54 protein-coding genes and 2 tRNA genes (1 of these 56 only partly in view) are annotated in these 57,000 nt (G+C 57.6%); 33 read left to right on the forward strand and 23 right to left on the reverse strand.

Translation table 11 applies throughout. The features are described from left to right. The first annotated feature begins 113 nt into the window (after positions 1-113). Positions 114-488, forward strand: coding sequence for a cytochrome b (locus CR155_RS19125; RefSeq protein ID WP_158238305.1), 375 nt, complete (start codon positions 114-116; stop codon positions 486-488). A 58-nt stretch (positions 489-546) separates the two neighbouring features. Here CR155_RS19125 and CR155_RS19130 read toward each other — a convergent pair. The 4 genes from CR155_RS19130 to CR155_RS19145 all read right to left on the reverse strand — a co-directional run bounded on the left by CR155_RS19130 (position 547) and on the right by CR155_RS19145 (position 3,787). Then, a tRNA-Thr gene (locus tag CR155_RS19130) sits at positions 547-622 on the reverse strand. Positions 623-746: 124 nt separating this feature from the next. After that, entirely contained in the window at positions 747-1,808 is a 1,062-nt protein-coding gene (locus CR155_RS19135) for an AI-2E family transporter (RefSeq protein WP_102071644.1), read from the reverse strand. A gap of 91 nt (positions 1,809-1,899) precedes the next feature. Next, complete coding sequence (locus CR155_RS19140; RefSeq protein ID WP_102071645.1) at positions 1,900-3,012, reverse strand: AI-2E family transporter; 1,113 nt, start codon at positions 3,010-3,012, stop codon at positions 1,900-1,902. A gap of 538 nt (positions 3,013-3,550) precedes the next feature. Beyond that, entirely contained in the window at positions 3,551-3,787 is a 237-nt protein-coding gene (locus CR155_RS19145) for a CsbD family protein (protein ID WP_439650466.1), read from the reverse strand. 131 nt (positions 3,788-3,918) lie between these two features. On the opposite strand from CR155_RS19145, the gene CR155_RS19150 reads away from it, so the two are divergent. Further along, a complete protein-coding gene (locus CR155_RS19150; RefSeq protein WP_102071646.1) occupies positions 3,919-4,227 on the forward strand; it encodes a hypothetical protein in 309 nt (102 codons plus the stop codon). Positions 4,228-4,358: 131 nt separating this feature from the next. Here CR155_RS19150 and CR155_RS19155 read toward each other — a convergent pair whose 3' ends face one another. Next, on the reverse strand, positions 4,359-4,589 hold the full coding sequence (locus CR155_RS19155) for an Arm DNA-binding domain-containing protein (protein ID WP_102071647.1): 231 nt from the start codon (positions 4,587-4,589) through the stop codon (positions 4,359-4,361). 115 nt (positions 4,590-4,704) lie between these two features. Between CR155_RS19155 and CR155_RS19160 the strand changes: the two genes are divergently transcribed. Further along, positions 4,705-5,040 (forward strand): hypothetical protein, encoded by a 336-nt coding sequence (locus tag CR155_RS19160; RefSeq protein ID WP_102071648.1) that lies wholly within the window; start codon positions 4,705-4,707, stop codon positions 5,038-5,040. A gap of 122 nt (positions 5,041-5,162) precedes the next feature. Here CR155_RS19160 and CR155_RS19165 read toward each other — a convergent pair. Next, positions 5,163-5,238, reverse strand: a tRNA-Asn gene (locus CR155_RS19165). A gap of 97 nt (positions 5,239-5,335) precedes the next feature. Then, positions 5,336-5,878: a ferritin-like domain-containing protein gene (locus CR155_RS19170; protein WP_102071649.1), complete on the reverse strand. Its 543-nt coding sequence runs from the start codon at positions 5,876-5,878 to the stop codon at positions 5,336-5,338. 192 nt (positions 5,879-6,070) lie between these two features. On the opposite strand from CR155_RS19170, the gene CR155_RS19175 reads away from it, so the two are divergent. After that, a complete protein-coding gene (locus CR155_RS19175; protein ID WP_102071650.1) occupies positions 6,071-7,000 on the forward strand; it encodes a DMT family transporter in 930 nt (309 codons plus the stop codon). Here CR155_RS19175 and CR155_RS19180 read toward each other — a convergent pair. Together CR155_RS19180 and CR155_RS19185 are read right to left on the reverse strand one after the other, a co-directional pair. Further along, positions 6,997-8,316 carry a DUF3734 domain-containing protein gene (locus tag CR155_RS19180; RefSeq protein WP_102071651.1) on the reverse strand — a complete coding sequence of 440 codons (1,320 nt, stop codon included), beginning with the start codon at positions 8,314-8,316 and terminating at the stop codon, positions 6,997-6,999. The genes CR155_RS19175 and CR155_RS19180 overlap by 4 nt on opposite strands. Positions 8,317-8,362: 46 nt before the next feature. Beyond that, complete coding sequence (locus tag CR155_RS19185) at positions 8,363-9,256, reverse strand: LysR substrate-binding domain-containing protein (protein WP_102071652.1); 894 nt, start codon at positions 9,254-9,256, stop codon at positions 8,363-8,365. 96 nt (positions 9,257-9,352) lie between these two features. On the opposite strand from CR155_RS19185, the gene CR155_RS19190 reads away from it, so the two are divergent. Then, positions 9,353-10,429: a YeiH family protein gene (locus CR155_RS19190; RefSeq protein WP_102071653.1), complete on the forward strand. Its 1,077-nt coding sequence runs from the start codon at positions 9,353-9,355 to the stop codon at positions 10,427-10,429. A gap of 66 nt (positions 10,430-10,495) precedes the next feature. On the opposite strand, the gene CR155_RS19195 is transcribed toward CR155_RS19190, so the two are convergent. Continuing rightward, a complete protein-coding gene (locus CR155_RS19195; protein WP_102071654.1) occupies positions 10,496-10,876 on the reverse strand; it encodes a SirB2 family protein in 381 nt (126 codons plus the stop codon). Positions 10,877-10,991: 115 nt separating this feature from the next. Beyond that, positions 10,992-12,911, reverse strand: a complete 1,920-nt coding sequence (locus CR155_RS19200; protein WP_102071655.1) for an ABC transporter ATP-binding protein/permease — start codon at positions 12,909-12,911, stop codon at positions 10,992-10,994. A gap of 163 nt (positions 12,912-13,074) precedes the next feature. Here CR155_RS19200 and CR155_RS19205 point away from each other — a divergent pair, with 163 nt between their 5' ends. Continuing rightward, entirely contained in the window at positions 13,075-13,449 is a 375-nt protein-coding gene (locus CR155_RS19205; RefSeq protein ID WP_102071656.1) for a tautomerase family protein, read from the forward strand. Between the two features lie 11 nt (positions 13,450-13,460). On the opposite strand, the gene CR155_RS19210 is transcribed toward CR155_RS19205, so the two are convergent. Then, entirely contained in the window at positions 13,461-14,084 is a 624-nt protein-coding gene (locus tag CR155_RS19210) for a hypothetical protein (protein WP_102071657.1), read from the reverse strand. Between the two features lie 160 nt (positions 14,085-14,244). Further along, on the reverse strand, positions 14,245-15,888 hold the full coding sequence (gene norR, locus CR155_RS19215; RefSeq protein ID WP_102071658.1) for a nitric oxide reductase transcriptional regulator NorR: 1,644 nt from the start codon (positions 15,886-15,888) through the stop codon (positions 14,245-14,247). A 156-nt stretch (positions 15,889-16,044) separates the two neighbouring features. Between norR and ytfE the strand changes: the two genes are divergently transcribed. Both ytfE and CR155_RS19225 read left to right on the forward strand, forming a co-directional pair. Continuing rightward, positions 16,045-16,734, forward strand: a complete 690-nt coding sequence (gene ytfE, locus CR155_RS19220) for an iron-sulfur cluster repair protein YtfE (RefSeq protein WP_102071659.1) — start codon at positions 16,045-16,047, stop codon at positions 16,732-16,734. Further along, positions 16,727-19,006: a nitric-oxide reductase large subunit gene (locus CR155_RS19225; RefSeq protein WP_102071660.1), complete on the forward strand. Its 2,280-nt coding sequence runs from the start codon at positions 16,727-16,729 to the stop codon at positions 19,004-19,006. Before ytfE ends, CR155_RS19225 begins: the two co-directional genes overlap by 8 nt. A 107-nt stretch (positions 19,007-19,113) precedes the next feature. On the opposite strand, the gene cadR is transcribed toward CR155_RS19225, so the two are convergent. Beyond that, positions 19,114-19,545 (reverse strand): Cd(II)/Pb(II)-responsive transcriptional regulator, encoded by a 432-nt coding sequence (cadR, locus tag CR155_RS19230; RefSeq protein ID WP_102071661.1) that lies wholly within the window; start codon positions 19,543-19,545, stop codon positions 19,114-19,116. 62 nt (positions 19,546-19,607) lie between these two features. Here cadR and CR155_RS19235 point away from each other — a divergent pair, with 62 nt between their 5' ends. Continuing rightward, positions 19,608-21,839 carry a heavy metal translocating P-type ATPase gene (locus tag CR155_RS19235; protein ID WP_102071662.1) on the forward strand — a complete coding sequence of 744 codons (2,232 nt, stop codon included), beginning with the start codon at positions 19,608-19,610 and terminating at the stop codon, positions 21,837-21,839. A 63-nt stretch (positions 21,840-21,902) separates the two neighbouring features. Continuing rightward, a complete protein-coding gene (locus CR155_RS19240) occupies positions 21,903-23,564 on the forward strand; it encodes a SulP family inorganic anion transporter (RefSeq protein WP_102071663.1) in 1,662 nt (553 codons plus the stop codon). A gap of 65 nt (positions 23,565-23,629) precedes the next feature. Here the strand turns inward: CR155_RS19240 and CR155_RS19245 are convergent, their stop codons facing one another. Genes CR155_RS19245 through CR155_RS19265 form a run of 5 tightly spaced genes read right to left on the reverse strand, consistent with a single transcriptional unit; the run spans position 23,630 to position 28,375 of the window. Then, entirely contained in the window at positions 23,630-24,355 is a 726-nt protein-coding gene (locus CR155_RS19245; protein WP_102071664.1) for a lipoyl protein ligase domain-containing protein, read from the reverse strand. A gap of 25 nt (positions 24,356-24,380) precedes the next feature. Then, positions 24,381-24,848, reverse strand: coding sequence for a TM2 domain-containing protein (locus CR155_RS19250; protein ID WP_102071665.1), 468 nt, complete (start codon positions 24,846-24,848; stop codon positions 24,381-24,383). Between the two features lie 3 nt (positions 24,849-24,851). Continuing rightward, on the reverse strand, positions 24,852-26,033 hold the full coding sequence (locus tag CR155_RS19255) for a 50S ribosomal protein L11 methyltransferase (protein WP_102071666.1): 1,182 nt from the start codon (positions 26,031-26,033) through the stop codon (positions 24,852-24,854). Between the two features lie 44 nt (positions 26,034-26,077). After that, positions 26,078-27,577 carry a glycerol kinase GlpK gene (gene glpK / locus CR155_RS19260; RefSeq protein WP_102071667.1) on the reverse strand — a complete coding sequence of 500 codons (1,500 nt, stop codon included), beginning with the start codon at positions 27,575-27,577 and terminating at the stop codon, positions 26,078-26,080. A 33-nt stretch (positions 27,578-27,610) separates the two neighbouring features. Further along, on the reverse strand, positions 27,611-28,375 hold the full coding sequence (locus tag CR155_RS19265) for a DeoR/GlpR family DNA-binding transcription regulator (protein ID WP_102071668.1): 765 nt from the start codon (positions 28,373-28,375) through the stop codon (positions 27,611-27,613). Positions 28,376-28,511: 136 nt separating this feature from the next. Here CR155_RS19265 and CR155_RS19270 point away from each other — a divergent pair, with 136 nt between their 5' ends. The 7 genes from CR155_RS19270 (at position 28,512) to CR155_RS19300 (ending at position 36,181) form a co-directional block, all read left to right on the forward strand. Next, complete coding sequence (locus tag CR155_RS19270) at positions 28,512-29,615, forward strand: ABC transporter ATP-binding protein (protein ID WP_102071733.1); 1,104 nt, start codon at positions 28,512-28,514, stop codon at positions 29,613-29,615. A gap of 1 nt (position 29,616) precedes the next feature. Beyond that, positions 29,617-30,693, forward strand: coding sequence for an ABC transporter ATP-binding protein (locus CR155_RS19275; RefSeq protein WP_102071669.1), 1,077 nt, complete (start codon positions 29,617-29,619; stop codon positions 30,691-30,693). After that, the gene (locus tag CR155_RS19280; RefSeq protein WP_102071670.1) at positions 30,690-31,583 is read left to right on the forward strand and encodes a carbohydrate ABC transporter permease; all 894 of its coding nucleotides are present in this window, start codon (positions 30,690-30,692) and stop codon (positions 31,581-31,583) included. The genes CR155_RS19275 and CR155_RS19280 overlap by 4 nt, the downstream gene beginning before the upstream one ends. Continuing rightward, on the forward strand, positions 31,576-32,391 hold the full coding sequence (locus CR155_RS19285) for a carbohydrate ABC transporter permease (protein WP_102071671.1): 816 nt from the start codon (positions 31,576-31,578) through the stop codon (positions 32,389-32,391). Before CR155_RS19280 ends, CR155_RS19285 begins: the two co-directional genes overlap by 8 nt. A 10-nt stretch (positions 32,392-32,401) precedes the next feature. Next, on the forward strand, positions 32,402-32,710 hold the full coding sequence (locus tag CR155_RS19290; protein ID WP_102071672.1) for a DUF2160 domain-containing protein: 309 nt from the start codon (positions 32,402-32,404) through the stop codon (positions 32,708-32,710). Between the two features lie 95 nt (positions 32,711-32,805). Further along, positions 32,806-34,536 carry an ABC transporter substrate-binding protein gene (locus CR155_RS19295; RefSeq protein WP_102071673.1) on the forward strand — a complete coding sequence of 577 codons (1,731 nt, stop codon included), beginning with the start codon at positions 32,806-32,808 and terminating at the stop codon, positions 34,534-34,536. A 49-nt stretch (positions 34,537-34,585) separates the two neighbouring features. Next, the gene (locus tag CR155_RS19300) at positions 34,586-36,181 is read left to right on the forward strand and encodes a glycerol-3-phosphate dehydrogenase/oxidase (protein WP_102071674.1); all 1,596 of its coding nucleotides are present in this window, start codon (positions 34,586-34,588) and stop codon (positions 36,179-36,181) included. 26 nt (positions 36,182-36,207) lie between these two features. Here the strand turns inward: CR155_RS19300 and CR155_RS19305 are convergent, their stop codons facing one another. Next, positions 36,208-36,726 (reverse strand): C40 family peptidase, encoded by a 519-nt coding sequence (locus CR155_RS19305; protein WP_102071675.1) that lies wholly within the window; start codon positions 36,724-36,726, stop codon positions 36,208-36,210. Between the two features lie 254 nt (positions 36,727-36,980). On the opposite strand from CR155_RS19305, the gene flhD reads away from it, so the two are divergent. The 15 genes from flhD (at position 36,981) to flhF (ending at position 55,004) form a co-directional block, all read left to right on the forward strand. Further along, on the forward strand, positions 36,981-37,304 hold the full coding sequence (gene flhD, locus CR155_RS19310) for a flagellar transcriptional regulator FlhD (RefSeq protein WP_102071676.1): 324 nt from the start codon (positions 36,981-36,983) through the stop codon (positions 37,302-37,304). 23 nt (positions 37,305-37,327) lie between these two features. Next, positions 37,328-37,999 carry a flagellar transcriptional regulator FlhC gene (gene flhC / locus CR155_RS19315; protein ID WP_102071677.1) on the forward strand — a complete coding sequence of 224 codons (672 nt, stop codon included), beginning with the start codon at positions 37,328-37,330 and terminating at the stop codon, positions 37,997-37,999. 164 nt (positions 38,000-38,163) lie between these two features. After that, positions 38,164-39,036 (forward strand): flagellar motor stator protein MotA, encoded by an 873-nt coding sequence (gene motA / locus CR155_RS19320; RefSeq protein ID WP_102071678.1) that lies wholly within the window; start codon positions 38,164-38,166, stop codon positions 39,034-39,036. Positions 39,037-39,047: 11 nt separating this feature from the next. After that, positions 39,048-39,980: a flagellar motor protein MotB gene (motB, locus tag CR155_RS19325; RefSeq protein ID WP_102071679.1), complete on the forward strand. Its 933-nt coding sequence runs from the start codon at positions 39,048-39,050 to the stop codon at positions 39,978-39,980. Positions 39,981-40,124: 144 nt separating this feature from the next. Beyond that, positions 40,125-42,239 (forward strand): chemotaxis protein CheA, encoded by a 2,115-nt coding sequence (gene cheA, locus CR155_RS19330; RefSeq protein ID WP_102071680.1) that lies wholly within the window; start codon positions 40,125-40,127, stop codon positions 42,237-42,239. Between the two features lie 27 nt (positions 42,240-42,266). Then, positions 42,267-42,767: a chemotaxis protein CheW gene (locus CR155_RS19335; protein ID WP_102071681.1), complete on the forward strand. Its 501-nt coding sequence runs from the start codon at positions 42,267-42,269 to the stop codon at positions 42,765-42,767. 55 nt (positions 42,768-42,822) lie between these two features. Continuing rightward, a complete protein-coding gene (locus CR155_RS19340; RefSeq protein WP_102071682.1) occupies positions 42,823-44,559 on the forward strand; it encodes a methyl-accepting chemotaxis protein in 1,737 nt (578 codons plus the stop codon). A 4-nt stretch (positions 44,560-44,563) separates the two neighbouring features. Further along, complete coding sequence (locus CR155_RS19345; RefSeq protein WP_102071683.1) at positions 44,564-45,406, forward strand: CheR family methyltransferase; 843 nt, start codon at positions 44,564-44,566, stop codon at positions 45,404-45,406. A 39-nt stretch (positions 45,407-45,445) separates the two neighbouring features. Next, a complete protein-coding gene (locus tag CR155_RS19350; RefSeq protein WP_102071684.1) occupies positions 45,446-46,498 on the forward strand; it encodes a protein-glutamate methylesterase/protein-glutamine glutaminase in 1,053 nt (350 codons plus the stop codon). Positions 46,499-46,544: 46 nt separating this feature from the next. Next, positions 46,545-46,934, forward strand: coding sequence for a chemotaxis response regulator CheY (gene cheY, locus CR155_RS19355; RefSeq protein ID WP_102071685.1), 390 nt, complete (start codon positions 46,545-46,547; stop codon positions 46,932-46,934). Positions 46,935-46,944: 10 nt separating this feature from the next. Then, the gene (cheZ, locus tag CR155_RS19360; RefSeq protein WP_102071686.1) at positions 46,945-47,589 is read left to right on the forward strand and encodes a protein phosphatase CheZ; all 645 of its coding nucleotides are present in this window, start codon (positions 46,945-46,947) and stop codon (positions 47,587-47,589) included. A gap of 139 nt (positions 47,590-47,728) precedes the next feature. Further along, positions 47,729-49,234, forward strand: a complete 1,506-nt coding sequence (locus CR155_RS19365; protein ID WP_102071687.1) for a methyl-accepting chemotaxis protein — start codon at positions 47,729-47,731, stop codon at positions 49,232-49,234. Between the two features lie 102 nt (positions 49,235-49,336). After that, positions 49,337-50,494: a flagellar biosynthesis protein FlhB gene (flhB, locus tag CR155_RS19370; protein ID WP_102071688.1), complete on the forward strand. Its 1,158-nt coding sequence runs from the start codon at positions 49,337-49,339 to the stop codon at positions 50,492-50,494. Beyond that, positions 50,494-52,605 carry a flagellar biosynthesis protein FlhA gene (flhA, locus tag CR155_RS19375; RefSeq protein WP_102071689.1) on the forward strand — a complete coding sequence of 704 codons (2,112 nt, stop codon included), beginning with the start codon at positions 50,494-50,496 and terminating at the stop codon, positions 52,603-52,605. The genes flhB and flhA overlap by 1 nt, the downstream gene beginning before the upstream one ends. Then, complete coding sequence (gene flhF / locus CR155_RS19380) at positions 52,605-55,004, forward strand: flagellar biosynthesis GTPase FlhF (protein ID WP_102071690.1); 2,400 nt, start codon at positions 52,605-52,607, stop codon at positions 55,002-55,004. Before flhA ends, flhF begins: the two co-directional genes overlap by 1 nt. 30 nt (positions 55,005-55,034) lie before the next feature. On the opposite strand, the gene CR155_RS19385 is transcribed toward flhF, so the two are convergent. The 3 genes from CR155_RS19385 to flgA all read right to left on the reverse strand — a co-directional run bounded on the left by CR155_RS19385 (position 55,035) and on the right by flgA (position 56,694). Next, positions 55,035-55,511 (reverse strand): flagella synthesis protein FlgN, encoded by a 477-nt coding sequence (locus CR155_RS19385; RefSeq protein WP_102071691.1) that lies wholly within the window; start codon positions 55,509-55,511, stop codon positions 55,035-55,037. A gap of 60 nt (positions 55,512-55,571) precedes the next feature. Further along, positions 55,572-55,859 (reverse strand): flagellar biosynthesis anti-sigma factor FlgM, encoded by a 288-nt coding sequence (gene flgM / locus CR155_RS19390; protein ID WP_102071692.1) that lies wholly within the window; start codon positions 55,857-55,859, stop codon positions 55,572-55,574. A gap of 124 nt (positions 55,860-55,983) precedes the next feature. After that, entirely contained in the window at positions 55,984-56,694 is a 711-nt protein-coding gene (gene flgA / locus CR155_RS19395; protein WP_102071693.1) for a flagellar basal body P-ring formation chaperone FlgA, read from the reverse strand. Positions 56,695-56,882: 188 nt separating this feature from the next. On the opposite strand from flgA, the gene flgB reads away from it, so the two are divergent. Then, positions 56,883-57,000, forward strand: the 5' portion of a protein-coding gene (flgB, locus tag CR155_RS19400) for a flagellar basal body rod protein FlgB (protein WP_102071694.1). The gene runs 290 nt beyond the window's last position; only the first 118 of its 408 coding nucleotides appear in the window; its start codon is at positions 56,883-56,885; its stop codon lies beyond the right edge, outside the window.

Below are 57,000 nucleotides of genomic sequence, written 5' to 3' on the forward strand. Positions count from 1 at the left end.
TCACGCCGTGCATATGGTTTCAGGAACTTCGAGAATTACCGCATGCGAGTCTTGGCTCAATGCGGTTGGAACGGTGTGATCAACCGTGTCTGATGGATGCCCATCCCCCGATAATGGGGAAGAGCCTATTTGTGCTGGCGGCCATACGCTTATGGTGGGCAATGCGGCAACGCCCGTATCGGCCTCAGCCGGAAGCTTTCCCGGTAATGGTCAACATGGGGCATTTGTTGTTGTATGCCTGTATGTTCCTGATGCCGGTGACGGGGATCGCAGCATTGCTTGGGGGCGGCTATGGTCTTACGCTGTTCGGTGTCGACGTCATCACCAAGACAGAGGTGGAAATCCCCTGGCTGGGCGCTATAGGAAATCTTCATTCGCCCATCGCGTGGATGTTCGTCGCATTGGTGTTGGGCCATATTGCGGCGGCACTGTTTCACCACTTTGTCAGGCGTGATCAAACGCTGAAGCGCATGTTGGGCCAATACTAGTGCTGGCTTCCGGGAGCATGCCCAATCTTGCTAGATTGGCGTAAGTGCTTGATTCTATTGGTGCCGATGAGAGGAGTCGAACCCCCGACCTTCTCATTACGAATGAGCTGCTCTACCAACTGAGCTACATCGGCTTCCTTAACGTACAAAGACCGCGCTGCGCTCCCCATATCTTGCCAAGCCCATTATTATACATATTCTATGTCCAGATAGGGGTGCACCGCGGTTGTACAGTTGATAGCGCTACCCAGAATCCGCCTAATCTTGCTGATTCATGCGAATTGCCGAAGGAAACAAGTCCCAGCAAGCAATGAACAACGCAGCAAACAAAGGGCCGATGACAAAACCATTAAGTCCGAAGACCGACAGGCCACCCAGCGTGGAAATCAATATCACGTAATCGGGGATCTTGGTGTCTTTGCCGACGAGTAATGGGCGCAATATATTGTCGACCAGGCCAATGACCAGCACGCCGAAAAGCGTGAGCGTTACGCCTTCCCAGACGGCGCCCGTGACCAGAAAATAAATGGCGACGGGCATCCAGATCAGGGCTGCGCCAACCGCAGGCAACAGCGACAGGAAGGCCATGAGGACGCCCCACAACAATGCCCCCTGGATGCCCAGAAACCAGAACATCAGACCGCCCAGAAACCCTTGGGTGATGGCGACAACGATATTGCCTTTGACGGTCGCTCGCACGACAGTGGCGAACTTGCGGAACAAGTGCTGTTTGTGCTCATCGCTGAGTGGGATCAGCTGCCTGCTGGTGCGGGCCAGATTGGCCCCGTCGCGCAACAGGAAATACAGTATGTACAGCATCACACCGAGGCCGATCAGAAACTCGAAGGTATTCTGACCCACGTTCACGGCTTGCGTCGCCAGAAACTTGCTGCCTTGCAGCGCGCCGGTTGTCAGCTTTTCCCGCAAACTGAATATGTCGCCCACGCCGAAGCGATCAAGCATGGCGTGCACCGATGGGGGGAGCGCACCCAGTATTTGTTCCAGGTACTCGCCGACATTGATTTCGCCAGAACTGATACGCGCATAGATGGCGGCGCCTTCTTGAAATAGCGCACCGGTTATGAGGATCGCGGGGAGGATGACAATTAGAATGATGATAAGCAGCGTCGTCAACGCCGCCAGATTGGGACGCCCGCGCATCTTCGCCAGTAGGCGCTTATGCAGGGGTGTGAACAATATGGCCAGGATGGCTCCCCAGAAAATGGCGCCGTAGAACGGGAGCAGCACAATAATGAAGGCCACCGTGACGGTGACCAACAGAAGTATGAAAGTGCGGAAGTAAAGGTCGGAATTGTTCATCCAGCATCCAGGGAATGGGGTAGCCGCGAGGCGGCGTTCTTAGAGGAATGACTTCAGGGCGCTGCGAATGGATCATTCTATGCGAAAGGCGCTATTCGCCCAACAGTTCGGCGACCGGTTGCAGCCCCTCAATATGCTGTGAGATCACTTTGACGACGACGACAATTGGCACGCACAGTAACATGCCCCACACCCCCCATAGCCATCCGCCGAACAACAGGGCAACGAAAACAGCAGTGGCATTCATTTTGGCGATTCGTCCCGTCATCCATGTTGTGACCAGCGTGCCGACGACGGAAGCAATTGCCAGCGTTGCGGCAATGACCAGCGCCATCATTGAAAACGACTCGAATTGCAGGAAGGCCGCCGATCCGGTGGCCGCGGCCGCAATGACTGTTCCGAAATAGGGAATGATGTGCAGCAACCCTGCAACCACCGCCCAGGCGCCCGCGTTTTCCATCCCTATGACGTACAGCACCAGCCAGGTCACCATTCCCAGCAATGTATTGGTGACCAGCAGCATCAACATGTACTTCTGGATTGACGAGTTGATGTCATCCAGTATTTGTACGGTGATCTTTTTGTGAGAGAGGGTTGGTCCGGTCATTTTGACCAGCTTGCGCTTGAAAGTGTCACCTGACAGCAGGGCAAAAAATACCAGGAACAGGATGACAATGAGCTGTCCGGCAAAAGCGGCAACACTGAGCGATCCGGCCCACAACCATTCGTTGAGGTTGAAGTCGGGCGGCTGGACCGCGGTTGGAGCGGCGGCGGCGTCCTCCATGGCTTCAACGCTTGGACTCGCCGCCTTTTTCAAGGCGTCTGCCGCACTGCGAAGCTTGTCCAGTGTGCCGAGTTCACCATTGTCGATCCGCTGCAAAGCGTTGTTCAACTTGTAAGTAGCGATAGGCAGTTCATCCACGATGGACTGTGCCTGGTTATAGACCGAGGTCATTATCCCGGCGGTCGAGCCGCACAGGGCCAGCATTACCAGCGTGGCCCCTATGATCCGGGGGACCCGGCGCCGTTCCAGCCAGAGTACGACCGGGCTCAGGGTATAAGCGATCAATATTCCGAAGACCAAAGGGATGAAAAATTCCCGGGCCCATTGCAGTGCAAAGATGAATGCGATGGTGGCAAGCACGGTCAGCGCCATTCCACCGGCCTGTACCCGGGGTCGGAGTTCCGGCGGGAATTCGATCATGGGTTTTGGGACGTTGGTATCTGAAGTGTCTGGGCTTGCGCTTACCGGGGCCGGGACGTGTGAGGTTGGGGTGGTCTTTATCGTATCCATCATGGTCTCGTGCAGATACGCAGCATGCCTGCGCCCATAGTATATATGCTCGCGCGCGCGTCTATGGGTACAAGCGTCGAAACGGAGTCGGCGGTGCCCTTTTTCTTAAGGAAGCAACCTGAAGCCCGCGTCGACACCCCAACGATCCGTGCGCCTTAGCCATACGGTATTGCACGCCATGCACCGATATTCCCGTTCAAGAGTGCCGTCATAAGTGTCGGGCGCGCGCGCGCCCTGTAGGCGCATGGATTGGTGCGGGTTGGTGCCTCCCGTGCCTAACGACAGGTCGCGACACGAAGGACAAAGTGCTGGATTGGCAATGCTGGCAGGATTCATGTGCACAGGGTAATCGCTATTCAGAATTTATTCATCTCCTGTGGAATGGTACTGGAAAGCCCCCTGACAAAGGAGGTCTTCCCTGCAAGATAGTTAGATGCCAGCTAAGTGATTATGTGCCCTTTTTAACGGCATCGCGCACGGCATCCTTAGCTTCGCCAACTTTTCGCTGCACGGTACCGGCTTTTTTCTCGGCCAGGCCTTTCGCCTGGGTTGCCGGGTCATCCATTACTTTCCCGGCTGTTTCCTTGACGGCACCCTTGACTTCCTTGCCAGTGCCCTTGATTCTGTCTTTGTCCATATCACCACCTCGACTCAACGCTTCGACGGTACATGCAACACGACCCATTCGTGCCGCTCCTGTATCGCTTGGTGCATTACAGCAAGCGCTGTGCCTAGCGTGGTAAGTTGGGTCTCTGTGACTTTGATGGTTTTCCCGCATCACCAGGCGCCATCGCTTTTGGTTGACTGGAATGGCGTGTGCTGTCGCCACTGGCCGACCTGTTGGACGCATCGGCCTTGTCGCTTCCATCAGTTGCCGTGGGCGCGGTCCCGGTCGACGGTGTGCCATTGACAGAACTGGTGCTATCGGTCTTCGCAGTATTATCCGGCTTGACGCCGGTGCTGCCTGCCAGCCCACTCGGCGTTGTTGATCTGGATTGGGCTTCTACTCCGGCTGCCCCAGATCCGGAACGGCCACTGGATCCTTGCGACTGCGCGATGGAAACCAGTGCGAATGGAATTAAACATGCGGCGAAAGCGATGCGCTTTTTCATAGCATTCTCCTGATTGCTACAGTAGTTCAACGTGATTCAGCAAATGGCATGCCCCATTAAGGAGAAGCGCAGACTGCGTCCTTTCGGCATAGTTCATCAGCTGCGGGGTCGGGTCGTATCGTTCATACGCGCCGGTTTGTCGTTCTACTTCGGAAACGATACCGCATTCCTGCTTTGGGGAAACGCCAGCGCGTAATTGAATTCTCCGTTATCTATCGCCTGCAGAATTTTTTTCCGCAAGTCCGATGCCCGCTGCAAGTTGGCGGCGCTAGGTTTGAGTCGAATCCTTTCATGGCAAAGCCGGCCGTGAAAATAGAATTCGATTTCGATGCTGGACTCGGAGGCGGGACGGACCCCCTCTAGTTGACTCGCCATACGCAATACTCAATAGATAAGTTTGAACGAGGGGCCGACACGCGGATAAATAATGATACATTTGCTTTGGGCCTCATTCGATGTCCAAAATAGCCAGTTCTATCGTGAGTAATTTATGTTCGGAATGCGTTCACTTGTATTTTCAGCCGTCGTCGGAATTGCTACTGTTGCGTCGGGTGCAGCGTTTGCTGCAAGCAAAACAGTGACGGTGGTAAATAAAACCAAAACAACAATATCTGCGATTTATGCCTCAAGCGTTGGCGCTCGCACATGGGAGGAAGATATTCTCGGCGAGGATACGCTTGCGCCTGGCGAGTCCGTTGAAATTGATATGGACGACGGCACAGGTAAGTGCCAATACGATCTAAAGGCAGAGTTCAGTGACGAAATCGATACAGTGCAAGAGAATTTAAACATTTGCAAGGTTCGCGAGTTCACATTTACAGAGTAGACGCGGGGTTCCGTTGGTTCGAGATGTGCCGCCTTCGGGCGGTTATTTTTCGTCGCGATACTACGAAAAAAATCAAAAAAAATAGCCAATTGATTTAATTGGCTATTTTCTTCGGTATTCGGTGGCTCCCCGAACTGGGTTCGAACCAGTGACCTGCGGATTAACAGTCCGTCGCTCTACCGACTGAGCTATCGGGGAATTGGAGAAGCGAAACTATAGCACATTCATTTCACCCCCTGCAAATCGACCTCGGTAACCGCGAATGCAGAGCCCCGGACTTGGTGTCTGCAGAACGCTAATCCAGTAAGTCTTTCATGTCGTCGGCATGTTCTTCTTCCACGGCCATGATGTCGATCAATAGGTGCTTGGTGGTAGGGTCGGTGTCGCCTATGCGCTCTATCATCTGTCGATAAGACTCAATTGCTATGCGTTCGGCAATCAGATTGGCCGTGATCATGCCTTTGATGTCGCGGCATTCGTCATACTCGGCGTGGCTGCGCTGGACAATAGTCGATGGATTGAAATCTGGTTCGCCGTTCAGTTGCACGATACGCTCCGCGATCCGGCCGGCATGGTCTTCCTCTTCCTGGGCGTGCTGCAGGAACTCAGCTTTTATTGGCTCGTTGACCAGACCCGTGGCGGTGTAGTAATGGCGCTTGTAGCGCAAGGCACAGACAAGCTCTGTCGCCAAAGCGGCATTGAGCATTTCTATGATTTCTTCGCGGTTACCCTGATAGCCCGACGGCACAGCTCCGCTTTGCAGATCTCTGGCCGCACTACGGATCGCGGCTACATCCATGGGGGCGTGCAGGGGAGCGCTGGGATTGGGTGAGTTCATGGGCATCCTTTATATTGAATGAACGGCGGACTCGCCGTAAACGCATTTTTAAAGCAAGCCTCATGCCTGATGGATCTGAAATCGTGGTGTTTTTTTGAAGCTACTGGCGCGCGCGATATGCCCCTATGTCTGTAACGTAAAATCAGTGCAGCAACGTACCAGTCCGATTTCTTCCTTCATTCTTGTGACTCCATGAATTCCTCTCCTGCCGGTACCTATACAACAACGAAGAAAGAATTTTGGATCGGATTTTTACTGGCGGGGATAGGCGCCATACTCTTTTCCGCCAAGGCGATCGTGGTCAAGCTTACGTATCGCTACGGGGTCGATGCGCTGACCATCATCGGCTTCCGCATGATGTTGTCGCTGCCGTTCTTTGTAATGGTGGGCTGCTACCAGGCACGCCGGGCGCGACAGGGCAAGATTCCGCGCCTGACGATGAAGGAAAGAGGGCAGATCATTTTTTTGGGTTTCATCGGCTATTACTTGTCGAGCTATCTGGATTTTTTGGGTTTACAGTACATCACTGCCGGGCTCGAACGCTTGATTCTCTTCCTGTCTCCCACTTTTGTGCTCGTGCTGACGGCCCTGTATCTGAAGCGGCCCATACCCGGTAAACAATGGTTTGCTTTGGGTATGGCTTATCTGGGTGTGGTGCTGGTTTTTCTGCAGGATTTATCGCTCAGCGGCAGCAACGTCATGTTGGGATCGGCGTTCGTACTCGGCTCGGCCTTGACCTATGCCGTCTACATCATCAGCTCGGGTGAACTCATTAAGCATGTGGGCGCGACGCGGCTGGTCGCCTACGCCATGTCAGTGTCCGCGGTAATAAGCCTGGCTCACTTCTTCGGCATGCATTCCTGGGAAGGCCTTCAGCAACCTCTACCGGTGTATCAGCTGTCATTGGTGCACGCTGTCGTCAATACCGTGGCGCCTACCTTCATGATCATGTGGTCGGTGGCACGCATCGGTGCGCCAATGACTTCCCAGTTGGGGCTGCTTGGGCCAGTCTCGGTATTGTTCCTGGCAGGATGGCTACTGGATGAACCCATCACAATGCTGCAACTGGTCGGTACCGCATTCGTACTGGCTGGTGCGGTGGTGCTGGGACGCCGACGCTAGGCTTTCCGGGTCCGCGCGTGTCGGGTGCGGGGCTGCATTCTAAGCTCCAGTTCTTCGCGGTGGACGTCGTGGGTGACAAAGCCGGACACATCTTTAGGCATCGCCAGGCGATCAGGCTCCTGCAGCGTCGAGCGGATGTCTTCCTGGCCGCCTTCCCAGTGTTCACGCATGGCCGCCAGGCCGAACTGATAGTCTTTGTAATGCTGTTCGTAGGGTTTGTTGCGGTAGATCAGGTGTATGACGTTATAGCGTTTGCTGCAGGCCAGGTCTTCAACGAGCCGATAATACGCTTTCTTGCTGTCACGGACTTCCGCAGGGATGTCCTCCAGCATGCTCATCAAAGTATGTCGCAAGTATTGAGACCAGCGCAACTGTTCGGTCACCAGTCGCGTACGGCTGGAGTATTGAATGTCCTTGATACGGTCAGACACCTCGCTCATATTGGTGGGCACACCGCCGCGCGCACTCCACAGGTCGACCTGAAATGCCAGCGTGTCGCGCATTGGACGGGATTCCAGCACGTGCGCGAGCGGGGTGTTCGACACCAACCCCCCGTCCCAATAGTAGTCGCCATCGATTTCAACCGGTGCGAATGCCGGTGGCAGCGCGCCTGAGGCCATGAAGTGTTCGGCGCGCAAGCGGATCTTGGTGTTCTCAAAATACACGAAGTTTCCGGTGCGTACGTTCACCGCACCCACCGATACGTCATGTTCGCCGGAATTGATGCGATCGAAGTCGCACAGACTTTCCAGTGTGGTTTTCAGCGCGCTGGTGTCGTAGTAGCTGGCGTTTCCCGGTGTGCCCGGCGTAATTTGCGGAGCAGGAGGAAACCGGGGCGTGAAAAAACCCTTCTGTCCGTTCATCATGGCGCTGGCAGCATGCCAGGCGCTCATTGATTGTCGTACCAGGTCATTCAGATTGAAAAGCGACTGCTCGACGAAGGGATGCAGCGCGACGCCAACGTTAGGCTGGCAAATGGTTTCCCAGAACTCCTTCAACCTGGCAATGCGCTTCTCTGGCGGATTTCCGGCAATGATGGCGATATTGAGCGCTCCGATCGATATTCCGGACAGGCAGGTCAGCTGAATGCCGGCTTCATGCAGACCCTGGTAGACACCAGCCTGGTAGGCGCCCAGTGCGCCACCGCCTTGCAATACCAGTGCCACTGTCTCATAGGGCGGGAGCGCGGGATCCGCGTTCAACGGCGCTACAGCGGTGTGTGCGCCCGGTCGGGGCGTGGCAGCCGCATCGGGCGGGGTGGTGGGGTCGGCTTGCTGGGTGCCGCTTAGCGGGGGCGTCGGTCGTTTCTGAATCATTGAGTCCTATATGGTCGGGAAATGGCGTGCAATCACAATAACATCTTCATTCTTGTGGGACAGGAATGACGCTTTCAACGAAGGCGTCGATCAGCGCCCCACGGTATTTGGATTTATGGAGAACCAGCGCGAGGCGCCGTTGCAGGTTCAAGAAAGGTGTGTCGAGGATCTTGAGCCTTCCTACCGCCACGGAATCCAGTGTGGCCGCATAGGGCAGGCAGGCGATACCCAGGCCCGCAATGACAGCCTGTTTGATTGCTTCGACCTGTCCAAGTTCCAGGAGTATGCGTCCAGGCGGCAGGTGATTCAACGCCTGTTCGGCGAGCGCGCGCATCGCCGACCCATGTTCGCGCAATATCCAGAGGGCGTCCTTGAAGTGACGCGCTTTCAGGTCCATGCGCAGTGCCAGGGGATGAGACGGAGCTGCGCACACGACCAGCGCATCCTCGCGCCAGGGAATGACGTCAAGATGCGGGTGATTTACCGGGCCTTCGACGCACGCGACGTCAATGCGGTGCTCGAGCAGCGCCGCGGTGATCTGGTCGGTATTCTCGACACTTACCTGCAGGGCAACGTGAGGATGCCGGGTGATGAAGGGCCCCAGCAAGGCCCCCACCAGGTAATTGCCAACGGTGTTGCTGGTGCCCACGCGCAGCTCGCCAGTGAGCACCGAAGGATGGTCGCCAGTCTGGCGCATTATTTCGTGTATGCGTTCAAGGACCTCCTGCGCCATGGGTAAGAGTTCTTTTCCGCGTGAGCTCAGGCGTAACCGTCCCCGCTCCCGATCGAAGAGCTGGGTATTCAATTGGCGCTCCAGTTCGGCCAGAGCCATGCTGACCGCTGGCTGCGTGACGGACAACTGCTGGGCAGCAGTGCCCACCGTGCCCGTGAGGGCGACCGACACAAATACTTCAAGCTGACGAACGCTGATTCCTATCATCAAAAAATTTTATATCATTTATAAGATTTAATGAATTTATTTATAATGCTTGGCAAACTAACATAACCACAAGTAATTAACATATGCAGAGTTCCCATGCGCTCCAGTGTTGTATCACGTCCTCGGCAGGCCAGTCGCCAGCGCCCGGTAACGGGCTCAAACCCGGCATCGCTCACAAGACACCGTTCTCCGCCCATGCTGCACGGGCTGGTTTTGGCGGTTGTCGTCGCTATTTTTGCAATGATGCTGGGAAAGATGTTTCCAATCATTGGCGGCCCGGTATTCGCCATTTTGCTCGGCATGGCTATTCGGAACTCAGTCGGCATCGGGCCGACATTCAAACCCGGTCTGCAATTCGCCTCCCGACAGGTGCTGCAGTGGTCGATCGTGGCGCTGGGGTTTGGACTCAGCATCCAGCAGGTAGCCAAGACAGGCATGGAGTCTCTGTCTGTCACTGCTGTTACAGTGGCTGTGGCGTTCGGCTCCGCGTGGTTGCTGGGCAGGTGGCTTGATATCCCCTCGAAGTTGCAAACCCTTATCGGCGTGGGAACTGCCATCTGCGGGGGGTCTGCCATCGCCGCGGTGACGCCCATCATCAAACCTGAAGAACATGAGACGGCTTATGCCATCTCTACAATATTCATTTTCAATATCGTCGCCGTCCTGGCATTTCCGCTTATGGGTCATTGGCTGGGCATGTCGGATCAGGGTTTCGGCATGTGGGCGGGCACGGCGATCAACGATACGTCTTCGGTAGTCGCTGCCGGCTACAGCTACAGCGAATCGGCGGGCGACTATGCCACGATCGTCAAGCTTACGCGCGCCACGCTTATCATCCCCGTTTGCCTGATCCTGGTCGGCATTCAGGCATGGCAGCACAAGAAGCAAGGCGTCGGAAGCTTCAGCCTGGCGCGCATCTTTCCCTGGTTCATTTTGTGGTTCCTGCTGGCCTCGGCGATACGCTCCACCGGCTATATTCCCGAAGCGTGGCTGGCACCCCTGCAGCTGACGGCGCAATTTCTCATTGTGGTCGCCTTGGCAGCCATCGGACTGTCATCGGACCTCAGGCGCATGGTCACCGCCGGCATGCGTCCAGTCCTGCTGGGACTGGGCGTCTGGCTGGCGGTGTGTGTCAGCAGTCTGGCCGTACAGCACGTCATGGGAACTTGGTAACCCTGGGTCCGCGGGGCGGCCTGGGCAGGAATGGTCCGGGATTCAGCGCGGGGCAACGTGCCACGATCAGGCGAACCACGATGCTGGGTGGTGATTAATGGCCACGCCAACGATATAAGCAAAGATCGCAATGGCAATGATCGCGGCAATGCCCCGGCTTCGAACAGTCTTCCCGCGCTTGATGGCGATGGTGCCGACACCGATGTAAGCGATAAGCAGCACGATCTTGGTCAGCACCCAAGGCTGCATCCCGGCAGCACCCAACATGATGGACAAGGCCACGGCACAGGCCAGGAGAACGGTGTCGACGACGTGAGGCACGATCTTGACAGCGCGGCGTTGAAGCATGGCGGACCCCGTCACCGACCAGTAAGCGCGAATGATGAAAAGCAGGATGCTCAGGCCGGCTGCCGTCATGTGCAGGTGTTTGATAGCTAAGTAATTCATGGTGAAAAGTCAGGTGCTCAAAAAAAGTTAGTGTAGTGGAGGCATCGTCCTGGACAGGTGGTGTCAAAGATGCGGGGGCCGCCGCTATCGTAGCAGGTCGAGGCATACCGGCTAGTCAGGATACGTTGGCCAACGCCCACGCCCCGGTGCCTTTGCCCTTGAGTATCAGTTGGCGGGCATGGTGTCTCGATAAGGTGCTGCGATGTCCCACGCTTACCAGTCGGGTATGTGGCAATTGCTCGCGAACCAGACGGTACAAGGCGTCTTCCAGGCCTTCATCCATGGCTGACGTCGCTTCATCAAGGAAGGCCGCTACCGGTGCGGCCAGCAGCAGGCGACCGAATGCCAGGCGCTGTTGTTCACCCAGTGACAGAATGCGACCCCAGTCAGTGACCTGGTCCAGCTTGCCCACAAGATGCCCCATCTGCACCAGATGCAGGACTTCTTCGGCCCGACCGCCGCCGCCAACAGGCGTTTCCAATTCACCATTATGGGCAACAGGCAACGCATCGAGATTGATGGGCGCTCCGTGCGCACTGTCGACGGAGGTTTTTTGTTGTTGATGTATATCAGCGTGCAGGGCCGTTACCTGGCCTGGCAGACGCTGCGGATAGTACAAGGCATCACGCAGGCTGCCTAATGGTAGATAGGGTTTCTGCGACAGGAAAAGCACATTTTCTTCCGGTCGGATGATGGTGCCATCGCAATACGGCCAAAGCCCGGCGATTGCCCGCAGCAACGTTGTCTTGCCCGACCCCGATGGGCCTTGTATCAGTAGCGGCGCATCCGGCAAGACATCGAGCGCGAGATTGTCGATCAGCAGGCCACCGGCAGGCGTGCGTATGGTGAGCTGTTCCACCGCTAAACGTGGGCCTTGCGCACGGATGACAGGCTCGGGCAACTCGCGGGATTCCGCGATGGCTCGGGTAAAACCGTTCAAACGATCCAGCGTGGCACGATACGTGGCGAAACTGTCGTACGCGGTGCGAAAGAACGAGAGGTTGTCTTGCAAGCGCCCGAAGGCTTGCGCTGTCTGCATCAGGTCGCCAAGACTGATCTGGTTGGAAAAAAATCGTTGCGCCTGGATAATGAAAGGGAAAACGACAGCAGCCTGGCTTACCGAGAGGTTAAAGCCCTGGAACTTGATGGATCGATAGACAATCGCCCATGCGTTGCTGATGACGTGAGCAAAACGGTTACGCAATAAGGCGCCTTCCACTTTCTCGCCTGCGTAGAAAGCAATGCTTTCGGAATATTCACGCAGCCGTACCAAAGCATAGCGGTAATCGGCGTTGAAGCGCTCATTCAGGAAGTTCAGCATGATCAACGGACGGCCAATCTTGACGGCAAAGACCGTGGCGATAATCACGTAGGCGAACACCAGGAAAACCATGCCACGGGGCAGTTCGATCCCCAGGGCGGAAAGAGGTCCCGAAAGAGTCCATAGAATCAATGTAAAGGCGAAGGTGGAAACCAAGGCATTGACAACACCCATGGACAAGACCAGCGACATCTCCACGAATGTGGCGACGTCTTGCTGGATACGCTGATCGGGGTTGTCGATGGGGTTGTCCAAATATTGGGTGCGATAGTAGGTTTGCCGGGCTAGCCACCGACCAAGCAGGTCTTCGTTCAACCAGACACGCCATCGTATGGTGAAGGCCTGCTGGACGTAAAACTCGATCAGCACGCGCAGGACGTGGACAGTGGCCAATATGGCGAACAACACCATGGCTGCCCAAAAACCCGCAGAGTCCTGCTTCTGCAGCGAGGTGTACATGGTGTTGCTCCACTCGGACAGCAACACGTCGAGGCGGACCGCGCACAGCGTGAGGAAAAGTATCAGCAGCAAGGTACCCAAGGGGCGCCAGTCACGCCTGGGTAAAAAGTAGACGGCCGTGAGGTTCCAGAATTGGCGACCCCATATTGTGAATTTTGCAAGGCTCCAAATTGTGGCGGCGGACAGTGCGATGGTGATCAGATAGGCCTGTGCGAGCCATATGCCACTATCCAAAAGCGCCTTGTTCAGGTTCAATCAGTTCTCCAGGAATACGCGCGGCGCCGGCGCGCCGAAAAACGCATTCTCGGCGAAATATCGATATCGCGCCAGCGCGCCGATGCATTCCATCCCGCCTCCCTCTTGTGGGCGGCTGGATGTTGGATTATGGTGTGCAGTCTTCCAATTAAACAGAGGTCTTATGCCGTACGTCACGATTTCCGCCTCCAAAGGCTTGTCGGCCGAGCAAACCAGGCAGTTGTTGCTGCGCGCCAGTGAATCCGTAGTGCAAAGCATAGGCGCACCGCTGTCCAGCGTACGCGTAATGCTGCATGAACTGGGCGACGGGCACTATCTGAACGCCGGTCAGTTCGATACGCAAGCGCTGATGTTCGTCGTAGAGCTCATCGAAGGACGCAGCGATGAGCTGAAGGAAGCATTGATTGCATCGTTGAGCCGGGCGGGCGCAGAGACCACCGGAATTCCAGAAGACCAGGTTCGGGTCCGGCTTATCGATTTTCCCAAATCCAATATGGGAATGGCGGGCGGTGTCAGCGCCCGTGCCATGGGTCGCTAGTCCGCAGCCGGCTACATGCTGCTTAGATCGGCGATAGCATCAACGACCATTCCGGTGCCAACGGCAAGCATAAGTATGTCGCTGGCAACGCGCACATAGCGGTATCCGCTGGGGGGCATGCCTATGTGTACCATCACGGAGGATGGAAGGTCGTAATACACCACATCGCGCGGCAGGGGGTGTCCGACTCTCCACTTTTTGGCTTGGCCCGGAGGCATACAGCCGTTGTTCTTTTTGGCCAGTCCGGGCGGGCAGTTACCGGAACGGAACTGTTCGCCGTAATACTCGCGCAGGTAGTTGCGCTGGCGGTCATCGAAGTGCACGTTCAGGCTGGATCCGCTGCGCACATCGTTGCGGGTGCCTCGGGTTTGATCGTTGCCGCCGCGATCGCTTTGGCCCTTACGGTCGTTCGCGTCGTTGCGTCTCTTCGTTTCAGACTTGTTTCCGTGCGAGGAACCTTTGGCTTGATCAGGTTTGGACGCCTTGTGGGGTGAGCCATTGGACTGCTGGTGTTTTGCGTTCCCGTTCCCGTTGCCGTTATTGCCTGCTCCTGGCGGTTTCTCAGCGAAGGCAGGCTGGAGCATGAACATTGCGGCTACTGCCGCGACCGCTACATGTTTTCGATGAATTACCATATAAGTTCCTTTTTTCTAGGGATCTGGCTGACAGACTTCGGACGGCCCAGCGCGTAATTGGCTGTATGACCGTTGTACCCCTTTTTGGCGGATTGCGCCGGTTGCAATCATAGTCACGTAATTCATTGAAATGACTTATGCGCCTTCCTATGGTCAGGATTCATTTCAGCCCCAGTTTTTTCGCCAGCTTGTGCAGATTGCTGGAATCCAGCTCAAGAGAGCGTGCGGCCTGCGACCAGTTATAGTTGCACGCGCCCAAGGCCTGCTGTATGGCCATACGTTGTGCCGTCTCAAGCGTCTGCCGCAGGGGTACGACTTTTTGTTGCGCGCCGTAGGGGCTTGCCGGATTGGCAAGCTGGGATGATCCGGGTCCGTAGAAGGGCTCGTTGTCATAGAGGCTGTCATCTTCCTGCGTCATAGCACCGATCATGAAACCGGATTCATTGTGGGGCCGGGATACGAGGATGTCTGGTTGACCGGCAATGGGTGCTGCTATGTCAAGGTCGAGCAGCTCCGGACCCAGGGTAAGAATCTGGTCGCGCGATGCACCCCGGCTTAACATTTTGAGTGCGCCGCGACTGATGACATGCTCGAGCTCGCGGACGTTGCCGGGCCAGCCGTAGCTCAACAAGGCGCGCTCGGCCGCATACGACAGGCGCACGCCTCGCAAGCCCAGGCGGGCGCGGTTGAATTCCAAAAAGTGGCCTGCCAGTAACAGGATGTCCTGGTCCCGTTCGCGCAAGGGCGGGATATGTACTGGATAGACTGATAGCCGGTGATAGAGGTCGGCCCGAAAATCGCCGGCAAGCGTGCTTTCTTTCAAGTGGCGATTGGTGGCGGCGATAATGCGCACGTCAGTCTTTATGGTTTCATCGGTACCCAGGCGCTGGATTTCGCCATTCTGCAAGGTGCGCAACAGCTTGGCCTGTATGGACAGCGACAGCTCGCCCACCTCATCCAGGAACAGGGTGCCGCCCTGCGCCGTTTCGAAACGGCCGGCCCGATCGCTGGTGGCGCCGGAGAATGCGCCTTTGGCGTGACCAAACAATTCGCTCTCCGCCAGCGATTCAGGGAGGGCGGCGCAATTGATGTGCACCATGGGTTTGGCGCTGCGTCGGGAGTGACGGTGTACGCGGCGGGCGAACAACTCCTTGCCCACCCCGGTTTCGCCCAATAACAGGACGGGCAGGTCGGAGTCTGCCACGACGTCAAGTTCGTGCAAGAGGCCTGAAATAGCCTCGCTCTCGCCCAGGATTTCATTCTCATCGATGATTTGCATGGAGCCGCTGACCGTGGTACCTAGCTGGCGCAGATTACGGTTTTCTTTTTCGAGCGCCGTGATGCGTATGGCCGCGGCCAATATCAAGCCGAAGCGCCGCAGTTCGAGTTGCGCTGCCGAATCAAAGGTACCCGTTTTCAATGCGTCCAGCGTAACGGCTCCCCATAGTCTTCCTTCCAGATACAAACTCATGCCGAGGCAATCATGCACAGGCAACGGAGAGCCCTTGCGGTCATCCAGCAGGCCGTCGTAAGGATCGGGTAGTACGCTGCCCGGCTCGAACCAGGTGGGTTCGCGGCGGGCGAGGATGGTGGCAAACCGCGGATGTTGGGCCACCACGAAGCGACGCCCCAGCGCTTCGTGCGCCAGGCCGGATGCGGCGACCAGCCTCAGACTGTCAGTGTCCAGGCTGAGCAGTCCCACCGCGTCGCAGGAGAAGCGTTCACGCATGGTGTGAACGGCGCGCTGCAAACGTACGGCGTTGGGCAGGTCGGTAACGAGATCGGCGAGTATGAGTTGGTCCATGTGGTGAATTATACCCACGGAGGGTTTCCCCTACCCTGAATGATGGGGTCTGTCTTACCCTGGCCTGCCTGATCTATTGAAATTAAACAATAAAAAAACTGGCACGAATTGTGCTTAAGGAACAAAAGCAATCCATATCACTTACAGGATGAAGCCATGAACAAGAATTTGCCGGACCAGACGCTGGGAACACTCGCCAGTGCCGTCCCCGGCGCGACCCGTGTATTTCACGAGTTTCAACTCGACTTTTGTTGCGGTGGCGACAAGACGCTGGCTGAAGCCGTGGCACAACAAGGTCTGGACCTTGACCGGATAGTTGCGGCCCTGGCCAAGCTATCAGAGGACCCTGCCGTCGGTATCGACTGGCGTCAGGCCCGCCCTGGTGAGCTCGTGGCACACATCGTCGCCCGTTTTCACGAGCGTCACCGTGTACAGCTTCCCGAGCTTATCCGCTTGGCGCGCCGTGTCGAACATGTGCATGCGGGCCGGCCGGCGTGTCCCAGCGGCTTGGCGGAAGCGCTGGAAGGCCTGCAACAGGAGCTGGAAAGCCACATGATGAAGGAAGAGCAAATGCTTTTCCCCATGCTGGCCAACGGCATGAACGGGCCGGCCCAGGGGCCTATCTCGGTGATGCGCTTTGAGCACGAGCAGCACGGCAACGCGCTGGCCAACATTCAGCGGCTCACCAACAATATCACGACTCCCGTCAATGCTTGCAATACCTGGCGCGCACTGTACGGCGGTCTCAACGCATTCAAGGAAGACTTGATGCAGCACATTCATCTTGAAAACAACGTGCTGTTCGTAAATGCCTCAATTGCAGCAGAAGGAGCTCATCATGGGTGAGTACAAGAAGTTATGGTGGTTATTACTGGCCGTTTTGGCAGTCACGTTCGGAATTCTTGGGTGGAGCGGTGTTGAAATCTATCGCCAGGTTCCTCCCATACCGGCCCAAGTCGTTACCACCTCCGGCCAGGAGCTGATGACCAAAGAGCAGATTCTCGATGGTCAAACCGCCTGGCAAAGCACAGGTGGCATGCAGGTTGGTTCCATCTGGGGCCACGGGGCCTACCAGGCGCCCGACTGGAGCGCCGACTGGTTGCACCGCGAACTGCTGGCCTGGCTGGAAGTCGCCGCGCAGGAAACAGCAGGCGTACCATTTGCCCAGCTCAATGAAGATCAGCAAGCCACGCTGAAGAACCAGTTGAAAAACGAGTATCGGCGCAATACGTTGAATCCTGATACCGGTGTGGTCACCGTGTCGGAGCGCCGGGCCAAGGCCATGGCCACTACCGGCGATTACTACATCAGGCTTTACGGCAACGATCCCGAGCTGCAAAGCACACGCTCCAACTTCGCCATGAAAGAAGACACCTTGCCGGATGCCGCCCGTCGCGCAGACCTGGTCAAGTTCTACTTCTGGCTGTCCTGGGCGGCATCAACGGAGCGCCCCAACACAGACGTCACCTACACCAATAACTGGCCGCACGAACCCCTGGTCGATAACCATCCTTCCGGCGCCAACATCATGTGGTCGGTTGCCAGCGTGGTCATCCTCCTGGCGGGGATTGCCTTCCTGGTGTGGGGATGGGCGTTCCTGCATCGCGATCACCCGGAACCTGAATCACCTAAAGCCGATCCACTGACGTTAAGTGCCTTGACGCCGTCACAACGCGCGCTTGGCAAGTACTTGTTCCTGGTCGTTGCGCTCTTTATTGCACAGGTGTTGCTGGGCGGCTTGACGGCCCACTACACCGTTGAAGGACAGACCTTCTACGGCATTAATATTTCCGAATGGCTGCCGTATTCCCTGACGCGCACCTGGCACTTGCAAACTGCCTTGTTCTGGATTGCGTCCGGATTCCTGGCTGCCGGCTTGTTCCTCGCGCCGGTAGTCAACGGCGGCAAGGATCCCAAGTACCAGAAGCTAGGCGTGGACATCCTGTTCTGGGCCCTGGTGGTCCTGGTCATTGGAGCCTATGTGGGCAACTTCCTTGCCATCAAGCATATATTGCCCACCGAGTTCAATTTCTGGCTGGGTCACCAAGGGTATGAATACCTTGAACTCGGCCGTCTCTGGCAAATCGTGAAGTTCCTGGGCCTGGCATTCTGGTTGTTGCTGATGCTGCGCGGTATGTTGCCTGCCTTCAAGAAGGGCGGCGACAAGAACCTGCTTGCCTTGCTGGTCGCGTCGACCATTGCTATCGGCTTGTTCTACGGCACCGGCCTGTTCTACGGTGAACGCACGCACATCACCATTATGGAATACTGGCGCTGGTGGGTTGTCCACCTTTGGGTGGAAGGCTTCTTTGAAGTCTTTGCAACCACGGCCCTGGCATTCATCTTCGCGACCATGGGTCTTGTGTCCAAGCGCGGCGCAACCGTAGCCAGCCTGGCATCGGCCTCCCTGTTCATGCTGGGCGGCGTGCCCGGAACCCTGCACCATATGTATTTTTCGGGAACCACGACGCCCGTCATGGCCATTGGCGCAAGCTTCAGTGCTCTTGAAGTCGTACCCCTGATCATCCTCGGTTATGAAGCATGGGAAAACTGGCGCTTGAAAGAACGCGCTCCCTGGATGGAAGCAGTTCGGTGGCCCTTGATGTGCTTTGTCGCTGTCGCCTTCTGGAACATGCTGGGCGCAGGTGTATTCGGATTCATGGTCAATCCTCCCATCTCCCTGTACTACATTCAGGGCCTGAACACCACGCCGGTCCACGCTCACGCGGCCCTGTTCGGTGTATACGGCTTCCTGGCCATCGGCTTCACCTTGCTGGTGTTGCGCTACATCGTGCCGGGCTTCAAGTTCAATGATTCGCTCATGCGCACCGGTTTCTGGGGTTTGAATATCGGCCTGGTACTCATGATCGGTACAAGTCTGTTGCCCATCGGCATCATTCAGGCCTACGCAAGCATCACCGAAGGCATGTGGTATGCCCGTAGCGAAGAGTTCATGCAGCAACCCATTCTGCAAACGCTGCGCTGGGTTCGTACCTTCGGCGACGTAGTCTTCATCGTGGGTGCATTCGCCATATTCTGGCAAGTAGTGATAGGCGTATTCAGGCCGAAGAGCTACATCCGGCATGGCGTCTACGGTGCAACGGCGGCAGCCGAGTAAGCGAAACATGCGCCTGAAAGCGCATGTCCGTTGATGATGTATCCCGTCGTGGCAACGACGGGACCGGAATAAAGAAGGGGCTGCCTAGTGCAGCCCCTTCTTGCGTTCTACCCCAGATGAGATGCCGACGGAAGCTTTTCCTCTGTCTCCATGGCCGCCAGGCCATTGAGTATGCCGCAGTCCTCTACCGGTTGTGCGCTGGCGCATTGCTCTCGCAGGCGTAGTAATTGACCCCTTAAACGCTGTAGCTCGGCTATTCGTACATCGACATGGACAATGTGTTCGTCGAGCAGATGGTTGACGGGGCCGCAGTTATCGTGAGGCTGGTCGATGTAGCTGAGCAGGCTGCGGATCTCGTCATGTGCCATATCAAGCTTGCGGCAATTACGGATAAAACGCAGGCGCTCCACATGCTCGGCGCGATACGTCCTGTAGTTGCTGTCGCTGCGATCGGGGGCCGGAAGCAAACCTTCCCTCTCGTAGAAGCGTATGGTTTCAGTACTGCAAGTGGCCGCCTTGGCCAGATCGCCGATTTTCATGCAGGCTCCTATGAGACGTTGACCTTATAGTTACTTTAAGGTGTTTACTGAGCTTACGCAACATGTCGGGCCGAACGTCTATGTCCAGTCACCATCACCATTGTCATGATCATATAGATCATTCTGTTCATCACGGACACTCACAGGCCGATCCCGGCCTGAACGCGATTGAGGCAACATCTGTTCCGGGTGCCGCGCGCACGGCAATGCGCATCAGCCAGATGGACTGTCCTACCGAAGAGGGGTTGATCCGCAAGAAATTGGAACCCATGGCGGGTGTACTGGGCGTGCATTTCAACCTCATGCGACGCGTGCTGACGGTGGACCATGCCCCCTCGGCCTTGGCGGATATTCTTCAAGCGATACAGAGCCTTGGTTTTGAACCGGAACTTCCCGAACAGGGCAAGGTACTAGGCAAGGCCTTGGCCGCCCCCGCCAAATCATGGTGGCCAATGGTCGTCGCGGCAGTGGCGGCCCTCGGGGCTGAGGTGGTCCATTGGCTGGACTATCCCGGCTGGATTTCGATAATGCTTGCCATGCTCGCCATCGCGCTCAGCGGAACGGCCACCTATAAGAAAGGACTACTTGCCGTCCGCCATGGCAATCTAAATATCAATGCGTTGATGAGTATCGCAGTAACCGGCGCGCTCGCTCTGGGGCATTGGGCGGAGGGCGCCATGGTCATGGTCCTGTTTTCAATTGCCGAACTCCTGGAGGCTCGTTCGCTGGATCGCGCCCGCCATGCCATCACGCGACTCATGGAAGTGGCACCGGAAACCGTGTCCATGCAGAGCGCCGATGGTGGCTGGCTGACAGTGGTGGCGGCGTCGGTAGAGCCCGGGGCAATGTTGCGGGCCCGTCCGGGCGAGCGCATAGGCCTGGACGGGCGCATCGTCGGCGGTCGCACGACGGTCGACCAGGCTCCCATCACTGGCGAAAGCATGCCGGTTGAAAAGGGCGTGGGCGACATTGTCTTTGCCGGTAGCATCAACGGCATGGCCGAAATTGAGTATCGCGTGGAGGCTGCTTTCAGCGACACCATGTTGGCCCGTATCGTCCATGCTGTCGAGGCTGCACAGGCCAGCAAGGCACCCACCCAGCGCCTGGTTGACCGGTTTGCGAAGGTCTACACGCCCATCGTATGCGGCCTGGCCTTGCTGGTGGCGCTCATTCCGCCGCTGGTGCTCCAGGAACCCTGGCTCGACTGGTTCTACAAGGCACTGGTGCTGCTGGTCATTGCATGTCCTTGTGCACTGGTCATTTCCACGCCGGTAGCTATCGTCAGCGGGCTGGCAGCTGCTGCACGCCACGGCATTCTTATCAAAGGCGGAATCCATCTTGAGCAGGGCCGCCGGCTGGCGTGGTTGGCGCTGGATAAAACCGGAACGCTTACGGAAGGGCGGCCTCGACAAACCGACATTGTCGTTCTGGACCGTCAGATAGACAATGACGGGCACTATCAACGGTTGGCAGCCAGTCTGGCGGCCCGCTCCGATCATCCGGTTTCGCAGGCCATTTTGCAGGCCTATGGTTCTGATGATCTATTGGATGTTCACGACTCCGCGGCCGTGCTGGGGGGCGGCACCCAGGGGCGCGTGGAGGGTGTCCTGTACCGCCTCGGTAGCTTGCGTTGGGTCAACAGCCTGGCCACCGGCGCGCGTTCCGGTTCCGACCTTGAACATCGCGCCGCGGCCTTGCAAGACCAAGGCAAGACGGTGACGGTGTTGGCGAGCGCCGACCGGATACTGGCGCTTTTCGCGGTTGCTGATGCGGTAAAGCCCTCGTCGCAGGAGGCCATTGCTCAGCTGCATGGAATGGGCGTACAGACCGCAATGCTGTCAGGCGACAACCTACCCGCGGCACATGGCATTGCGCGTCAGGTCGGTATTGATAACGTCCATGCCGAACTCATGCCGGGCGATAAACTCAAGGCAATCCAGCGTTATGGCGGCCTGGGTGTCGTGGGAATGGTTGGTGATGGAATCAACGATGCGCCGGCGCTGGCGCGTGCCGATATTGGATTCGCCATGGGGGCGATGGGCAGCGATACGGCCATAGAAACGGCTGATGTGGCGCTCATGGACGACGATCTGCGCAAAATCCCGCGCTTTATCCGCTTGTCGAACGCCACGCATGCCGTGCTGGTTCAGAATATCTCGGTGGCGTTGGGTATAAAGGCCGTTTTTCTAATCTTGACGGTGTGGGGCATGGGTACCATGTGGATGGCGGTTTTCGCCGATGTCGGCGCCAGCCTTCTGGTTGTGGCAAACAGCTTACGCCTTCTGCGGAAATAGCCGACGTTACACTACTTTACAGTATACTAACGACTATATTGCGCTGGCTACACTGGAATCTTGATGTTTGCTCTTTTTGATGCGTACCGTGCCGGGATGTTTCATCGGTCACACTGGTTGCCCAATATTATCGCCGGACTAATCGTCGGCGTCGTGGCGCTGCCTCTTGCGATGGCGTTTGCCATCGCGTCAGGCGTCAAACCGGAACAGGGTATCTATACTGCCATCGTCGCGGGCATCATCGTGTCGCTGTTTGGCGGCAGCCGTGTGCAAATTGCCGGTCCCACAGGCGCATTCATCGTTATTTTGGCGGCCGTCGTCGCCGAGCATGGCGTCGATGGCTTGCAAATAGCCACCGCAATGGCTGGCATCATCCTGCTGCTGTTCGGTGTTGCACGCATGGGTGCTGTCATCAAATTCATTCCGGCACCTGTCATCGTCGGCTTTACGGCCGGCATTGGCGTGGTCATCTGGGTCGGCCAATGGAAGGATTTCTTCGGCCTGCCTCCTGTTGCTGGCGAACATTTCCATCAGAAGCTGTGGCATTTGCTGCAGGTCTTGCCGCAGCTCGATTGGGCAACGACCTTCCTGGCGTCCATCGCCCTGGCACTGCTGATTGCCGCGCCGCGCATACGCGTGCTGGCGCGGGTACCGGGTCCGCTGCTGGCCCTGGTTGTCGTTACCATCATCCAGGCCATATTCAATTTCGATAGCGTAGCGACCATAGGCAGCACGTACGGCGAGATACCGCGCGGCTTGCCCTCGTGGCAGGTTCCCGAAATTACGCTATCGCGCCTGGTTGAACTTATCGGCCCTGCCTTTGCCATTGCAATGTTGGGCGCCATCGAATCACTGCTTTCCGCCGTGGTGGCCGACGGAATGGCTGGCACGCGACACAACTCCAATCAGGAGCTCATAGGCCAGGGACTAGCCAATATCGTGGCGCCTTTGTTCGGCGGCATCGCCGCCACCGGCGCCATTGCGCGTACGGCTACAAATATTCGCAATGGCGGAACCAGCCCCCTCGCCGGCATTGTGCACGCATTGACCCTGGTCGTGGTTCTGCTTTTTCTGGCGCCGCTGGCCGCCAATATACCCTTGGCCTGCCTGGCTGCCATCCTTTTTGTGGTGGCCTGGAACATGAGCGAATTGCGCCATGTCATCAAGATGATAAAAGGCGCGCCGCGGGCTGACGTCATTATATTGTTGGTCACCTTTACACTCACGGTATTTGCCGATCTGGTTGTCGCGGTGAACATTGGCGTGGTGCTGGCCATGTTGCATTTCATGCGGCGCATGGCCGAAAGCGTGGTTGTGCGTCGCATGAATGGCCCCGCGCTGGATAAAGAATTGGCACAGGAAGGTGTGCACCAGTTGCCGCCCGGGGTGTTGGTCTATGCCGTGGAGGGGCCGTTCTTCTTTGCGGCGGTCGAGGCGTTCGAGCGTGCGCTGGCCGATACCCATACCGATCCCGAGGTCCTCGTGATTCGGCTGCGAAATGTGCCGTTCATCGATGCGACGGGCCTGCAGACCCTGGAAGAAGTGGTGCTGGATCTTCAGGCGCGCGGGATACGGGTGATGATCGTCGAGGCTAACTCCCGCGTTTCTGGAAAACTCGAGAAAATGGGTCTCACCGCCAAGCTTGGCTCGGGAAACACGATCGCGACGCTCATCGAGGCCATCAAGCAGTTACAGACGCAACGGGATTCCACCGTGCCGGCCTAATGCATTGGTAAACACGGCCCGCATGGTCGCAACCATATCAGCCATATGGAACTTGCTGCGATTGCTTATCCCGGGAACAAGATCTGACGTTCCAGCGCAGTACGCAACGTGCCTGCGAAGCGAAGCCCGTCGGAGGCCGGCGTGGCGAGCAAATCGTGCAGGGAGGCAAGCTTGTCGCTGGAATATCGTTTTTCGGTACCCAAGGCCTGTTCGAAATGGTTGGCCGTCGCGGTGAGGGCCACAACGTCGACCTGCGCAAGTATGAGGCCGTGCACCAGTACGATCTGCAATCGGCCACCTCCCGCAGGGCCGGCCTGACTTCGCCACAACTGCGCCGTGCCAGCGACTTTCCTGGCACTGGTTTCGCCACCAACCGCAAGGTTATAGCGGCCATCGCAAAATGAACCTTCCACCGCCCGGGGATGGCTGTCGATCCCGAACTCACGCAAAGCGCCTGCGATTACCCCGCAGATCAGCAGATAGGCGTCGTCCGAATGATCCAGTGGCTTACCCTCCACCGCGTAAGCCAGGCTCAGATTGAGGATGCCGTCCCCCTGCGGAACAATGCCGCCACCAGATTGCCGGACTGTTACAGGCCAGCCCAATTGAGCAAACTCGGCGCAGCTGGCCTCGAACGCGGCATGGCGTTGGTATGTGCGGGGCACGACCAAGCCCTGATCGGACTGCCATAGACAGGCCGTGGGGCCATTTTCAGCGGCCAGGGCGATCAGGCATTCGTCGAACCGGGCATCCCGGTGCAAGCTGGTTGAAGGCAGCAACTGAAACAGCATTGGCCTGGCAGTCAATTGCTTGCGATCACGTACGAACCATGGCGAACTCTTCGTCGCTCATGAACATATAGCGCACCGCGTCGATAAGTCCCAGGATAATGACCAGCGGCGCGAAGAAATAGAAAATAGCCAGGTAGAAGATGCCCCAGCCGATCTGCCCCAAAAAAAACCGGTGCGCGCCCAGCCAGCCCAGGAAGATGGCCAGCACAATCGCTATCTTGCGATGATTGGTGGGCTTTTCCAGTTCGGAGCCTTTGCTTTTGATGATCCACAGACTGATGGGGACGGTAAGAAGCAGGGCGATGACAACTTTGGTGGCGTGGAGGGTGACGTAGTTTTTGGCCGCGTAGTACACATCGGAAAAATTATGAAACACCAACCCGGTCAAATGAGATATCCAGGCGAAGGCTTCGTACGCAATCGTTTCGCCAAAGGTCAGTGCGACCAGAATGATAATGAAAACGGCAATAGCCAGTATGATTTTTTGCAGCATGGTTCAGTGTGTCTCCGCACAAGGCGAGTGTAAGTGTAGGGCCAGTCGCCACAAGGACGTGGTCTCGGCGCTGCGCGCCGCATGCAGGGGGTCGGAGGTATCCGCAGCCTTGGAATGTTCGGGCCGTGCATCCAGTCGGTCTACGACCCGCAGACCGGCGGTGCTGATGGCATCCAGCAGGAACTCGCGACTGCGCAGTCCCAGGTGTTCGGCCAGGTCTGACATAATCAGCCAACCCTCGCCGCTGGGGGTGAGGTGGCTGGACAGCCCGTTCAGGAACCCGAGCAACATCATGTTATCCGGGTCGTAAATGGCGCGTTCGATGGGAATGGTAGGCTTGGCCGGCAACCATGGCGGGTTGCAGACGATCAGCCCGCTGCGACCCGGCGGAAACAGATTGACCTCCTCCACGGAAATGGAATCGTCCATGCCCAATAATGCGATGTTCTCACGTGCACACGCCAGCGCCCGCGGGTCTTGGTCAGTGGCAATGACTTTGCGTACCCCGCGGTGGGCCAGCACGGCGGCCAGGACCCCGCTACCGGTTCCAATGTCGAAGGCAAGGTCTCGCGTGGGCAGCGGTGCGCGTGCCACCAGGTCTATGTATTCGCCCCGATTGGGTGAGAAGACGCCATAGCCCACATGTATGCTGCGACCCAGCACAGGAACGGACACGCCTTTTTTCTTCCATTCATAGGCGCCGATAATTCCTTGCAAGGCCCTGAGGGGCAGCAGAAACGGTTCAGGCGTTTCGCCCAGGGCCGCAAAGCAGGCGTCGCGGACATTGGGTGCCCGGCGCAGCGCGATGCCGGCATCAGAGTCCAGTTCAATCAACAATTTGTTCAGCAATTGGCTACGTTGGGATTGGTGCAGCCGGTGTCGGTTGAAGGTGTCAATCGGCGACACGATGGCGTCGCGGCCGCGCACCGGCTTCTTTCGTTTGTCGACACGGCGCGTCAGCGCCTGCAGCAATTGCCTTGCATTCTGGAAGTCGCCTCGCCACAGCAAGGCCGTACCCTGGCTGATCAGGCGATAGGCCGCATCGGCGCTTAGCGTGTCGTCCGCAGTGATGATCCGTTTGGGTGGCGCACTGCTATTGTGTGCATACCATCGTGCCGAACGGGCTTGTTCATTTTCCGTCCACGTTACGTGGACGAGGTCGGCATTGAAGCGGGTGTCGGGCATGATTCGGCCATTTGTGGAATACCCTTATTGTAGGTCACCGGCGGTCAGGACATCGGCAGGCAGGTTTGGCGTACCGCATGCTCCCACCGTTCCATCAGCGCCTGTGCATCGGCCCGGGCCAGCTGGGGTTCAAAACGTCGCTCGACCCGCCACAAGGTAGAGAGATGTTCTTTGTCCTTGTAGACGCCGCTGGTCAGGCCGGCGAGATAGGCGGCGCCCAAGGCGGTGGTCTCTACCATGGTGGGGCGCAATACGGGGATGCCCAGCAGGTCGGCCTGGAATTGCATCAGCAAATCGTTCACGCAGGCACCGCCGTCCACACGCAGCTCTGCCAAAGGCTCGGATCCGGCAGCGACGGCGTCGCGGCTCATGGCTGACAGCAGGGCGGCACTTTGATACGCAATACTTTCCAGGGCCGCGCGGGCGATGTGCGCCATGGTGCTGCCGCGCGTAAGTCCGGTGATGGTGCCACGCGCGTCGGGCTTCCAGTACGGCGCGCCTAGCCCGGTAAACGCGGGCACCAGCATGACGCCGCCCGAATCCGGCACGCTTTGGGCAAGCTCTTCAATTTCGCTGCTTCTCTTGACGGCGTTGAGTCCATCGCGCAGCCATTGAACCACGGCGCCCGCCACGAATACGCTGCCTTCCATGGCAAATTCGGGTTGATTGCTGGTCTGGGCGGCGCTGGTGGTGACCAGGCCGTTCTGTGATGTTTGAAACTTGGTGCCGGTATGCATCAGCATGAAGCACCCTGTGCCATAGGTGTTTTTCGCCATGCCGGCAGTGAAGCAGGCCTGGCCGAACAAGGCGCTTTGCTGGTCGCCGGCTACACCGCAAATAGGAATGGGGTGCCCCAGGAGCTCGGCGTGTATGGCGCCAAATTCGGCAGCCGAGGGCAGGACTTGCGGCATGAGAGCGGGCTCGATATCCATGGCCTGCAGCAGTTCGTCGTCCCACTGGTTGTCGTGCACATTGAAAAGCATGGTGCGTGAGGCATTGCTGACGTCCGTGAGATGTTGCTGTCCCTTGGTCAGCTGCCAGATCAACCAGCTGTCAACCGTGCCAAAAGCCAGCTCGCCCCGACGGGCCTGCTCGCGCACGTCAGGCACATGGTCCAGTATCCATTTCAATTTGGTGCCCGAAAAATAGGCATCGACGCGTAATCCGGTTTTCTGAAGGATGGCACGATCCATCCCGCTTTCGCGCAGGGCCGCACAGGTCGGCTCGGCTCGTCTGTCCTGCCAGACGATGGCGTTGTACACCGGCCGACCCGTCTTACGATTCCACACCAGGGTGGTTTCGCGCTGGTTGGTAATGCCGATAGCGCGGATATCGGTGGCGGCCAGTCCAGCGTTGACGATGGCTTCGCGAGCGGTTTCCAACTGCGTTGCCCAGATTTCCATGGGATCGTGCTCGACCCAGCCTGGCTTCGGATAGAGCTGGGTGATCTCCTTTTGCGCCAGTGCCACGATGCCTCCGGCTTCATCAAAGACAATGCTGCGTGTGCTGGAGGTTCCCTGGTCGAGTGCAAGTAGATAAGTCATGGCGGGTCGCTAGAAGGAGTAGGATGGTTTTTATCAGAGTGCGATATCGCATCGGACTTGCGCGCGAGCCAGCAGCTCCGGAAATGGTTCCGGGGGGACGTCGTCGGTAAAGAGTCGGTCGATCTGGCCCAGATGGGCGACCCGTACCATGGCAAGACGGTTGAACTTGCTGGCATCGGCCGCCAGCCAGACCTCGCGCGCGTTCGCAATGATAGCCTGGGATACCTTTACTTCACGATAGTCGAAATCGCGCAAGGACCCGTCCGCCTCGATGCCCGATATGCCGATCAGCGCGATATCGACTTTGAACTGGTGGATGAAATCGACTGTAGCCTCGCCGACGATACCCTGGTCGCGCGCCCGCACCACGCCGCCGGCCACGATGACCTCACTGTTCTGATTTCGGCTTAGTATGGCGGCAACATTGATGTTGTTGGTGATGACGCGCAACCCGGTGTGCTGCATCAGGGCCTTGGCAATGGCCTCGGTCGTGGTGCCGATATTGATAAGCAGCGAGCAGTCGTTCGGTACGGCTTGCGCAACTGCCTGGGCAATTCGGCGTTTGCCCTCCGCATGCAAATTCTCGCGTTGATGATGGGCAATATTTTCGATTGTGGAGTCAGGCAGCCGCGCACCGCCATGAAAGCGGGCCAGCAGCCCAGCTTCCGAGAGTCGGTGCACATCACGGCGTACCGTCTGTACGCTGACGTCCAGATGGGCTGCCAACTCGTCGACCGTACTGGAATGATGCTTTTGCACATGCTGCATCAGTTTCAATTGGCGTGGGTTCGGATTCATGTTTCTGATCGGGGACAAAACAGAAACGACTGTACATCGAAAGAAAAGGAACCGACCCTAGGGTTTTCATCTAGGGATAATAGTCAATAAACGAACAATAATGCGCAGAATAGAACAAGTACAGCGAGATAAGACCATGCAGTTGGCGCTAGACGGCATCAGCAAGAAAATGGGAAGCGAAACTTGGCTTTATGAAATGAGCCTGCGTCCGCGAGCCGGTGCAGTGACTGTGTTGCTGGGCGCGACCCTGGCCGGCAAGACCAGCCTCATGCGGATCATGGCGGGACTCGACGCGCCCAGCGCTGGCAAGGTGCTGGTGGACGATTACGATGTAACAGGCAAGTCGGTACGCCATCGCAATGTTGCCATGGTTTACCAGCAATTCATCAATTACCCTTCGTTCACGGTCGCGCAAAATATTGCATCGCCGCTCAAATTGCGTGGTGAGAAAAACATTGCGGCACAGGTGCAGACGCTGGCCGACAAGTTGCACATCGGCATGTTCCTCGACCGCTTGCCAGCCGAGCTTTCCGGAGGACAGCAGCAGCGCGTGGCGCTGGCACGGGCCTTGGCAAAGAATGCTCCGCTCATGCTGCTGGACGAGCCTCTGGTCAATCTTGATTACAAGCTGCGCGAAGAGTTGCGCGAAGAACTCGGTTCATTGTTCGCATCGCGCGATTCGACGATAGTCTATGCCACGACGGAACCGGGCGAAGCCTTGCTGCTGGGCGGTTATACCGCAGTGCTCGATCGCGGCGAATTGCTGCAATACGGGCCTGCCACCGACGTGTTCAATTTTCCGAGTTCGGTCCGGGTCGCGCGTGCGTTCAGCGATCCGCCCATGAACTTCGTAAAGGCGTTGCGGACCGGTGCAGGCGTACAGCTTCCCTCCGGAGAGGTACTGTCGTTACCTTTGCCTGAAAGCGTCACGGGCGGGGCCTATCCCGGCGGGGCCTATCCCGGCGGGGCTGATATCACGGTAGGTTTGCGCGCCAGTGCCTTGCGCCTGCAGGCACGTGAAGGTGACATTGCTTTGCACGGCAACGTCCAGTTGGCCGAGATTTCGGGATCCGATACCTTCGTGCACATGACGTCCGACATCGGCGATGTGGTGGCGCAGGTCACCGGCGTTCATCACTTCGATATCAATGCGCCGTTGGTGTTGTACTTCACCCCGGCCATGGCCTTCGTCTTCGATGCGGCCGATAGTCTGCTGTATGCACCGAAAAGGAAGCATTGATATGGCACGCATTGAACTGGACCTGTCTCATTCCTATCTGGAACATCCGAAAAGCGACGAGGACTACGCCTTGCTGCCAATGATGATGACATTTCGCGACGGCGGGGCGTATGCTTTGCTTGGACCCTCGGGGTGTGGCAAGACCACCATGCTCAATATCATTTCTGGATTGCTCAAACCCTCGCACGGAACGGTACACTTCGACGGCGTCGACAAGACGGGCGCCACGCCGCAGGCGCGCAATATCGCGCAGGTGTTCCAGTTCCCGGTGGTTTACGACACCATGACGGTGGGCGAGAATCTTGCATTTCCCCTGCGCAACCGCAATATGCCGGCGGCGCAGATCAAAGCCCGCGTCGGCCAGATCTCGGAAATGCTCGAATTGAATCATCAACTCGACCAGCGCGCCGCAGGGCTTTCAGCCGATGCCAAACAGAAGATCTCCCTGGGGCGAGGCCTGGTGAGGTCTGACGTGTCGGCGGTCTTGTTCGACGAACCGCTTACCGTTATTGACCCCCAGCTGAAGTGGCAATTGCGTCGCAAGCTCAAGCAGATACACCACGAGCTGAAACTAACGCTTATCTATGTCACCCATGATCAGGTTGAGGCGTTGACCTTTGCCGAACAGATCATGGTTATGTCACGCGGCAAGGTTGTGCAGGTCGGCACACCTGAAGATCTGTTCGAACGACCTGCCCATACCTTCGTAGGCCATTTCATCGGTTCGCCCGGCATGAATATCCTGCCCATCGAATCGGTCGATGGCGTGGTCAGGCTGGACGGGCAGTCAGTGCCGATGCCGGCCGGCATCGCACCCGCCCGTGGCCATATCAAATTGGGCATACGCCCCGAATATACGCAGTTGGCCGAGCCCGGCAAGCCGGGCGTCTTTACGGCTGTGGTCGAGAAGGTCCAGGACGTTGGTACGTACCAGTTGCTGACCGCGCGCGTGGGCTCGCATCTTGTACGCGCACGGCTGGATCTGGAACACGATCTTCCCAAGCCCGGCGCGCCGACGGGATTGGCGCTGCTGGACAGGCACTCCTGCTTTTATCGCGACGAGGAGCTGATTACATGAGCGTTTCGACTAAACCCGTGAACCAGAAAGCCTGGTGGCTGATAGTGCCGGTCGTGGTGTGTGTGGCGTTTTCCGCCATATTGCCGCTCATGACCGTCGTAAATTATTCGGTGCAGGATGTCATATCCCCGACGCGGGCTGTGTTCGTGGGCACCGAGTGGTTTACTGCGGTCATGCGGGACCAGGACCTGCACGGGGCGTTGCTGCGGCAACTGGTGTTTTCGTTCTCTGTGCTCGCCATAGAGATACCCTTGGGCATCATGCTTGCCCTGGCCATGCCCGCCACCGGCTGGAAGTCGTCCGCCGTGCTCGTGCTGATTGCCTTGTCGCTGCTTATTCCATGGAATGTTGTCGGCACGATCTGGCAGATATTCGGACGCCCCGACATTGGCCTGATGGGTCACGCCCTGCGGTCGATGGGCATCGAATTCAGCTACGCCAGCAACCCGACACACGCCTGGCTAACCGTACTGTTGATGGATGTATGGCATTGGACACCGCTGGTTGCCTTGCTGGCGTTCGCGGGCTTGCGATCCATTCCCGACGCATATTACCAGGCAGCCAGCATTGACGGCGCCAGCAAGTTTTCGATCTTTCGCTATATACAGTTGCCCAAGATGCGCGGGGTGCTGATGGTTGCGGTATTGCTCAGGTTCATGGACAGCTTCATGATCTATACCGAGCCCTTTGTACTGACCGGCGGCGGCCCCGGCGATGCCACCACTTTCCTTAGCCAGTATCTGACGCAGAAGGCGGTCGGGCAATTCGATGTGGGTCCGGCGGCGGCATTCTCGCTGATCTATTTCCTGATCATCCTGTTGCTGTGTTTCATCCTGTACAGCTGGATGCTCCGCGTGGGAACACAAGACAAGGAGCCCGGTCATGAATGACAGCAGGCGCTTTCGCAAGCGCAGCATCTTCCTGGTTCTGTACCTGATATTTGCCATGTTGCCCATCTACTGGATGATCAACATGAGCTTCAAGACCAATCAGGGCATCTTGTCCAGCTTCGCGCTATGGCCCACAACGTTCACATGGGACAACTATAAAACTATCTTCACTGACCGCTCGTGGTATAGCGGATATATCAACAGCCTGATTTATGTGGTGCTCAACACGGTTATCTCCGTTACCGTGGCGCTGCCCGCTGCCTATGCGTTTTCACGCTACCGCTTCCTTGGCGACAAGCATGTGTTTTTCTGGCTGTTGACCAATCGCATGACGCCCCCGGCCGTATTTCTCTTGCCATTTTTTCAGCTGTACTCGACCTTGGGCCTGATGGACACGTATTGGGCGGTGGCCCTGGCACACCTGGTGTTCAACGTGCCGCTGGCGGTATGGATACTGGAGGGTTTCATGAGCGGGATCCCCCGTGAAATCGACGAAACCGCTTATATCGACGGCTATGGCTTCCCGCGTTTCTTTCTTACCATCTTTTTGCCGCTCATCAAGGCCGGCGTCGGCGTGGCAGCGTTTTTCTGTTTCATGTTCAGCTGGGTCGAGCTGCTGCTGGCTCGCACGCTGACCAGCGTGCATGCCAAGCCTATTGTTGCCACCATGACGCGGACGGTCTCGGCATCCGGCATGGACTGGGCCACTCTGGCGGCAGCGGGAACCCTCACCATTATTCCGGGCGCCATCGTGATCTGGTTCGTCCGGCACTACATTGCAAAGGGCTTTGCAATGGGACGCGTGTAAAGGAAGCGCCATGCTGGATTGGATGGTCTGGACCGTACCCACTGCCGTATTTTTCATTTGCATAGCACTGATGCTTGTGGGCATGACGCTGTGGGAAATAAAGCAGCCCACCACCGTGCGCAAAGGCTTCCTGCCCATGGCGACCACGCGCGGCGACCGCCTGTTCATGGGTTTGCTACTTGCCGCGTACATCAATTTGGGTTTCCTGGGACTGAGCGGCAAGCTGGCTCACTGGCTTGGGCTTTCCCAGGAACCCTCTGTCTGGATCAGTTTCGTGGTGTCCATGCTGGTTCTCGCGCTGGTCATGCGCAAGGGATAACGTTTATTTGTGGTTGCGCGCGGTTTTCTTATCCCCCGGATCAGCGCGGCAGGGCAATGGAATGAGCGGGGACATGATCCATCAAGGAGACGATAATGTTATTTCACCGTACCGCACTGGCATTCGCCGTAACCTGCCTGCTTTCCGGCCAGGCGTATGCAGGCGAAGCCGAAGCCCAGAAGTGGGTAGATAACGAGTTCCAGCCATCGACGCTGTCCAAGGATCAGCAAATGGCCGAAATGAAGTGGTTCATCGACGCTGCAGCGAAATTGAAGGAGCAGGGCGTCAACGAAATATCGGTCGTATCTGAAACGATTACGACGCATGAATACGAAGCCAAGACGCTGGCTAGGGCGTTTGCGGAAATCACCGGTATCAGAGTGAACCACGATCTCATCCAGGAGGGCGATGTTGTCGAGAAATTGCAGACATCCATGCAATCCGGCAGGTCCATCTACGATGGGTGGATTTCGGACTCCGACCTGATAGGAACACACTACCGTTATGGCGAAATGCTGTCGCTTACGGATTACATGAATGGCGAGGGCAAGCAGTGGACAAATCCTCAACTGGATATCAAGGATTTTATTGGCACTTCATTCACCACCGCGCCCGACGACAAGCTTTATCAACTTCCCGATCAACAGTTTGCAAACCTTTATTGGTTCCGTGCGGATCTGTTTGCGCGGCAAGACTTGAGAGACCAGTTCAAGGCCAAGTACGGCTACGACCTTGGCGTACCCGTCAACTGGACCGCTTACGAAGACATCGCCAGCTTCTTCACCAACGATGTCAAGACAATCGATGGTCAACCTATATATGGACATATGGACTACGGCAAGAAGGATCCATCGCTGGGATGGCGCTTCACGGATGCCTGGCTGTCCATGGCCGGCACTGCCGACAAGGGAACGCCCAATGGAATGCCTGTCGACGAATGGGGCATACGCGTTGCGGACGACAAATGCACGCCAGTGGGCGCTTCCGTATCGCGGGGCGGTGCCACCAATTCGCCCGCCGCCGTCTACGCCCTGACCAAATACATCGATTGGATGAAAAAGTACGCACCCAAACAGGCGCAAGGCATGACGTTCAGCGAATCGGGCCCGGTCCCGGCACAAGGCCAGATTGCCCAACAGATCTTCTGGTATACGGCCTTCACCGCTGACATGACCAAGAAAGGCCTTCCCGTGGTCAACGAAGACGGTACGCCAAAATGGCGCATGGCCCCCGCACCTCATGGTCCTTACTGGAAGGATGGCATGCAGAATGGTTACCAGGATGTCGGTTCCTGGAGTTTCTTCAAGAATCATGATCCGAAGAAAATTGCCGGGGCCTGGTTGTACGCGCAGTTCGTGACAGCCAAAACCACGTCGCTGAAGAAATCCATCGTGGGGCTGACCTTTATTCGCGATAGCGATATTCACAGCGAGTACTTTACGAAGAATGCCGACAAGTATGGCGGCCTCATCGAGTTTTATCGCAGTCCGGCGCGGGTCGCATGGACGCCCACTGGAACCAACGTACCCGATTACCCCAAGCTTGCCCAGCTATGGTGGAAAAATGTGGCCACGGCCATCACCGGCGAAACCACGCCTCAACAAGCCATGGATACCCTGGCAACAGAAATGGATGCTGTCATGGCCAGGCTGGAGCGGGCGGGTATGAGCCAATGCGCGCCAAAGCTGAACCCCAAGAGCGATCCGGAAAAATGGCTGAGCGACAAGCAGGCGCCATGGAAAAAGCTGGCTAACGAAAGCCCCAAAGGTGAAACCGTTGCCTACGACGCCTTGCTGAGTGCATGGAAGGAAGGTCGGGTACGCTGACGCCGGTGTTCTACACTTAGGCTGCCCCGTATTATTTGGTTTCGCTTATATGACAACACTTGTTACTCCCCCGCCGTCCAACAGGACGCAGCTTTTGGCCGCCTTGGCCAGCGTCGGCCAAGTCGACCTGGCAATCATCGGGGGCGGGGCTTCTGGCCTGGGCGTGGCGCTTGATGCCGCCTTGCGCGGTCTCTCAGTAGTCTTGTTGGAGTCCCATGACTTTGCCAAGGGTACATCGTCGCGCGCCACGAAACTGGTACATGGCGGGGTACGCTACCTGGCGCAAGGCAATATCGCGCTGGTGCGCGAAGCCCTGCATGAGCGAACCACCCTGTTGCACAACGCGCCGCACCTGGCGCGTCCGCTGCCTTTCGTCATGCCCAGCTACAAGTGCTGGGAAACGCCGTTCTATGGGGTGGGCCTGAAGATGTACGATGCCCTCGCGGGCAAGGCTGGCTTGGGCTCCACGCAGTTTCTCAGTGCCAGTCAGGCGGGCCAGTGCCTGCCCGGTGTCAAGACCCAGGGCCTCAAAGGAGGCGTGAAGTATTGGGATGGTCAATTCGACGACGCGCGCCTGGCCGTGACGCTGGCGCGAACGGCTGCCTCGCAGGGAGCCTTATTGCTGAATTACTGTCCTGTCACCGGGCTCGTTCATCAAGACGGCAAGGTGGCGGGGGTGGAGTGCGAAGACGCCGAAACCGGCACGCCCTACACGGTGCTGGCCAAATGCGTCGTCAATGCTACCGGTGTGTGGGTCGACCAGATACGCCAGAAAGATGGTGCCGCCATCGGCCGCGACACGCAGGCCATGGTCTCGCCCAGCCAGGGTGTGCATCTTGTTGTCGACAAAGAGTTCCTCCCAGGCGATCACGCCTTGCTGGTTCCCAAGACCCAGGACGGACGCGTATTGTTTGCAGTTCCATGGCTGGGGAAGGTCATCCTGGGCACCACCGATACGCCTCGCCAGGATCTGTCGCGCGAGCCGGATGCCTTTGCAGAGGAAGTCGCCTTCATTCTGGGCGAGGCCGGCAAATACTTGGACCGCGCACCACAACGCAGCGACGTTAGAAGCATATGGGTAGGATTGCGACCGCTCGTGCGACCGCCGGAAAACGAAGGAGGCGCCACCAAGAAGATCAGCCGCGAACATATCGTGCTGGTCAGTCCGAGCGGGCTGGTAACTGTTACTGGCGGGAAATGGACGACGTATCGCGCGATGGCCGAGGACGTCCTGGAAAAATGTGTCCAGAATGGATTGTTGCCTCGCCTGCCGCCGTCCGAGACCAGCGATTTCCTACTGCTGGGCGCACAAGAAAACGGGCAGGCCCGTACGTCAATGGCAACGGTACCCGGGCTGGATGCCTATGGTAGCGAAGCGAAGTGCGTGCTGACCTTGCCCGGAAACGAAACGCTGCTCGCTCCGGGGCTGAGCGTTGCTATGCTGCGCTTTGCCGCACGCTACGAATACGCCCGCACAGTCGAAGATTTCCTGGCCCGACGCTCGCGTATATTGTTCCTGGATGCCAGATTGGCGGCCAGCCTTGCGCCGGCGGTGGCGGCGCTGATGCAAGAGGAAACTGGGGTGGATCCGCAACTGGATGCTTTCCTGCGGCTTACGAAGCAGTATCTGCGTTTGCCTTCCTGATACATCGGCGGCTGGACGCACGCGGACTAGCTATCGAACACGGTGCGGGCGGACTCGAAGCGTTTGGCGAAATAAGGATTGCCCAGCGAATCGATACGCACCCGACCGCCCGAAGACGGGGCGTTGATGAAGTTGCCGTCTCCCAGATAGATACCCATATGTGAGAAAGGCCGATTCAGCGTGTTGAAGAACACGAAGTCTCCGGCTTTGAGTTTTCTTCTGGCTATTGGGCGGCTCAGGCTGGCAATTGCGGCGGTGTTGTGCGGGAGCGCCTGGCCGGCCGCATTGTTGAATACATAGGCGACCAGGCCGCTGCAGTCGAATCCGTTGATGGGTGCCGAGCCACCGTACTTATAGTGCGACTCCAGCAAGGCTAATGCTGTCATCACTACTTCGTTGCGATGCTCCGCGTCAACGACGACGGGTGGACGTGACGGGCGCTGACCCTGCTGTCCGCCTGAGCCGGCGCAGCCGCCCAGCACCAGTAACACGGTTACTGTCGCGATCAGTCGCAGTGGAAAGGAGATACGCAAGGCTATCGTCATCGTCGTATTATTCTCGCAAAACAGCCTGCATACAATGTAGTACTCGGGTTGGAGCGATACGGTTGTATCTTTAAGACACAATTAGGTAAGCAAATATGGAAACTGCGACTAAAATTTGTAAAGTTTGACGTGCACAATGTAAATAGTTGTCGATTTTTGATACTATTTGCTTGCGGCTTTATTCATAAATCGCATGAAAAAGTTAGTAAGCCACCGTTTTGGAAAAACAAGCGGTCACATCCTAGGAGTTGGGCATGTCCATGTCGGAAAATTCATCGTTGCGTGATATTCACGAAGTTAATCTGTCGTATCTGATGTTGGCGCAACGACTTCTGCGGGAAAACTTCTCCGCCGGTATGTTTCGTCTTGGTTTCAACGCCGATGTGGCCGATATCGTACTTCGTTTGTCTCCGGCCCAGCTCGTAAAGCTGGCCGGCTCCAGTTCATTGATATGCGGGTTCCGCCTTAACGATTACGACCTTCTGTCTTCATTGACGCAGGATGTGCTCGGGGGCGTATTGCAGCAGGCGCATTCCACCATATTGCTGGCCCAGCGTGCTGCCACACAGCCCGCTTAATCATTCGATCAGAAGACATACTCATGGCAAGCAAAAGTGTCGCCAAGGAAGCCAGCGAAATATTTTTGGCTTCGGAAATGATCAAGCTGGGTGCGCGCCTGCAGGTACTGCAGGCTGAAACCAGCCTCAGCTACGATCGCCTCGCACGTTTGTATCGGGAAGTGAAAGGCTGCTCGCCACCGAAAGGCATGTTGCCATTTTCGGTTGACTGGTTCATGACCTGGCTGCCCAATATCCATTCAAGTGTGTTTCATAGCATCTATCAGTTTATGGATACCCGCAGTCCAGCCAAGAAGTCGCAGGCCCTGGTCGAGGCATATCGTCTCTATCTGGAGCAGGCCTCAACCGGCAGAGCGGACGAGCCATTTGGCGAGCCTGTGCTGAGTTTCACGCGCGCATGGATGCTCGTTCGATTCTTTGACAGCAGCATGTTGCAGCTTTCGTATTGCGAACGATGCAAAGGCGGTTTCGTCGCCCATGCGCATGACCCTCAGAAGGGTTTTATTTGCGCGATCTGCCGTCCACCACCACGGGCGGGCAAAACCCGCGCGCATGCCGCCGCTTGCAAAAAGGCAGTTGCCTCCGCCAGTCCGCTTATCGACATAGAAGTCGTGGCCCAACTCGTCGCTGGAAAATCTCGCCGTCCGGCCAAAGTTACAGCCGTGCACGCTATGGCGGTTCCCAGTCTGGCTTAGCCCGCAACAGGGCCTTCTTTACCAATTTTCTGCCGCCTTGGAAATTTTCCGGGCGGTTTTTCGTAGCAGAGCCGGGATTTGGGCTTGAAAACACCCTTTGAAGGGCGCTTTTGGTAAGCAAAAAGAACGGATCATATGCATATGTGTTTATCTAGGGCGTATCCGTGTTTATTCTGCTAGGGTTTGTAATTGTCTTTGTCTCGGTATTCGGTAGTTTCGTTGCCCTGGGCGGACATCTGGGTGCGCTGTATCAACCCTTCGAGTTCGTATTGATAGGAGGCGCCGCACTGGGTGCCTATATAGCGTCCAACAGCGGCAAGTCGATGAAGATGCTGTTCTCGGCCTTGCCCCAGATTGTCAGGAAGAATCCCTACAGCAAGGAACTGTACATGGAGCTCATGGCCCTTATGTACGTGCTCCTGAACAAGGCGCGTCGTGACGGCCTGATGTCCATCGAATCCGATATCGAAGAGCCTGAAACCAGCCCGCTTTTTACCGAGTATCCCGCTGTGTTGAACGATCCCGCCCTCATGGAGTTCATCACTGACTACCTGCGTCTGATGATCAGCGGCAACATGAGCGTGCATGAAATCGAAGCGTTGATGGACCAGGAAATAGAAGCACACCACAACGAGAAAAATGTGCCCGCCGTGGGATTACGGGCGGTGGCGGATGCTCTTCCCGCGTTTGGTATTGTGGCAGCTGTGCTGGGAGTCATCAAAGCCCTGGCGTCGGTCGATCAGCCTCCGGCCATTCTGGCCGACCTTATCTCCAAGGCCATGGTCGGGACCTTCCTGGGTATTTTGCTGGCCTATGGTTTTGTCGCACCGATCGCTGCGTCAATCGAGCGTCGTTCGGTTGCCTCGGAAAAAGTCTTGGAATGCATCAAGGTCACGCTATTGGCCAGCATGAATGGCTACCCGCCTCAGTTGGCAGTGGAATTCGGCCGCAAAGTGTTGTATTCCTACTTGCGCCCCTCATTCATGGAACTTGAAGAGCACGTGCGTCAAACCCGCGCTCCCGGCAAGAAAGCGTAGCGGGCGGATCTATGAACAAATCCGAACCCCGGATCGTAATCCGTCGCGCCAAGCGACGGCATGAAGCCCCGCACGGCGGCAGCTGGAAAATTGCCTACGCCGACTTCATGACGGCCATGATGGCGTTTTTCCTGGTGATGTGGCTGGTATCGCTGGTCCCGCAGAAAGACCTCCAGGAAATGGCAGAGTATTTTCGCATGCCCCTGATGGAAGCCATCACAGGCGGTAAAAGAAACGATACCGGAAGCACAGTCATACCGGGCGGATCACCCAGTCCCATACCGAATGTGAACCCTATCTCGTCGCGAGGCGACACGCGTACCGAAGGCGACATTCGCGATACACGGCGGCTGGAGGATTTGAAAGCCGAGATCGAGAGACTGATCCAGACTGACCCGGTGTTGCTCGCGTTTCGCCCACAGTTGCTCCTTGATATGACGCCCGACGGACTCCGGATACAGATCATCGACAAAGACAATCGTCCAATGTTCGCCACCGGCAGCGCCATCATGCAGTCCTACATGCGCAACATTCTGCGCGAGTTGGGCCCCCTGTTGAACGATTTGCCCAATAGCGTAAGTGTGGCCGGCCACACCGACTCCATGCAATATGCAGCGGGCGAGCGCTACTACAGTAACTGGGAACTGTCTGCCGACCGGGCCAACGCGGCGCGCAAGGAACTCGTTATAGGCGGCATGGCGGAAACCAAGGTAAAGCGGGTTCTGGGCATGTCGTCCTCGGTAAGCCTCATTAAAGATAATCCCTTGGCTGCCGTTAATCGGCGTATCAGTGTCGTTGTGCTCAACAAGCAGGCAGAACGGCGCATCGACGAGCAAAATGCATCCGGAACGACGGCATACAACCTCAAGGAAATCATGGAGCCGGCCGCGAGCGTCAACGTTCCTGACATGCCCACGCTACCGGCCACGCCTTTGCGACCGTAAATCCAACGAACGCGTGCGGGCATTTGTCCGTGCGCGGTCACCTGCTTGCGCAATGTACCGCGCGGGTCGAGACGGCCTTAACAATGAATCAGTTCCGAAAGCGATTATCCAGATGACAAAGCTCTACAGTAAAAGGAAGCGATCATGAGTACCGGCGTTGACCTGAGTCAGTTTTTCGAGACATTTTTTGATGAAGCTGACGAGTTATTGGCCGACATGGAGCGATTGCTGCTCGGTCTCGATCTTGCGAACCCGGATAACGACGAGCTCAATGCCATTTTCCGGGCTGCTCACTCCATTAAAGGTGGAGCCGGCACCTTTGGCTGTTTTGGACAATTGGCCGATACTACCCACCTTCTTGAAAACCTGCTTGATCTGATCCGTCGGGGCGAGATGCCCCTGCGTAAAGATATGATCGATCTCTTCCTGGAAACCAAAGATGTGCTGACAGCGCAAGTGGCGGCTTATCGCAATTCAAATGAACCTGATTCGGAAGCTTACGAGCGTATTTGCGCACAGCTTCGACAATTGGCTCAGGAGCAGAACGGGGCACCGGCCGCTGCGCCTGAGTCTGCTGTTCTCCAACCGGTAGCGGCGGCGCCTGTCGTTGCGCCACCATCTTCTCCAGCCGGTGCGCCGGCTGCCAGTACGGCTGGCCTGCCCTTGCACATCCGCGTGAACAGTCTGGACGCGAAAGACGCCGCGGCGTTGGCCGACGAGATGGCCTTGCTGGGCGATGTGCTGCACCAGGAACGTACCGCCAAGTCTCTGTCCATATGGCTGAATACCACGGCCTCGGCCAGCGACCTCGAAGCGGTGTGTTGCTTCATCGTCAATGCCGATCAAGTCGAGATCACGCGCGAGGCATTGCCTGCAACGGCTGGCGCCACGCTGTTGGCAGCCATCGACACGGCGGCCGGCGCTCCGGCGGCCGTTGGAATGGCCGCAACTTCCCTATCTGAAGCCGCGTCGCCGGCATCGGCAGCCGAGCCTCCGCCACCTGCTGCTATACCCGCCACGGTCGCGTCGGCCGCGGCCAGTCCTGCCGCGAAGACAGAAGGCAAGGCGCCAGCGGCGGCCTCCAACAGCAGCACGATTCGGGTGGGTGTCGAGAAAGTCGACCAGATCATCAACCTGGTGGGCGAACTCGTCATCACCCAGGCCATGCTGGTCCAGACGGCTTCGACGTTGGATCCGGTACTGCACGATCGCCTCCTCAATGGCATTGAACAGCTCGACCGCAACGCGCGCGACCTGCAAGAGGCTGTCATGTCCATACGCATGATGCCCATGGATTACGTGTTCAGCCGTTTCCCGCGCGTTGTACGCGAAAGCGCCAGCAAGATGGGCAAGCAGATCAAGCTGACCACGCAAGGCCAGGCCACCGAGCTCGACAAGAGCCTGATCGAGCGCATTATCGATCCACTCACCCATTTGGTGCGCAACAGTATCGACCACGGCATTGAATCGCCGGAGAAACGCGTTGAAGCCGGCAAAAGTCCGGAGGGCAATCTGTTGTTGTCCGCGCAGCACCACGGCGGGCAGATCGTCATCGAGGTCGCCGACGACGGCGCGGGTCTCAGCCGCGAGCGCATACTCAAGAAAGCCATGGCACAAGGCATGGCGGTCAGCGAGAACACCCCCGATGAAGAATTGTGGCAGCTTATTTTTGCGCCGGGGTTCTCCACAGCCGAAAAGGTTACCGATATCTCAGGTCGCGGCGTGGGAATGGATGTAGTGCGACGCAATATCCAGGCCATGGGCGGGCATATTCAGTTGTCATCGCGCCTGGGCCAGGGTACCTCCACCCGTATTGTCCTGCCGCTTACGCTGGCCATACTTGACGGCATGTCGGTGCGCGTGGGGGAAGAAACCTTCATCTTGCCGCTCAGCCATGTCACCGAGTCCATGCAGCCCAGCCCGGACCAGATCCGTTCCATTTCCGATACCGAACATGTATTGCAGGTTCGGGGTGAATACCTTCCCATCGTGGCTTTGCATAATGTGTTTGCGGTGGATGGCGCGGAAACTGACATCACAAAATCGATTGCTGTCGTCCTGCAGGCGCAGGACGTCCGCTTTGCCTTGCTCGTCGACCATCTTATTGGGCAGCACCAGGTCGTGGTAAAGAACCTTGAGTCCAATTATCGAAAGATACCGGGCGTTTCGGCAGCCACCATATTGGGCGATGGCAGTGTCGCTTTGATTGTCGACGTGTTTGCCCTGATGCGCTTCACACGCGACAAAACAACGATCTAACGCCTCTTTAAAGTTTCGGAGAAAACCATGTTCAACAAATTCGAGTCCAACTCTACCCAGGTGGACACCACCGGCCAGGAGTTCCTGGTGTTTACATTGGCTGCGCAGGAATATGGTATCGACATCCTGAAAGTCCAGGAAATTCGCGGCTATGACGCACAGACAGTGACACGCATCGCCAATGTTCCATCGTTCGTCAAGGGCGTTACAAACTTGCGCGGCATCATCGTTCCCATCGTCGACATGCGTATCAAGTTCAATCTTGAAACGGTCGAGTACAACCACCAGACCGTCGTGGTCATCCTGAACCTCAAGACCCGTGTCGTGGGCGTGGTGGTGGACGGCGTTTCCGACGTTCTTATGCTGCAGCCCGGCCACATCAGTGCCGCGCCGCAGTTCGGTACCGCCTTTTCCACTGAGTATCTGACCGGTATCGGCACCATAGGCGAGCGCATGCTCATTCTGGTGGACATCGAGAAATTGATGACCAGCGAAGAAATGGCACTCGTCGAAAGCGCGGCAGTCTGATTCAGCTCGGGCAAGGTTTGCATTTGCTGATAAATAGAAAAAAGGGCATTGTGGTATGCGAAAGTTTTCGCTGTTCTCCAATTTGAAGATTCGAACCAGTTTGATCCTGGTCCTGGCCTTCTTTCTTCTAATGCTTGTCGCGGGCGCCGCATTGGGCGTGCTGTCCCTGCGCGCCGGTAATATGTCGTTGCACAATATCGTTCAGAATCAACGCCTCGGGTCTGCCTTGTACGAGTCCATCGACGGATACAAGAATGTACAGACCGGGCTGGGCCGTACCGTCGCAAGCTTCATCGTCAACAGCGATCAACAGGCCAATGCCATTGCCGCCGAGTGGGGGGGCGCAAAAAATACCGACGCCGCCGCGCTGAGCGACGAAACCAACGCCTTGCTGGCATCGGCACGAAGCGAATTCAACCAGTCCCAGGCCCGCTTTTCCGGTTTTGTCGAGCTCATCAAAGGCGTGCCCGATCCGGAAAGCAGCTATGCACGGGTGGTCGAAGGCTACACCACGCTGATGAGCGGTGGCGTCGAACCCTTGTTCGACATGCTGGCCTCGGGCAAGGTGAAGGAATACCATACCTTCCTGGGCGGGACGACGCTGTTTTTGGAGCAAGATCTCTACAGTTCCTTGAGCAGCCTCCAGAACTACCAGCAACGCCTTATCGACCAAGCCTATCAACGTGAAGACCGGCAGTATCAATTGGTCATTCAACTGGTATCGGTGGCCATGCTGGTCTGCCTCGCCATTGCCCTGGTTACCTATGCCTTTCTGAATCGCATGGTCTTGCGTCCCCTGCGCTCTGCAGGCACCCATTTCGACCGGATCGCCGGCGGAGACTTTACGCAGCGCGTCGATGTCGCGTCGCGCAACGAAATAGGGGTACTGTACGAAGCCATGCGCCGCATGCAGGATAGTCTTACCCGTACGGTCAGTGCGGTGCGTGAGGGGGTCGAGGAAATCACGCTGGGCTCGCGCGAGATCTTTATGGGCAACACCGACCTCAGCAGTCGCACCGAACAGCAGGCGGCTGCGCTGCAAGAAACGGCAGCCAGCATGGAACAGCTGGCCAGCACCGTACGCCAGAATACCGATAATGCAGAACAGGCCGACCAGTTGGCCAAGAATGCCTCGGAAGTCGCCGAACGCGGCGGCGTCGCAGTGGCCACTGTCGTTTCCACCATGGACGAAATATGCGTCAGCTCGGCCAAGATGGCTGAGATCGTCGGCGTTATCGATGGCATTGCATTCCAGACCAATATTCTTGCGCTGAATGCGGCGGTGGAAGCAGCCAGGGTAGGCGAGCAGGGTCGAGGCTTTGCCGTGGTGGCCAGCGAGGTGCGCTCGTTGGCGCAGCGCAGCGCTGGAGCCGCCAAGGAAATCAAGGAGCAAATCGAAGCATCGCTGATCAAGGTGCAAGCCGGATCAAAGCAGGCCAGCGTGGCCGGCGAAATCATGCAGGAAGTTGTGGGGTCCGTCCAGGGGGTCACGGCGATCATGGGCGAAATATCGGCGGCATCTCACGAGCAATCGGATGGCATCCAGCAAGTCAATAAGGCGGTGGCCGAAATGGACGCTGCCGTGCAGCAGAATGCAGCATTGGTCGAAGAGGCGGCTGCCGCTGCCGGCTCCCTTCAGGACCAGGCTTCTCGCCTGACCGAGGCAGTGGCCGTTTTCAAAATCAACACTAACGAAGTTATCGATGTGACGGCCAACCAGCTCAAGCATTCCAGGTCAGAACCCCAGTCCTCGGGCCTGACGCAATCTCTTGGAGCGCTCGCGCATTCCTGAAAGCATGTCATCGCCTCAATCGCAATCGATATTCACCATGCCCGTCCTTGTCGAGGTCGGGCAGCACGACTTTGAGCGCTCCGCCCGTGTGCTGCGCGCCAGAGCCGGTATTGTGATTGGTAATCATAAGCACGAGATGGCGGCGCGTACTTTGGGCATGCGCGCCAAGGCCCTGGGAATGGGTAGCGCCAAGCAGTACCTGGATCACCTTGAGCAGAATCCGCACTCGCCCGAGTGGGAAGCGTTCGTCAACGCCTTCACGATCAATCACACCGCATTCTTTCGTGAACAGCACCATTTCGATATCCTGGCCAAGTTCGCGAAGTCGCGCAAGAAGCCGTTCTCGGTCTGGTGCGCTGCATCGTCCACCGGCGAAGAACCCTACACCATCGCCATGGCCTTGCGCGAATCATGTCCGCAGCCAGATGTCGGTGTTTCGATACTGGCTACCGACATCGACACGCGCGCTGTCGAGCGCGCGCAGGAAGGGGTGTATTCGCTGGAACGCGTGCAGCCCATACCGGAGGGCTATCTGAAGAAGTACTTCCAGCGTGGCATGGGGCGGCATGTCGGCATGGTTCGCGCCAAATCGGCCATCCGCGACATGATCGGATTCCAGACATTCAACCTGCTTTCCAGCAACTGGCCCACCGATCAGAAGTTCGATGCCATTTTCTGTCGCAACACCATGATTTATTTCGATAAGCCGACTCAAACACGCATTCTGGAGCGCTTTGCGTCCATGCTGAAGCCGGGCGGCTTGTTATTTGCGGGTCACTCCGAGAATTTCACCTATCTGACCACTGCATTTCGTCTGCAAGGTCAGACGGTGTACGAGCTCGCGTAGCGCGAGGCCGATCACCGTGTTTATTGAGCTGCATCATAAATGAAGAAAATTCGAGTCCTGTGTGTGGACGATTCGGCTCTGGTTCGAGGCTTGATGACCGAGATCATCAACGGGCAACCCGATATGGAAGTCGTCGCGTCCGCGCCCGATCCGCTCATTGCGCGCGAGTTGATCAAATTGCACAATCCTGACGTACTGACGCTGGACGTCGAGATGCCACGCATGGACGGCCTGGATTTTCTCGAACGCCTGATGCGTTTGCGGCCCATGCCGGTGGTCATGGTCTCGTCCTTGACCGAACGCAATTCTGAAGTCACGCTGCGCGCGCTTGAACTCGGTGCGGTCGATTTCGTGACCAAACCCAAACTTGGCCTGCGCGACGGTTTGCTCGAATACAGCGAGTTGATCGCGGACAAGATCCGTGCGGCCGCCACCTCGCGCCCCAGGCAACCACGTCAGGCGGGCCACGCACCTGCCGCGCGGTTGACGCCTGTGTTCTCGACCACCGAGAAACTCGTGCTGATCGGTGCGTCCACAGGTGGCACGGAAGCCATACGTCAAGTGTTGGAACCTCTGCCGGCAAATAGTCCGGCCATCATGATCACCCAGCACATGCCGGCCGGTTTCACCCGCTCGTTCGTGCAACGGCTAGACAATTTGTGCGCTGTGCAAGTGCACGAGGCCGAAGACGGTCAACGGGTCTTGCCCGGACATGTCTATCTTGCCCCGGGCGGGGTTGCACACATGAAACTGGCACGCTCTGGCGCCAATTACGTCGTAAAGCTCGACTACAGCGATCCGGTAAACAGGCATCGTCCCTCGGTCGATGTGCTGTTTCACTCCGCCGCGCAAGTGGCTGGAAAGAATGCGGTCGGCGTGATCCTGACGGGCATGGGAAAGGATGGGGCATTGGGTATGCTGGCGATGAAGCAGGCCGGTGCCATTACTTTCGCACAAGACGAAGCAAGTTGTGTTGTATTTGGCATGCCGCGCGAGGCGCTGCATATAGGCGCAGCCGACAGCGCGGTGCCGTTATCGGAAATCAGCCAGCGCATCCTATCAAGTGCTGGCTCATATGGCCATAGAGTCTGATTTTCCCCGAAGATTCTCGGCTATTTATTATTTTGGAGCGTGTTAAGTGGTACAGAAAACCATGAAAATTCTGGTTGTCGATGACTTTCCAACCATGCGTCGGATCATCAAGAACCTGCTTAAGGACCTGGGCTTCGAGAACGTGGACGAGGCCGAAGACGGCGCCATGGGTCTCGAAAAACTACGCAACGGAAATTTCGATTTCGTGGTCTCCGACTGGAATATGCCCAATATGGACGGTCTGGCAATGTTGCAAAACATTCGGGCGGATCCCGTCCTGGCCAAGCTGCCGGTGCTGATGGTTACTGCGGAAGCCAAGAAAGAGAACATCATTGCCGCGGCACAGGCCGGCGCGAATGGTTACGTTGTCAAGCCGTTCACCGCGGCTACGTTGGAAGAGAAGCTGAACAAGATCTTTGAAAAGCTCGGTGCATAAGGGGATAGCCATGAGTACAACTGAACTTCCCCTGGCCAACGAGACCGATGAGCAACCGGTAGACCTGATTCATCGCATTGCTTCAGTCACGCGCAAACTACGGGAAAGCATGCGCGAGCTGGGCCTGGACCAAGCTATCAAGGACGCAGCCCATGCCATTCCCGACGCGCGCGATCGGCTGCATTATGTGGCGCGCATGACCGAGCAGGCCGCCAACCGTGTGTTGAACGCCGCCGAGCAGACACAGCCGCTGCAGGAAAGCATGCAGAAAGACGCCAAGGCGCTGGATGCCCGTTGGCAAAGCTGGTTCGATCATCCGGTGGAACTCGATCAGGCTCGCGAGCTTGTCGACGACACACGCACCTTGCTTAAAGATATTCCCCGGAAGACGCAGGCCTCCCAAGGTAATCTCCTGGACATCATCATGGCGCAAGACTTCCAGGACTTGACTGGCCAGGTCATCATGAAGATGCTGGGCGTGGTCACTGCCATCGAGACGGAACTGGTGCAAGTGTTGATCGATAGCGTTCCCCAGGAAAAACGCGAGGAAGCCGCGTCGCTATTGAATGGACCCGATGTCAACCCGGCGGGCAAGGTCGACGTGGTGACCAGCCAGGATCAGGTGGACGATCTGCTCTCCAGCCTGGGATTCTGACCGATAGGAGTTTCGCCGGCACAGACGATGTGTCGGGTACAGGATGTTATTGCTGCCAGGCGGTGATGTTGCTACGATAGGGCGGCCCGGACAACGGGTCAGCTTATAAAAATTAAAGTGAACGTCTGGGGAGACAAAAATGAAGAAGAAATCCGGCCGCACCGTGGGTGTATCGCGTTTGCTCGGGCGGCTAAGTCGTGGCGAGGCCACGCTCTCGGACAGAGCCTGGACGCTTAGCCCGATAGCTTGGCCGCTTGGCAGATTCCTGGTCACCTTGCGCGATCGCTTCGTCACCATGCGCAATGCCAGCATCGATATCTCGCTCAATACCGCTCGACTCCAGACACAAACAGAAGTGTGCGGCGATATGGCGCGCGAGCAAGCGCTCGAGGCCGAAGGTCTGGCGACCCGTGGCGAGCAGATTTCCACCATGTCCAACCAGACGGAAGCGGCCGTCACCGAAATCGCAGCCGCTTTCCATACTCAAATGGAAGTGGCGCACGCGACTTTGCAGCAACTGAACGACCTGCAAACCCGGGTGTCGAGGGTGGCTGCCCAGATGGAAGTGTTCTCCGGCGTGGTGTCGCAGCTCAGTCAGCGCGCCCACTCGGTCGAAGACACCAGCCGCCTTATCAAGGACATTGCACTTCAGACACACCTGCTGGCCCTGAACGCAGGTGTCGAGGCTGCCCGCGCCGGCGATGCAGGGCGCGGTTTCGCCGTGGTGGCCAGCGAAGTGGGCAAGCTGGCGGAACGGGTCAATTCGGCCACGGGCGAGATTGTCAAGCACACCAGCGAGATTCTGGACCTCGTCGCCGACACACGCAGCAAGACCGATGACATTCATACAGACATGACGACGTCGGACCATGTCGTGGGCCGGTTCACCATCAGCTTTAATCAGTTCGTCAGTGAGTTCGAGCGCATAGACACGCAGATGATCGAGGTCGTCTCCACGGTGGAGCAGGTCAATGTAACCAACCAGGAAATGAACCGTTCCATCGAGCGTATCGCAACGCTGAGTTCCCAGGTCCAGCAAGGGATGGGAGCCATGAGCCAGCAGGTGACGGCCGTACGCGTCAAGTCGGAAAACTTGCAAGAAATGCTGGCGGCTTTGCGCACTGGCAATACGCCTTTCGATTCCCTGGTCAGCGTGCTGGAGTCACTCAATTCGGCCTGTGCGACCTTGTTGCGCCAGGCCAGTCGCCGCGGGGCGGACATATTCGACGATCAGTACCGCCGCATTCCCAACAGCAACCCAGCGCGGTTCAACACGGCCTACGACATGGCCATCGACGAGCCGTTGACGCAGATACTGGATTACGTGCTCGAACAATTGCCTGGCGGTTTTTATACGCTGCTGGTCGATCGGCATGGTTACTGTCCCACGCACAATACGCGCTACTCGCGTACGCCGACGGGCAACCTGGACCACGATACCCGGCATGTACGCAATAAGCGCATTTTCGAAGACCCGGTCTGCCAGGCGGCAGTCAAGAACCAGTCCGGCGTGCTGTGCCAGACGTATACACGGGACACCGGCGAAATAGTCACCGATGTGTCCATTCCCGTGGACATCGACAACAGCCGCTGGGGCGCGGTGCGCATCGGCATCGACTACGCCAAGTTCGTGGAGATGAATTAAGCGGGTTTAGTGGGCTTGCTTGGGCATTCGCCTGTGGGTGGTTCGTCTAGAATCGTGTTTCATCGGATCTTCCCGTACCAACCCACGTTTTTCTACCCATGAATGGCTGAGGACAGCGACCTCGAAAAAACCGAACCCGCCTCGCCGCGGCGCCTGGAGAAGGCGCGCGAAGAAGGCCAGGTCGTACGTTCACGCGAGCTCAACACCTTTATGTTGTTGAGCGCTGGCGTGGCGATGCTGTGGTTCGGCGGGGCGCAAATCTATCACAGCCTGAATGGCATCCTCGAATCCGGCTTGTGGTTCGATCTGCGGGTGGGGCGGGACACCAACGTCATGCTGTCGGTCGCTGGCAATTCCGCCTTGCAGGCCTTGCTGGCACTGGCACCTCTTTTCATCGCGCTGGTGGTGGTGGCTATTTTTTCGTCTGTGCTGCTTGGCGGCTTCATGTTTTCCACGAAAGCGCTCGAGCCGAAGTTCGAGCGCATGAATCCGATCAAAGGCGTCGCGCGCATGTTCTCGGCGCAGACTGTGGTGGAATTGATCAAAACCTTGGCCAAGGCGACGGTAATTGGTACCGTTGGTGCAATGGTAATCTGGAATTACCGCGACCAGATGTTGTCGCTGATGCACACCACGCCTACCGAAGCACTTACATCCGGGATGGAGCTGGTGGCCCTTTGCTGTGCCTTGATCGTCTCGGCGCTGTTCCTTATCGTGCTCATCGATGCGCCCTGGCAATTGTTCAGTCACTACAAGAAAATGCGGATGTCCAAGCAGGACGTCAAGCAGGAGCACAAGGAAAGTGACGGCGACCCTCACGTCAAGGGTCGGATACGCCAGCAGCAACGCGCGATGGCTCGACGCCGCATGATGTCCGAAGTGCCCAATGCCGATGTCATCGTTACCAATCCGACGCACTATGCCGTGGCACTGGTCTACAAGGAAGGACAGGGCGGGGCGCCGCGGGTCGTGGCCAAGGGGACCGGCCTGGTTGCGGCAAGGGTGCGCGCGCTCGCCGCCGAACACAAGGTGCCCGTGCTTAGCGCGCCCCCATTGGCTCGGGCGCTGTATCACAACGTGGAACTTGGTCATGAAATACCAGGCGAGCTTTATTCGGCAGTGGCAGAAGTGCTGGCCTGGGTCTTCCAGTTGCGCAGCTGGAATATGGGTACGGGAACAGAGCCTTCGAAGCCTTCCCGCCTGGTGGTCCCGCCAGAGCTCGATCCTGAGGGCATACATAAGGTTGCGGCACAGACATAATGAATAATTTTTTTGCTTTACTCAAGGCCAACGGCGGACAACATGCCCGCCTGATGGCTGGTCCGGTGCTGATCCTGATGGTGCTGGGCATGATGATCCTGCCCCTGCCACCGTTCATCCTGGACTTGTTGTTCACCTTCAATATCTCGCTGTCGGTGATGATATTGCTGGTGGCCATGTTCACCAAGAAGCCGCTCGATTTCGCTGCTTTCCCGGCCGTGCTGCTGTTCGCCACCTTGTTGCGCCTGTCGCTCAACGTGGCATCGACGCGCGTGGTATTGCTGCATGGCCATAAAGGCCCGGATGCGGCCGGCCAAGTCATCGAGGCTTTTGGTCACTTTCTGGTGGGCGGCAATTTTGCGGTCGGTATCATCGTTTTCGTTATCCTGGTCATCATCAACTTTGTCGTCATCACCAAGGGCGCTGGCCGGATCGCAGAAGTGGGCGCGCGGTTCACGCTGGATGCCATGCCGGGCAAGCAGATGGCGATCGACGCCGACCTGAACGCGGGTCTGGTGGGCGAGGATGAAGCGCGCCGGCGCCGGATGGAAGTCTCGCAGGAGGCCGAGTTCTACGGTTCCATGGACGGCGCGAGCAAATTCGTGCGCGGCGACGCGGTTGCGGGCCTGCTCATCATGATCATCAACGTCATTGGCGGCCTGTTCATCGGGGTAGGGCAGCACGACCTGGCCTTTGGCGAGGCCGCGCGTGTCTATACGTTGTTGACCATTGGCGATGGCCTGGTCGCCCAGATTCCCGCGCTTGTGATTTCGACCGCCGCGGGCGTCGTGGTGTCGCGCGTGGCGACAGACGAGGACGTTGGCCAGCAAATGGTCAGCCAGCTGTTTGCCAATCCGAATGTGCTGTTCATCACTGCCGGCATCATGGCCGCCATGGGCCTGATCCCCAATATGCCCCACGTTGCCTTCCTGTTGCTTGCAGCCGCGCTGGCCGGTGGCGGATGGTTGATGTACAAGCGCCAACAGGCGGAGAAGCTGGCGGAAGCCGAAGAACCGGAAAAAGTGCAGGCGGCGGTCGAAGCAGCCGCGGCCGAGGCAACCTGGGACGACGTCGCATTGGTCGATCCCCTGGGTCTGGAAGTGGGTTATCGATTGATCTCGCTGGTTGACCACGCCCAGAACGGTGAACTGCTGCATCGCATACGCAGTCTGCGCAAGAAATTTGCCCAGGATGTCGGTTTTCTGCCTCCCGTGGTCCACATACGCGACAATCTGGAGCTCAAGCCCAACGATTACCGTATCCTGCTTTCGGGCGTGGAAGTCGGACGCGGGTCTGCCACGCCAGGCCAGTGGCTCGCCATCGATCCCGGCGGTGTAACCATGAAATTGCCGGGCAACATCACGACAGACCCCGCCTTCGGTCTGCCTGCAGTGTGGATAGATGTGGGCTTGCGCGAGCAAGCGCAGATCGCCGGCTACACAGTTGTCGATGCGGGCACCGTCATCGCCACCCACTTGAACCACCTCATGCATCGCTATGGCGGCGAACTGCTGGGCCGTCAGGAAGTGCAGTCTCTGCTCGATCACGTGGGGCGCGAAGTGCCCAAGCTCATTGAAGACCTCGTTCCGAAGACGGTCAGTCTGACGCTGCTTCAAAAATTGCTGCGTGGCCTGCTCGCCGAGGAGGTGCCCATACGCGATATGCGCACGATCGTGGAAACCTTGGCCGAGCATGCGCCCCGCCTTGCTGCACTTAACGCGACCGGCACCGGCCCCGACTCCAACGAGCTCCTGGCGCTGACCCGTGTAGGATTAGGTCGTGCCATTACCCAGCAATGGTTCCCCGGCGATGTTGAGCTGCGCGTCATCGGCCTCGACCCCCGTCTCGAACGTGTGCTGACCCAGGCCTTGACCACCAGTGGTGCGCTGGAACCCGGCCTTGCCGACAGTGTGCTGAACGACGCACAGCGCGCCGTCCAGGTGCAGGAGGCCAACGGCGACGCCACCGTGCTGGTCGTGCCTCCTGTGTTAAGGGCGTCCTTGTCCCGCTTCTTGCGTCACCATTTCCCCCAGATCGGGGTGCTTTCCAACGCCGAAATACCGGATGAACGCACCTTGCGCATCACCGCTGTGATCGGCGGAGCCGCTTAATGAATATAAGTCGTTTTTTTGGCAGTACCAACCGCGAAGCGATGCGTCAGGTACGCATGGCGCTTGGACCCGATGCGCTCATCGTGTCGAACCGGCGTATCAACGGAGGTGTGGAAATCCTGGCGTCAGACGCCACATCGGTGGCCGTCGCCACTGAGGAGCCAGCCGTAGTCAGTGGTTTTCCCACGGCGCCGACGCCGATGCCTGGTGGTCAAAGGCCGGCTTCGGCAGCCTCACGCATGCCGGCTGCCACAGCGTCGGCTCCGGCACTGGAGCAAGAGGTCGATGTCATGGACGCCATAGGCGCCATGCGTGGCGCACTGGAAACCCGCATCGACGAGCTGGTGTGGGGGAATCAACTGCGACGTGCGCCCCAGGCGGTATCGCTGTTCCAGACCTTGCTCGGCTACGGTTTTAGCACCGCGCTGTTGCGCGCCATGCTCAAGCGCCTGCCTGAACAATTGACTGCCAAGGCAGCTTTGCAGTGGGCGCGCAATGAATTGGTCACCCACCTGCCGGTAGTGTCCAGCGAAGACAAACTATGGACGCCCGGGCTGGCGCTTGCGTTGGTGGGTCCGACCGGCGTTGGAAAGACCACGACCATTGCCAAGCTGGCCGCGCGCTGCCTCAAGCGTGTTGGGCCGGACGGGCTGGTGCTGCTTACGACCGACACCTATCGCATCGGCGCGCATGAGCAATTGAAGATCTACGGCCAAATCATGCGCGTTCCGGTACACGTGGTGCAGGATGTCATCGAACTGCGCAAGGTCATGCAAGGGATACGCGAAGACCAAACCATTCTTATCGATAATGTTGGAATCAGCCAGCGTGACCGCTATATTGCCGAGCAGGCCGCCATGCTTGCGGGGGCAGGGCGACAGGTCAGCCGGCTATTGGTTCTGAATGCATCCAGCCACGGCGACACGCTCGATGAAGTGGCCCGCACGTACTGCAACGACGGCGGGACACCATTGAAGGGCTGCATCATCAGCAAGGTCGACGAAGCCAGCCGCCTGGGCGCCGCGCTCGACACAGCCATACGCTACCGCCTGCCTATCCATTATATTTCCACCGGCCAGAAGGTGCCGGAAAACCTCGCGTTTCCGTCCGCCATGGAGTTGGTGGACCAGGCACTGGTCCACAACCAGCTCAGTCGCGCCTTGTACGCGCCGACCGAAGCCGATTTTGCCGCCTTGATGTCGCTGGCCAAGCCGCCTGCCGACGATGCCCGCAGTGCCGATGTCGAGAGCCGACGCAAGCGCCTGCTGCCAGGCCTGTTGTCGATGGCGCTGGAGCCCGCCTCCAGCATGTCCATGGAGGACCTCGACGCGGCATGTGCCTATATCGATGAGGCGACGGCGCCCATCGAGGCTTACGGTCTGTGGCGCAGCTATACCGCATCGAAGCCCGATACCGTAACGCTGGCCGGTCACGTCGAGCACGGGTTGCGCATCGCAGAAGGCGTCGCGGGCGAAAAAAATCATAAGCATCTGTTGGCCTTGCACGATCAGGTAACGATCAAATCGTCGTCAGGCGCGCGCGGTTCTTTGCGCGCCAGCTTGTTGGTCGCCGAAGATGGCATGCCATTGACATCGCCGGTGCAACAGCTTGGGCTGGCCGATGGCTGGCACTCGTCCTGCGGCGCGAGCGCACAACAGGCGCCGGCGACCGGCATGGCCTTGCACCGGCAGGTCCAGTGGCTGAGCGAACATCCCTCGGCCATGCCTATCGTGCATTTGTTCGAAGGCGGGACCCAGTCCTTGTGGCGCAGCATTTCGTCCCTGGACGTATCGTGGCTGACTCAATGCCCGGCCACCACGCGTGTGGAACTGGACGCTTGCGCCACCACGGTTGGCGCGTTGGGTAAGACACTCATTTTCCATCCGGTGGCTATTCCGGTCTATGCGGGGGTGATCACGGAGATTGCGGGCAAGCCTGCGGAAGACATCGCGCTTTGGGTAGCCAGCGAAACCGTAGAGATCATTGCACGGCAGCAGGATTCATTGCTTCTGCAGGTCATATGCGTGCGTATCGTGAACCGGGTCGATGGGCTGGTCATCAAGACTCTCTATGGTCTCAGCAATATGTTTGCACTGGACATGGCGTCCGACGTGCTGGCCGCCTGGTTGGTCTTGCGCGCCGAAGCCAAAGCCAGCATGCGCCATGCCGCACGCGCGTGGCAACTGTTGGAGCAACGCAAGGATGCGGAATCATTACCCAAGAAAGCGATGTTGGCGACTCAGTTGGGGATGGCGGCATGGCAGTATAAGCAAGACCCAGGCGCTGCATTGGCACGCAAGGTGGGAGGCACTGTCACCGGAAAGCCGGGCCTGCCGTCGCTGACCGCCATGCCCGCCATGCTGAAGTTGTTCGCGCTAAAAGAAATGGTCGCCGTTTAACCGGCGACCACAGTCCCGCCGGCGAGGTGATCAACCGGCCTTGAACTTCTTGCCGGAGCCGGGCTGGGCGGAATTTTTCCTACCACTGGCATCGTACAGATTGCTGGCGCCGACCAAGCCGCGCACCATATCCAGCGCCTGCTGATTGTGGGCCAGGAAAGTGTTGATGACAATACCGTTTGACGCATTCAACTGGCTGGCTGTATCCGCCTTTTCCAGCAGGGCCTTGCACAAATCGCGCAGTTGGGGATGATTGAGTGCCGCGGCATCGAGTCCGGGCTTATCGCCGGGGTAGCCTAGTTGGGCCAGCAATGCCTGGCGTTCGTCGGCCACCAAGGCAAGTTGATCCGCGTAGCGATTTTTGGCTACAGTCGACTCGCCCAGCGCATCGGTATCGCCGGCTTCGGTCAGCGCCTGGGCTTCTTCTTCAAGAACGGAAATAAACGACTGGACCAGATCGACTTCCTGCTCCAGGCACTGTTCCAATTGCAATACAACGTTATTCATTTGGCGATTGTTTGAGTCGGGCGCGATGCGCTGATCGGTGTGGAAGGACCCGTTGCCTGGCTATTTCAGCAGATCGCGTACGCTTGCGATGAGGCCGTCAGCAATGCGGCTGGGATCTATTTTAAGTTGGCCAGATGCCAGGGCGTCGCGGATCTCGTTGACACGGGCTACGTTGATATCGCCATCGCTGTTCTGGAGATTGGACAGATGACGGGCCGTCGAACTTAGGTCGACCGCGCCTTTGCTGGAACTGGGCGACGACGCGCTTGCACGGGTCACGCCGTCAGTACGCGAGCCGGCGACGCTGGTTCTGGCGGTACTGGTTATAGCGGGTGAAGTGATCTTCAAGTCGGTCTCCGGATGAATCCTGGCAGGCAGTGTAATGCGTTCGTGTATCGTTTTACGGCCCCGTTCCTGGAAAGTTTAGGTCTTTGGCCCGTACTTACGCAAAATTACGAGTGCCGCCATATCGTTACATGATTACCTGGACCGTATTCGAGTTGAGCACCGTTCCGCTGACGATCTGGCCTGAGCTGGATTTTACCTGGATTTGAGCGCCTGGCGCACCGCCTTCTAGCGCCTTGCCTTCGCCCGTGGCTACAAAGCCTACGCCCCGCGCCTCGGTGCGTACCTGTTGGCCTCGCGCGATGGAATCGGGATCGCGCAGCGCGCTGGACTTGATGACGCCGCCCGCTGAAATGCGGTATTTGGCGACATATCCGACGGCCTGGCTGGGATCGAACACGACCCCGCGCGCCACGCTGAGCAAATCGCCTTCGCGTCCGGTCAAATCACTCAGTGAGAGGGTGTGGCCGGGTTGGATCGTGTGGTTGGCAACGTAGTAATAGCCCTGTATGTTCAAGTTAGCCTGAACACGCGTGTTCCACTCGACAGGCGCCATGCAGCGCACGCCAACTGTCATACGCGATTGGAGCCGCTGGCCGTTTGGCAGGTAAACGTGCAGCTGCTTACATGCGGGCTGATTCGCGACGCCCGGCATATTGACCGTGACCCTTGAGGACCCCGGGTAGCTTCGGGCCTGGCGCGCAAGAAAGTTCTCGACTTTGGCGGCAACGATGGCGGGGTCTTGCGACGCAATGGCCGCGCCCGAGGGGCTGGCGCTTGCAGGCCAGGCGAACAGGCTGGCGGCAAGCAAACTAATAGTGGCGGGGAACTTGAGCATATGCACATTTTATCGAAGGCAATAGTGCGTCATACCCGGAACTGGATGATAAATAGTGGCTTATTTCCTACTTTAGGCTTAGTGCCTCGCCATTACTATTCTGTTATGTGAACGGCAGTAGGTCGCCACATGGGTCTATTGCCTGCGGACATCCATTGCGGGCATCGTTATTACCGGGTGAACGGCAAATGATCGATCGGATAGGCGAAGACTTGGGCTTTTACCAAAAAGCCATCAACTTGCGCCAGCAGCGGCAGGAAGTATTGGCAGCCAATATTGCCAATGCCGACACGCCCAACTACAAAT

Source organism: Pollutimonas nitritireducens (assembly GCF_002849615.1).
GTDB classification, from domain to species: Bacteria; Pseudomonadota; Gammaproteobacteria; order Burkholderiales; family Burkholderiaceae_B; genus Pollutimonas; species Pollutimonas nitritireducens.

Excerpts from the sequence above, each read along its gene's own strand:
- CR155_RS19125 (WP_158238305.1), top strand. The coding sequence starts at position 114 with ATGGGGAAGAGCCTATTTGTGCTGGCGGCCATACGCTTATGGTGGGCA.
- CR155_RS19135 (WP_102071644.1), bottom strand. The coding sequence starts at position 1,808 with ATGAACAATTCCGACCTTTACTTCCGCACTTTCATACTTCTGTTGGTC.
- CR155_RS19140 (WP_102071645.1), bottom strand. The coding sequence starts at position 3,012 with ATGATCGAATTCCCGCCGGAACTCCGACCCCGGGTACAGGCCGGTGGA.
- CR155_RS19145 (WP_439650466.1), bottom strand. The coding sequence starts at position 3,787 with ATGGGTCGTGTTGCATGTACCGTCGAAGCGTTGAGTCGAGGTGGTGAT.
- CR155_RS19155 (WP_102071647.1), bottom strand. The coding sequence starts at position 4,589 with ATGGCGAGTCAACTAGAGGGGGTCCGTCCCGCCTCCGAGTCCAGCATC.
- CR155_RS19160 (WP_102071648.1), top strand. The coding sequence starts at position 4,705 with ATGTTCGGAATGCGTTCACTTGTATTTTCAGCCGTCGTCGGAATTGCT.
- CR155_RS19170 (WP_102071649.1), bottom strand. The coding sequence starts at position 5,878 with ATGAACTCACCCAATCCCAGCGCTCCCCTGCACGCCCCCATGGATGTA.
- CR155_RS19175 (WP_102071650.1), top strand. The coding sequence starts at position 6,071 with ATGAATTCCTCTCCTGCCGGTACCTATACAACAACGAAGAAAGAATTT.
- CR155_RS19180 (WP_102071651.1), bottom strand. The coding sequence starts at position 8,316 with ATGATTCAGAAACGACCGACGCCCCCGCTAAGCGGCACCCAGCAAGCC.
- CR155_RS19185 (WP_102071652.1), bottom strand. The coding sequence starts at position 9,256 with ATGATAGGAATCAGCGTTCGTCAGCTTGAAGTATTTGTGTCGGTCGCC.
- CR155_RS19190 (WP_102071653.1), top strand. The coding sequence starts at position 9,353 with ATGCGCTCCAGTGTTGTATCACGTCCTCGGCAGGCCAGTCGCCAGCGC.
- CR155_RS19195 (WP_102071654.1), bottom strand. The coding sequence starts at position 10,876 with ATGAATTACTTAGCTATCAAACACCTGCACATGACGGCAGCCGGCCTG.
- CR155_RS19205 (WP_102071656.1), top strand. The coding sequence starts at position 13,075 with ATGCCGTACGTCACGATTTCCGCCTCCAAAGGCTTGTCGGCCGAGCAA.
- CR155_RS19210 (WP_102071657.1), bottom strand. The coding sequence starts at position 14,084 with ATGGTAATTCATCGAAAACATGTAGCGGTCGCGGCAGTAGCCGCAATG.
- norR (WP_102071658.1), bottom strand. The coding sequence starts at position 15,888 with ATGGACCAACTCATACTCGCCGATCTCGTTACCGACCTGCCCAACGCC.
- ytfE (WP_102071659.1), top strand. The coding sequence starts at position 16,045 with ATGAACAAGAATTTGCCGGACCAGACGCTGGGAACACTCGCCAGTGCC.
- CR155_RS19225 (WP_102071660.1), top strand. The coding sequence starts at position 16,727 with ATGGGTGAGTACAAGAAGTTATGGTGGTTATTACTGGCCGTTTTGGCA.
- cadR (WP_102071661.1), bottom strand. The coding sequence starts at position 19,545 with ATGAAAATCGGCGATCTGGCCAAGGCGGCCACTTGCAGTACTGAAACC.
- CR155_RS19235 (WP_102071662.1), top strand. The coding sequence starts at position 19,608 with ATGTCGGGCCGAACGTCTATGTCCAGTCACCATCACCATTGTCATGAT.
- CR155_RS19240 (WP_102071663.1), top strand. The coding sequence starts at position 21,903 with ATGTTTGCTCTTTTTGATGCGTACCGTGCCGGGATGTTTCATCGGTCA.
- CR155_RS19245 (WP_102071664.1), bottom strand. The coding sequence starts at position 24,355 with ATGCTGTTTCAGTTGCTGCCTTCAACCAGCTTGCACCGGGATGCCCGG.
- CR155_RS19250 (WP_102071665.1), bottom strand. The coding sequence starts at position 24,848 with ATGCTGCAAAAAATCATACTGGCTATTGCCGTTTTCATTATCATTCTG.
- CR155_RS19255 (WP_102071666.1), bottom strand. The coding sequence starts at position 26,033 with ATGCCCGACACCCGCTTCAATGCCGACCTCGTCCACGTAACGTGGACG.
- glpK (WP_102071667.1), bottom strand. The coding sequence starts at position 27,577 with ATGACTTATCTACTTGCACTCGACCAGGGAACCTCCAGCACACGCAGC.
- CR155_RS19265 (WP_102071668.1), bottom strand. The coding sequence starts at position 28,375 with ATGAATCCGAACCCACGCCAATTGAAACTGATGCAGCATGTGCAAAAG.
- CR155_RS19270 (WP_102071733.1), top strand. The coding sequence starts at position 28,512 with ATGCAGTTGGCGCTAGACGGCATCAGCAAGAAAATGGGAAGCGAAACT.
- CR155_RS19275 (WP_102071669.1), top strand. The coding sequence starts at position 29,617 with ATGGCACGCATTGAACTGGACCTGTCTCATTCCTATCTGGAACATCCG.
- CR155_RS19280 (WP_102071670.1), top strand. The coding sequence starts at position 30,690 with ATGAGCGTTTCGACTAAACCCGTGAACCAGAAAGCCTGGTGGCTGATA.
- CR155_RS19285 (WP_102071671.1), top strand. The coding sequence starts at position 31,576 with ATGAATGACAGCAGGCGCTTTCGCAAGCGCAGCATCTTCCTGGTTCTG.
- CR155_RS19290 (WP_102071672.1), top strand. The coding sequence starts at position 32,402 with ATGCTGGATTGGATGGTCTGGACCGTACCCACTGCCGTATTTTTCATT.
- CR155_RS19295 (WP_102071673.1), top strand. The coding sequence starts at position 32,806 with ATGTTATTTCACCGTACCGCACTGGCATTCGCCGTAACCTGCCTGCTT.
- CR155_RS19300 (WP_102071674.1), top strand. The coding sequence starts at position 34,586 with ATGACAACACTTGTTACTCCCCCGCCGTCCAACAGGACGCAGCTTTTG.
- CR155_RS19305 (WP_102071675.1), bottom strand. The coding sequence starts at position 36,726 with ATGACGATAGCCTTGCGTATCTCCTTTCCACTGCGACTGATCGCGACA.
- flhD (WP_102071676.1), top strand. The coding sequence starts at position 36,981 with ATGTCCATGTCGGAAAATTCATCGTTGCGTGATATTCACGAAGTTAAT.
- flhC (WP_102071677.1), top strand. The coding sequence starts at position 37,328 with ATGGCAAGCAAAAGTGTCGCCAAGGAAGCCAGCGAAATATTTTTGGCT.
- motB (WP_102071679.1), top strand. The coding sequence starts at position 39,048 with ATGAACAAATCCGAACCCCGGATCGTAATCCGTCGCGCCAAGCGACGG.
- cheA (WP_102071680.1), top strand. The coding sequence starts at position 40,125 with ATGAGTACCGGCGTTGACCTGAGTCAGTTTTTCGAGACATTTTTTGAT.
- CR155_RS19335 (WP_102071681.1), top strand. The coding sequence starts at position 42,267 with ATGTTCAACAAATTCGAGTCCAACTCTACCCAGGTGGACACCACCGGC.
- CR155_RS19340 (WP_102071682.1), top strand. The coding sequence starts at position 42,823 with ATGCGAAAGTTTTCGCTGTTCTCCAATTTGAAGATTCGAACCAGTTTG.
- CR155_RS19345 (WP_102071683.1), top strand. The coding sequence starts at position 44,564 with ATGTCATCGCCTCAATCGCAATCGATATTCACCATGCCCGTCCTTGTC.
- CR155_RS19350 (WP_102071684.1), top strand. The coding sequence starts at position 45,446 with ATGAAGAAAATTCGAGTCCTGTGTGTGGACGATTCGGCTCTGGTTCGA.
- cheZ (WP_102071686.1), top strand. The coding sequence starts at position 46,945 with ATGAGTACAACTGAACTTCCCCTGGCCAACGAGACCGATGAGCAACCG.
- CR155_RS19365 (WP_102071687.1), top strand. The coding sequence starts at position 47,729 with ATGAAGAAGAAATCCGGCCGCACCGTGGGTGTATCGCGTTTGCTCGGG.
- flhB (WP_102071688.1), top strand. The coding sequence starts at position 49,337 with ATGGCTGAGGACAGCGACCTCGAAAAAACCGAACCCGCCTCGCCGCGG.
- flhA (WP_102071689.1), top strand. The coding sequence starts at position 50,494 with ATGAATAATTTTTTTGCTTTACTCAAGGCCAACGGCGGACAACATGCC.
- flhF (WP_102071690.1), top strand. The coding sequence starts at position 52,605 with ATGAATATAAGTCGTTTTTTTGGCAGTACCAACCGCGAAGCGATGCGT.
- CR155_RS19385 (WP_102071691.1), bottom strand. The coding sequence starts at position 55,511 with ATGAATAACGTTGTATTGCAATTGGAACAGTGCCTGGAGCAGGAAGTC.
- flgA (WP_102071693.1), bottom strand. The coding sequence starts at position 56,694 with ATGCTCAAGTTCCCCGCCACTATTAGTTTGCTTGCCGCCAGCCTGTTC.